Raw genomic sequence first — 46,818 nt, 5'->3', positions numbered from 1 at the left:
GAGCGACGCTACACGACGCAATCGGCCAGATCCCACGAAATCGCTCTCTTCCGAGTGACTGGCCGCTTGCGGCCGATACTGTTGAAAAACAGCCCGCCGCCCCCTCCTTTATGGCCCCCTACTACCGCTTAGCTTTTGACCAACTCAACAACCCTGCAAACAACCACCGCAACGGGATAACATACAACAACTGCAAAACCGAAACAGCCAGGTTAAACAACCTTGCCTGGAGACTACTATCAGGAGAAAAATAAACATGAACACCATCAAAAGAAGCATTACTTCAGCAGTAATAGTTATTATTTCACTCACCTTTATAATAAGCGTATTTTACGTAGCTATCATCCCGATGCTCGCCCCCAACTACAAGACGTATTATGTTCTCGCAGCAGGAGTCGCAATATCTGCATTAGCTGGAGGATATATTGGCTATCAATCCCCGACAGATGATGCAGCGCTCATCAAGATCAGCTTTGGCTTTTTCTATGCAATAGCAACAAGCACCCTTGTATTTTTATTTTCGCTATTCATCATTCTAAACATCCGCGGAGCATAATCCACCGCGATACTGCATGGATGACCAGGATGGTACCCCATAAAGATTTTTATAATTTATCCAGCCATACCGGGAAGAGCTTCGATGAAGTATTCAACCGTACCCTGGCCAGTGGCAGCACCTTCAGCTACTCGGTTGATGAGTTGGGTTCAACCCAAGCGCTCACCAACAGCACCGGCGCGTTCACCACGCAGTACACCTATGACCCTTATGGCCAGACCACGCTCACGGGCACCACGTCCGGCAGCTTCAGTTATGACGCCGCCAACAGACGCAGCCAGAAGACGATTGCCGGGCAGACCACCGGTTATGTCTTCGACGGTATCAACCTGGTGCAAGAGCTGACCGGTTCCGCCCCCCCACACAAAGCATGCCCATCGCGAAAAGGACAACGCAGCAACCGCGCACTTGCGCATGCATCGTTCGGTAATGATCGACCAGTGGATCACGAAGACTCCTACGCTCGCAGTGGAACCGAATTTGTAGTCCTGGTCCCTGCCCTAGTAGCTGCGCCAACGATCTGAAAAAGCTTGTAGCAGTTCGGGTTTTGACAGCCCTCTGCGGTGTTGGTCATTGTGTCGGGGCATACCGCTGACGTTGTCAGCACCATGTCCATGTAGCTTGGATCCGGGAGGCTACGATGCGCCATTGCGCATGATCCACTCCCCAGGTCGCAACGCTTCCAGTAGCGCGACCAATCGACTGCTGTCGATGGAAGCTCTGCTGTTGCTTCACTGTTTCCCCCCATACGGGCCTCGCCCGTATGGGCCAGGTCCTCCCTTAATTTTGGAGGTTCCATGAAAATGGAAACGGTTTTATACAAAGCGTTGGTCGCATCCAACGTTCCAGATGAACACGCTACTGCCGTCATTGAGGCAATGGAGAAAGAGATGACCTCAGTCTTTGCTAGTAAAACTGATGTCTCAGCGGTTCGCACTGAACTGAAAGCAGACATTGCGGTACTTCGTAGCGAAGTGAAAGCGGATATCTCGGCGCTTCGTAGCGAAGTGAAAGCGGATATCTCGGCGCTTCGTACTGAATTGAAAAGCGATATCTCCGAGCTTCAGAAAAGCCTGGTGAAGCTTGACGCCAAGGTGGATACCTTAGGCAAAAATCTGACGATACGCCTCTTGTTGATCATAGGTGCCGCAGCCGGTGCATCCTCCGGCTTGGTCACTTCTGGACTCAAGTACCTGGCGTAACAACATTCGCTGTACCCACCCACGCGGGGAACCCTTCCCCGCCGGGCGAAGTGTTCTCCGCGTTCCCCTTCATGAACCAGGAGAAGCACCATGCCCAATAGCTACTGCAAAGAGCCTCAACGGCTCAGTCTTTACTCCGTCAGTGCAGACGCTGGCACGCTGATCGAACACCGGCTCCCTGCGATGCCCGCAGCTGATCGGCGTTCACTTCATGGGCGTGGTCCTTGTCGACCATGCCCACTCAACACCTTCTCTCAGGCCACTGATTTGTCGTCAGGTCGGCAAGACGGATAGCTCACCTTTTGCGGCGCTTGCTGCGAGCAAGCCACGCGACGCGGATGATCGTCGTCTCGCGGTTCAATTGATTTGGGTGCCCTGCGCGGCGCCTGACCACGACTTAAACCTTACATCCATCCATAGGGATTCTCGCCCTATGGGGCGAGCCCTGCCCGCCCCCAGGAGTGCTTTATGGGAAAGCCATTGAAAGTGTTGTGTCTACCTTTTCCGTTCATTCGGAACCCCTACGTCCCCGATTCGTTTCTGCGCCTGGACGAATTTCAGCGGCAGTTCACGATCATCTGCAGCGGTGTGATGAGCTTGCCGGAAGAGGAGCCGCGCGTGGGTTATCACCATATCGCCTGTGCCTACGAGGTGGGACATGTGGGTCTGATTGAGGACGCCATTGCGCTCTGTACCTCACGGTTCGACAAGCTGCATACGTATCCAAAACTGAGTGCGGCGGCGTCGTTCGATCCTCGCACGGTCGAGGTCTACTACACCTTCTCAGAACCCATCAGACCACGCGCTGCGGTCTATGGCAGCGCTGATGTTCAACGGGTGCTCTCGGGTGTTGTAGACCCCTCTGAGATCGTTTGGCGACGGCCCTGTCGTACCGATGAAGAAGTGCGTGCGCTGGAGGCACGGATACAGGCACTGCTGGCACAAGCCAACGAGGATATGCGCTCGGACTCTTACGACTCGGCGAGTTTTGCCCGTCAAACAGCCAAGGAGCTGAAAGGCTTTTGGGTTTCACCCAGATGGCGAGAGCCTGTGTTGAAGGCGCTCCACGACACAGGCGTCACCTGCTGCACCTACTGATAATCAAGGCTGGATAAAGCCTCAATAACCGTCACCGGGAAATCACCTCCCGGCCGGGGCGGTGGTTTCTCTGAACAGGAGAAATCTCATGTCCCCACAACCGAACCAAGATCGCGTCAGTAAGATGAAGTACTCACTGTCCGTCACGCCACGGGCCTGGGACAAAGCGGTGCAGAGCAATCAGCACCGGTGTGGTTCAACCTATGAGAGTCGGCTGCTGGATCTGTTGCACGCTGTAAGCAAAGCGCATCACCGGCAGCCCGATGCTCGGCAGATTCACTTCGGACTCTACCAGCGGCTGCACACAGGGCGTCGCACGAAGCAGTCCTCTCTGGAGCTGACGCTCAACCTGGTGGAAACAGACCCAGAGACGCCGTATCTGCTTCTGTCACTCAAGGACGAGCGGGTTGATTCATAACCTGGAATCGGCCTACAGCACACCTCACTCAAGCCCGACGCTGTCGGGCTTTTTTATGTCTTTGGCAAGCCCCCATGACGACGGTGAGGCGTTACATATTTTCATGACGCCCTGCCGAAAGAGGTAAAAGAGGGCTCCAGGAATTACTGGGGGGTTGCCGCGATCGTGGCGCTCCGTATCGAGCGCATCGCTTTCTTGCCTTCGGTGTTGAGGAATGGCTCAACCTTGGCCCATGGAATTGCAATGTCCTCGTCACAGGCTCGGGTGACATGCGGAAAATCTGTCGTGAAGATCAGGCCGCCAGCATAGGGACGCACTTGGTAAAAGCCGGACTTGCGATAGTCGTTCATGCTTTCGGTGCATTCATCACCGCGTTTATTACGTGTCGCCGCAGTTAGAATGAGATCGTTGAGTTTGTCAGGAGGTGAACGAGCCCCATGAAAGACAGGACACCGTTTCCCCCTTACATCTCAATCTGAACGCCCAGCGTTGTTGCCCGATACGGGGGCCAATTGAAGCGGTAGGCTGTAGTTGCGCAAGTTCAGCCTCGAGAAACGTTCGCACCATCGAGCCCACCCTCCCCCACACCACCACTTAATTCACAACTGACCGTTGGCGCCCTGCGGATGCACATACGACAGGCTGCCCGCATTACCACAGCTTCAACTCATAGGTTAGATAGAGCCTGCTGTCATCGCGGTCCGTCGCGAACGAGGAACGATATCGGTCTTGGTGCACCTCGATCCCCAAGCCTTTGAAGGTACCGTCCTGCACGACATACTCAACGCTGGTGTCCACCTCCCGCTCATTGGCCATCTTGCCTTTGGAAAGCCCGTTGCCTCCGTCATAGCCACGGATCATGAACCTCAGTCCCGGGGTGCCGATGGCAGCAAAGTCATAGTCATAACGCCACATTCGCGTGCGCTCACGCCCCTGGACGAACTTACCGACGCCTGCGTTGGTGAAGGAGTAGACCGATCCGCCGCTGATATAGGGCAAGGCCGTATCACCCATGACCTTCTGATAGCCGTACCCCAGAGAGTGGCCGCCGTAGTTGAAAGTCCAGAGACCGCTGAACATGTCGCTGTCCACCGGACCGGACCAGGCCGCGCCGGCTTCACCGCTGGTGAAGTAGCGAAGATCACTGTTCAGGCTAACCGGCCCCAGCGGCAGCTTATGCACCAGACCAACAAACTGCTGGCGGTAGAAGTCGGTCATTTCACCATAGTAATAGGTAGCACTTAACTGCTTGCTGAACGCGTAAGTCGCTCCGGCAAAGTCAAACTCCGAACCTTTGCTGCCGCTGTAGCCATTGGGGTAAAACGCAACGCTGTCCGTCGAGTCGCGAAACTTGAACCTGTCCATCTGCCCTGCGTGCAACGTCATTCCCGCAAAGCCTTTGTACTCGACCTGAGCACCCTGCAAGGTTTGGGGTAGCAGGCGACCGTCATTGGGCACGAGCACCGGGATTTTCATCATGTTCGTGCCGTACTTGATCACAGTGTCGTAGAACCTGACCTTGATCCCCAGCCCGAAACTGGAGAACCCCGACGCTGCGTGACCATCGCTAAGGACCGGCAGTAATCCGGTACCGGCGTGCTGCGGACTTGAATCGAGACGCACAGCCGAAAGCCCCAATGCGTCCAGGCCAAATCCGACGACACCATCGGTATAACCGGTCCCCGCATTCAGCAGAAAAGCTTGCCCCCACTCGCGGCGATCATTTGCACCGCCATGATAATTATCATTGAAGTAATAGTTTCGAAACAATAGATCGGCGTGTGCATCGTCGATAAAACCTTGCGCCAACAGTTCAGGTGAAACCACCGACGCAAATGTCGCGCACAGAAAACCACCGCATTTGATATCAATCCGCATATTTTCCCAGCCTTTTATTTATTTATTTTAAGCAGTAGGAAACACTAGACAGCCAAGTCTTCTTATTTTTATTTCTCTATGGACGCCTGTCGACGTGACAGCAGATACTAGACACAATGAAAGCATCGAGCAATATTATGCGCATTGTGCATCGAGCTATGCAGAACGTATTAATTTGATGAAATCTCTGGTATCAATAGAGGAAGCGAATGAACTTCAAACAATTCGAGGCCTTCCAGGCCATCATGACCACCGGCTCAACCATCGGCGCGGCAGCGCGCACTGGTCTGTCGCAATCCGCAGTCAGTCGCTTGCTCGGCCAGTTGGAGGAGTCTTTGGGCCTGCCCTTGTTCATTCGCAAAAAGGGCCGCCTGCTCGCCACCCCGGATGCCGAAGAACTGCTGGCGCAAATCACCACCGTGGTGGACGGCGTGCAGAAGATCCAACGCCTAGCCGATGAGCTGCGCATCGGCGGTGCACGCAAGACCCTACTCAAGGTCGGGGTCCCCAACAGCATGGCGCAGCAATTGATGCCACGCATTGTCGCCAGCTTCGTCGCACACCATGAAAACATGGTGATCGAGATCATCACCGGCCCCTACGAGACGATAGAACGTGCGGTGCTGGAGCGATCGGTCGACCTAGGGTTCGTTCGGCTACCCACGCAGTTGGCGGACTTTGATGTCGAGCCCGTATTACGCGCCCAAGGCGTCTGCGTGATGCCCATCGGGCACCCGTTGAGCGAGCATGAATACGTCACGGTCGAGGACCTGCGCGATGTGCCCCTGGTGTTGCTCGGGCGGCAAAGGCCACTGCGCACCGAACTGGACTTAATCTTCCGCGCGGCCAACCTGGTGCCACAGATCCGGGTCGAAGTGCATTCGGCGGGCGCGGCATGCGAATTCGTGGCCGAGGGCCTCGGGGTGTCGATTATCAATTCGCTGCTGGCGTCGCACTTTCGACATTTGCCTATTGTCATTCGCCCGTTTCGTCCGACCTTGAGTTACGAGTTCGGCCTGGTCTTTCGTAGCGACCAGCCACGCTCCAGGACCGTCAGTGCGTTTGCCGAACATCTCGCTCGCCACTTGAGGGAACGTAATAAATCGGTCGGACAAATTGCATAACCCAACCCACTTAACGCATACCGTTGCGCAAGCAAACAACAAACAGATATGGTTTGTTTCGTTAATTTTAAACTTCCAAGAAAAACAAGAATTGGAACCCCCATGCGCAACTCACGTCCTGAAGCAAAAAAGCAACTATCGACCCGTCACTGCTTTGTATTTGAATACGCTGCATGCTCATCACTTCTGCCGATCGCACAGAACATTGGTTCTGATAAATAACAACACGACACATACGTCTGCGAAAGACAGAGTACCCCCACATGAAAAGCTTACTGAAAACGACGTCGTTATCCATTGAAGATGTCACGCACGCACCGACCGACACCCGTTCAAGCAAAAAACAGATCAATCCATCAGTCATTTTGTTGATCATTGTTCTGCTGGCGGTATCCATGACCTATGTCATCGACTCCGGGCAATTCAAGCGCAATGGCGCCCTGGTGGTATCCGGGTCTTACACCCAACTGGAAAAAGATCGCTCGGCGTCCCATCTGTTCAACATGCAAACACGCAGCCCCAACGAGGTTCGCCCGGTTTCCATCGCCGAGGGTTTCCTGGCGATCCCCCAAGGCCTGGCCAAGCAGACGGGTCTGATCTTCATGGTGCTCTTCATCGGCGGCATGTTCGGAGTGCTGAACAAGGCCGGCGTGATCGACGCCGGCCTGACCCGGATGCTGGGTCTTAGCCGAGGCAATGTGTACATCCTGATACCGCTGCTGATGCTGATTTTCTCCCTGGGCAGTACCTTCGTCGGCATGTCCAAGGAATACGTACTGATGGTCCCGCTGATGGTCGCGATGGCAAACCGGCTGGGCTTGCCCAGTATCATAGGCCTGGCCATCGTGGTCATTTCGGTGAAGATCGGTTACCTGTCATCTATCTCCAACCCAGTGGCACTGGCCGTGGCACAGCCGATTGTTGGTGTACCGATTTTCAGCGGCATGGGCATGCGCGTCATGACGTACATCATTTTCCTGATCGTCGGCGTCGCCTTCGTGCTGCTGTGCATCAGTCGTACTGGCTTCGACTCAAAGGCACAGATCAGTTTTGACCGAATCGCCTTGCCAGCACGACTACTGACCACCCTCCTCGCCCTCATGCTGGGCATTGCCTTCCTCGTCTACGCCACTCACACCTGGGACTGGAAGTTCCCGGAACTGAGCGCCTACTACATTGGCTTGAGCGTGGTGTTCGCGGTGATCATGGGCATGAATGCCAGCGTTGCGACCGAGGCCTTTGTCGAGGGCATGAAAAAGGTGCTGATGGCTGCAGTATTGATCGGGCTGGCGACGGCGGTGGAAATCATCCTGTCCACCGGGCTGATCCTGGACTCCATCGTCAACGCTCTCGCCAACATGACCCAGGGGCATGGCCCGGTGGTGTCAGCCTACGGGATGCTGTTCTCGCAACTGGGCCTGGATGTGCTGATCCCGTCCACATCGGGCCAGGCCGCGATCACCATGCCAATCTTCGGTCCCCTCGGGCAACTGACCGGTGTCACACCGCAAACCACGGTGTATGCCTTTTTGCTGGGACACGGCCTGAGCAACATGATCACCCCGACCTCCAGCGGTCTGTTGGTACTGCTGGCCACAGCCCAGGTGGGCTGGACGCATTGGGCTCGCTTCATTCTGCCGTTGTTCCTGGTTTATTTCGTAATCGCCCTGCTGTTGCTCTCCTTCGCCGTGGCAACAGGCTACTGATCCTCCGCTGCGCGGCGTGATGCCGAGCAGCCTTGAAAAAGGCACTAACACATGAACACTTCTCTGGATCGTGGCTCTGTGGAGCTGACAGTACTGCGCAATCAATACGTTCCCATGCGCGATGGTACAAGGCTCGCCACCGATATCTATCTGCCCGCCGACAGGCCTGGGCCACTGCCAGTGATCATCGAACGCACGCCCTACGACAAAGCCAGTGCATCACGCTCCGAGCTGAGCCTGGATGGGCATTTGCTATCGCGTGAAGCAATGGCCGCCAACTTCGCAGCCAGGGGGTTCGTCACAGTGTTTCAGGACTGTCGCGGGCGCTACGAGTCCGAAGGCATCTTCGTAAAATACATCGGCGAGGGTGAAGACGGTTTCGACACGTTGCGCTGGATCGTCGAACAACCCTGGAGCAATGGCCGCATCGGCAGCATGGGGTTGTCGTACGCCGCACATACACAGATGGCGATGGCCTGCCTGAACCCACCGGGTCTGATGACTATGGTTCTGGATTCTGGTGGTTTTTCCAGCGCCTACCACTGTGGTATCCGTCAAGGCGGCGCGTTCGAACTCAAACAGGCAACCTGGGCCTATAAACAGGCACTGCAAAGCCCGGCGGCCCAGGCCAATCCGCAGCTGCGACTGGCGCTGGAACAGGAGAACATTCGTGATTGGTTCGGGCGAATGCCCTGGTTTCCAGGGCACTCACCGCTGCGCCACGTCCCGGAATACGAGGACTACTTGTTCGAACAATGGGGCCACGGCCGGTTCGATGCCTATTGGGAGCAAACCGGCCTCAACGCCGAGCGCCATTACGCGACCTTGCCGGACATTCCGATCCTGCACATGTCCAGCTGGTACGACGCCTACGTCGGTTCGACATTGAGCAATCAGACGGCGCTAAGTCACGAGAAAGCCAGCCCGCAGCATTTGATCATGGGCCCCTGGCTCCACGGCGACCGCAACGTGACCCACAGCGGCGACGTGGAGTTCGGCCCGGCAGCGGCGTTCGACGGCCAGGTCGACCGCGACTGGCTGACCTGCCGTCTACACTGGTTCGAGCGCTGGCTCAAACCGGGTACAGCGTCGCAGCCAACCGATACCGTGCGCGTATTCCTAATGGGCGGCGGCAGCGGCGCACGAAACCTCGAGGGCCGCCTGGAGCACGGCGGCCAATGGTTGGGCAGTCATCAATGGCCATTGCCCGGCAGTCGCGAACTGAATCTGTACCTGGACGTTCAGCAGAGGCTAAGCCCGTCGAGACCAACGAACAATGATGCCTGCCTCAGCTACCGGGCCGACCCGAACCACCCAGTACCCACCATCGGCGGCGCCCTCACGTCCGGCGCACCGGTTTTTTTTGGCGGTGCATTCGACCAACGCGAGCTCCCAGGATTCTTCGCCAGCCGTGGCGATCAGTTACCATTGGCCGCACGGCCCGACGTGCTGACGTTCCAAACCGAACCTCTGGAACAGGATCTGATCGTCGCCGGGGCGATACACGTCGAGTTGTGGGTGCACAGCGACGCCATGGACACTGACTTCACCGCCAAACTGGTAGATGTCTACCCACCCAGTGCCGATTACCCCCAGGGGTATGCCATGAACATCACCGACGGCATCTTCCGTTGCCGTTATCGGGAAAGCTGGGCCGACGCCAAGCTGCTAGTGCCGGGTGAGCGCTTCGCTATCCGCATCGAACCCTTCGCCACCTGCAACCGATTCAGGGTGGGCCACCGCTTGCGCTTGGACATCGCCAGCAGCAACTTCCCCCATTTCGACGTCAATCCGAACAGCGGCGAGCCCGAGGGTCAGGCCCGGCTCAAGCAGGTGGCTACCAACACCGTGCACCTGTCCCGCCATCACCCTTCGCGCATCAGCCTCAGGGTGCTGCCGCTGGAGCAACTTGAAGCACTGACGACCGACTGAGCAACGCCGCCTGGGCGGCTACCGAACCGACTTACCAAACAACATAGCTATCGCGCTGGCGTGATGGGCGCGCCTTCGCTCGCCAATCACCCGACGTTTGGAGATGACATGAATGAACTGGCTCACCGCTTGCGGCTCATCTGCGACGAACAACCCTACACCACAGCATGGTACGTAAAAAACCTGCTAACTGGAGAAATCCTGCAGCGCAACGGCGAAACGTCCTTTGCGTCCGGCAGTACGCGAAAAACCTCAATCCTGATGGCGGTGCTGCGAGCGGTTCAACAAGACCGCCTGAATCTGGATGAGCCCATTTTCTATGAGGAGCGCCTGCGCGAAGGAGTGGTTTCAGGGACCTTCAAGTACCTAACACCGGGTTTCAGCATTACATTGCGCGACGCCCTCGTACAAATGATCATCATGAGTGACAACGTTTGCACCCGCATGGTTCTGGAGCGCATCAGCCTGGGCGAGGTCAATGATTTCTGCCAACAGGTAGGCCTGAACAACACCCATCATCGCAATACTATCCCTCACCCGGACCTGCCCTTGGACCACGCGCTCGAAGAGGTCACCACCACCACGGCATGTGATCAGGGACGGATGTACGAGCTCATCTTGCGGGGCTCAAAAAACGCAGCTGTCTCACGGCAACTGGGTTGTAGTCAGGAACAATGCGCCTTCGCCATCGAAGTGCTCAGTTGGCAAAAACTGAGAACCAAGATGGCCTCGCTGTTGCCCGCAGACGCAAAAGTCGCGCACAAGGGCGGGACAGGCAAGCGTGGCCGCATGGACGGTGGAATCGTATTCCGCGACGGTGTTCCGTTGTTCATTTTCACTGGCTACACCGACCAGGTTCCTCTGGTGATGCCCGATGGCTTACCTGGCTATGCATCGGCGTTCTCGACACTGGGACGCCTTGCGCGCGCCTGCTGGGATGCCATTCCCTCAGGTGAGGTACACACCCATGGATAAGCCTTCGGTGGAGAACCCATACACGCCGCCAGCACCCAGCGAGCTGTCACCCTCCTGGTCTTCGGCCAACGTCAATGAGGGATTTACGCTGGCGGCGGTGGGAGACCTGATCATTTCCGACTCCATCCACGCTCGCATGCGCCAGCGCACCCCTGATCTGTTGGCGGTCCTGCAAAACGCAGACGTGACGTTCGGCAACTTCGAAGGCACCGCCATAGACCTTCAGCAGTACGGGGGCTGCCCTTCGGCGCTGTCAGGCGGCTCCTGGCTGATCAGTACCCCGGCCGTGGCCGAGGACTTGAAACAAATGGGTTTCAATATGGTCAGTCGAGCCAACAATCACAGCACCGATTGGGGGGTGCAAGGTATGCGTAGCACTGACGAACTGTTTCGTCGTGCCGGCATCGTCCAGGCAGGCACGGGTGAAAATCTGGCCCAGGCCAGCGCCCCAGCGATACTGACTACTGCAGCCGGACGTGTATCGTTGGTGGCTGCGGCTTCACGCTTCGAAGCGGATGCGCGTGCAATCGACCCGCTCGGTCAAATTCAGGGGCGCCCTGGCTTGAATGCGCTGCGGACCACTCGATTCGTGATGGTCTCCCAGAAGCGCCTGCAACAACTTGCAGAACTGCGTGACGCTCTGCCCAAGGGCATGATGCGCCGCTCGGTACTCGCTGCTGACGCCCGCCATCAGGTCGTAACACTGTTCGACACCAAGTATCGGGCGCACCTCAACCCGGACCACGAAGTGGCGTTCTCTTTCACACCAGACGAACGAGACCTACGCCGCATCCTGCGGAGCATTCGTCAGGCCAAGCAGACTTCTGACTTCTCGGTATTTTCGCTGCACACACACGAACCGGGCAATTACTGCGAAACGCCTCCGGATTTCATGCCAATTGTTGCCCGTCAGGCTATCGATCATGGTGCCGACGCTGTGATCGGACACGGCCCACATCAACTACGAGGGATCGAAATCTACAGGGGCAAGCCTATCTATTACTCCGTGGGAAACTTCTTCTTCATGGAAAACCAGCAGTTCCCGATCACTCGCGACGAGTACGAAAAGGAGCGAGTCGAGCCCGGCACCCTGACCGAAGCTGAGTTTATGGAACATCGTCGCGTGCATGGAGTGTTCAAGGAGCAGATATGGTACGAAAGTGTGATCGCGGTCAATCGATTCAACGCACAGGGTGTCTTGCGCGAAGTGGTCCTGCAGCCGGTGGAAATGCATTGGCAAAACGAACGCGACGCGGATCGAGGTTTGCCCCGTCTGGCCTATGGACCAGATGCCCTGCGGATATTGAGCCGCTTGCAACGCCTGTCCGCGCCCTATGGAACACAGATCGAAATCGAAGGTGATCTGGGTTTAATCCGATTGTAAATGGGTGGACACCCCAGTTTTTTTCATGAATACCCAGGTAATGCAGCGATCTGAAAGATTACTTCATTGCACCCGTTTCTCGGTGCACTTGACCGGCCAGTCAGCGTTCTGCGAAAACTGACTTTCGAGATAAGATCCATGCCTCGTCCGCCAGACCTAATTACGGCATCAATTTTCGTGCAGAACCTAGCCAACTAAAGTCGAATCGACTTGGCTATTTTAAACCCCGCTCGCTCCAGTGAACGGGGCTTTTTATCGGTGCCCCCCTTGGAACTGCTCGATCGAGCCTTAGCCAAGGCACCACCTTCAGCGTATTTTAACTACTTTAAATACTCTTTAATGCGATCAACAACTTGAGACGGAACACCAATTACCTGCCGAGCATTTTTTGCGCGCGAGTCTTTAACCGCATGACCATCAATGGACGCACCCTCTAGTTCATTGGACTCCGCTAACCGCTCTATTTTTGCAAGTAATGCGTCGTCCGCGGCCATCTTGTGTTCACCAAGATAGCCATTTGAAAGTGTATTTGTGTACCCACTTATCTCACAATTTAGATATTCTAATGCTTTCATACAGCCAGCAAACCAAAAAGCAAATGGATATTTTTTCAGCTCTGAAACTGCGGAATTGCAAGCATATATCTTAATCTTCCCTGCATAATTTTTGTTCAAGCCGAGTCTTGCTAACTCACGCGCAAGATCGAATGCATCAATGGTTGATCCCTTATCCCCTCTGCGGCTTAGCACTCTGCTGCCAGGTGCGCAGTGACCAATTATGTATATAACAGCATCAGAACTAAGCAGTGTTTTTATTTTTGTATTTAGTTTCTTCTTAGAGGTTTCATCAAATGTGAAAAATTCATAATCCAGCAAATCTTCTCGGTCAGGATTTTTTTGTATTTTTTCATACCGACTTCTCGCCCAGTTATCCCTGAGAACCGTCCAATCTTTGTACTGAACAAATGGGTATATGACGACTCTTCTATACGACATCGAAACACTCCATTATACGGAAACCCAGCGATAAAGCTGCAATGCGCACACCTATTATAGCCACTGTTCCCAAAGACGCTCATCATACATCAGCAAGCAATGCACTCATTGCGTAAGGCCGTATCCCCGAGCAAGCTAAACGCTTTGCTTACTTAAAAAACAGCTCACTCCGGAGAATTTAAGTAGTCACACTCTCGCTTTTGGAATACCTTCGGCACCGGAACATATTTCAACAGTGGATATTTAGTTGGCTCAATACTCTCACTGTCGCTGACTTTCGGAGCGATGAGCACGCGCTTTCTGTTGCCATCGAGGTAGAGCACATCAAATTCTTCGGGGCTGATGTTTTTGCAAGGTGAAAAAGTACTGAAGTCAGCTAGATGCGCAAAACGATAGAGCACTTCACCACGCCGCTCCTCTGACGCCATGACTTCGGTGACCAGAATGGAAATATTGAGAAAAACCACACAGTTCGCCAAGTGGCAGATAGAATGACTGAGCGCTCGCTTACTCTTGCGATGTGCCTCACAGGAAATAACGAAAAAAATGAACGACGCTCCAGAAATCACATAGAAAATTGGCTTAAGATCAACCAAGGCGTGAATAAATGTCGCCGCAGTCAGTGTCATAGGCAGTAACGATGGATCGACATGAAAAATTTGATTAATTTCGACCTGAGCGTCGATTTTAGCAAAAAAACCCAACCCACCAAAAACCGCAGCCCAGATCAAAAAATTCGACTTAAGATGCATTAATTTCTTATCAAGCTTCATTTCAAGCAAGCTCATTAAAATATAAAAACCAATGAATATCGACGATGTGAGCGCCAAGACAAACAGAGTTGGGTGTGGTGTGCTGGACTGAGTTGCCGCACCTCCAACAACAACCAATACGAAAGATACAAGAGCCAGTATGCAGAGCGCCCTCATGGTTGCAGCATGGTCTGGCGTTTGGGGTTCAGTGCTGGACGGGGCGGTAGTCTGATTCAAGCGGTGAGTATCCTGCATTGGCAGTTCGATCCTTGCTTCGGGTTTAAGAAGTGTCAGGGCTCTATGAGAGGGCTCATTCTCTCAACGTATCGGCCCCCTTACGTGTCCCTGAAGGTCCGGAAACGCTACGGTGCCGGGCTAGCTTTCGATGCGCCAGAACATACCTAGGGTGCTACATCCGAGAGGCCCAAAACTCAGCAGCACGACACCTTCCACAACTGATCCAGTCGCGTGGTGAAGCTACGACTCATCATCTCCCGGCGCATGCCCCACTCGGGGTTCAGCGGGACGCAAGAATGGTGAGTGTGCAGCGATTTTCGCCCAAGGGGCCGACATACTGATGGTTCTCCGTTCGCACCCTGGGCGTGGGCTAGGAGGTTATTTAGGGCGCTCATGGAATGCAGCAAAAACATCCGCCATAAAATCCATGAAAACGATGGCTCGCTGGGGCAGCAGCCGATTCGCTAACCACAGGCAAGCGTGGGCCGATTTCGATCAGTCGTAACGGGCAGAAACCGGCCAAAAGATACCTCTCAGCAGAGAGCCGTCAGCTCCTGACATCTACCTTTACTGACGGCTTCCCAACCACTCATTTGATCGATCACCGACTGTGTTGAACAGTTGCCATTCTGGATTGTGGCCGGTTGGAGAATTGTACGCAGGCCACTCCCGCGAGAATGGTCGCGATGGCGAAGCCTGCGCTCATGGAAATCGGCTCACCAATCGCGATCCCGATGAGCAGCGCGACCACCGGCGGGATATAGCTGACGGCCGACGCAGCCACAGCGCCGAGCGTTTCAACGATGCGGTAATAGGCGATATAGGCAAAACCGGTACCCAGCAATCCCAAGCCGAAGACCAGGCCAACCCACGCCCGGGTGTCGTCGAATACCTGGGTGATGCCTTCAAGTGGCGTAACCAACAGCAAAAAGAATAACGCCAGACCGATCTGGTAAGTCGTCAATGCCACCGCTGGCAAGCCGAGCGGGCTGATAAACCGTCGAGCATAAACGAACGAACAACCCACGCTGAGCGAACCGATCATCATGTAAGCGATTCCGCTCGGATTGATTACGCCTTCAGCCGACCATGGCTGCGCAATGAGCAGAACCCCCATGAAACCGAGCACAATGCCCAGCACCTTCAGCCCATTGAGTGGCTCGCTACGCAGAAATAGCCAGGCACACAGGAACGTGAACAGCGGAATAGCCCCACCGAGCATACCGGCAATGCCCGAGGGCAACAAAACAGTACCTTTGGCGAAGGCGTAGTAATAGACAGCGGTCGCCAGCAAGGACATGACCACGAAATGAGGCCCATGGCGCCAATGCGCCCAACGTAATGCGCCCTTGTACAGCGCGAAGGCGAGGACTGGCAGGAAACCGAAAAGCACACGCAGCAACGTGATTTGCACCGGTGAGATGCTGTGGCCCGCCCATTTGACGAAAATGAAGTTGCTGCCCCATACCAGGCCAAGCAGCAAAAATAGGACAAAAGAAGTTTTCTTCATGACACTGGCCCTGTGATCGTGCGATTTAATTTCTATCGGCTGGGCTTCTGTTCGCTAACTTTCCTGTTAACTTGAATAGCCTGTTGCTCAGACTAACAGTGCCGTGACCGCACTACCGATGCAGTACTTCTTCTTCTAGCCAGTAGAATTTCTATCATCATGTCCAATAATACCCGTCCCCTGCCGCCCCTCAATGCCTTACGTGTATTCGAGGTTGCCGCCCGCCATCTGAACTTCCGGCTGACCGCCGAGGAGCTGGGAGTCACTCAGGCAGCCGTTGCTCAGCAGGTCCGTGGCTTGGAGGCAAATCTGGGGCTGAAGTTATTTGAGCGATTGCCCCGTGGGTTAATGCTGACCGATGCTGGTCAGCGCTACAGTGTGAGCATCCGCCATGCTCTGGAATTGATTTCCGAAGCCACCCAGACGCTTCGCCCTGAGCCTGCGCACCTGACCGTCAGCGTGACACCCACCTTCGCTTCGAAATGGCTGATTCCGAAGCTGGCATCGTTCACCCAGTTGCATTCGGACATTGATCTACGCGTACTGGCCACTGAACGCCTGTCGCACTTTCAGACTGACGGCGTCGATATCGCCATACGTTACGGTAGTCCCCCCTTCGGCCCTGGTCTCAATAGCGAGATGCTGCTGGAGCAACGAATCGTGGCGGTCGGCAGCCCCGCGTTGATTGAATCAATCGGGATGCCACGCGACTTTGACCAATTACAGCGCTACCCGCTATTGCATGACGCCCACAACCTTTGGCCGCAATTTATCGCGCAGACTTTTGAACACCCGGTGCAGGCTGCACCGAAAAATCTGCGTTTCAACCAGACCTCACTGGCGATCGAGACCGCAATCGCCGGCCAAGGGCTTGCCTTGGCCAATGACTTCTTCGTCCAGGCAGACATTGATGCCGGTCGGCTGACCCGACTGTTTGAATCTGAACTGCATACCGACGCTGGGTATTACTTGCTCTGGCCCCGCAAAGCGAAATCCCCTTCCGCCCTGGCGACTGTTCGGCAATGGTTGATGGATCAACGATAGTACTGCGTCAGTTATTGCAACTCGAATCGTCGGTGACCATTGTTCGTAGAATGACCCGACCGCAGCGAATGACTGCAATGGGTCGAAAGCGACATGAGGACGCGGCTGCGCGAAAATTCGAACCACGCATGACTCACGTGGTTTTGACAACGCCCGCCAGACACTCGCCGATCATCGCTGACGACTCATCCAGCACCCGGAGTGAATCGCGCGCGTTCAGCGCTGCCTGGCGTCCACCATTAGCCTCAACCCAAAGCGCCAATTCCTCAACTGCCGCCCCAAGTGCAAGTTGAGCTTGCACCTGGGCGACCATCATTTTTTGCAGCATTTCGATCTGGACCATGAGTGCGCATCTCCTTGATAGCCGAAGCGTAGCAGTGCTTTTCCATGGTGGGGTTTACACCCGATACCGCTCTGCAATCAGCTTTTCAAGCGGCCTTGGCTGCATGTTCCTCTCTCACTTTTGACGACTGCGATATCTCCAGGCGCAGCGTCACGAGCATTCATCCAATCAAAATACACAGCCATCGTAGGATCAACGTGGATCACGTCTTATGAGATCGCCTTTGGAAGGTGCCATGGGTGTCTTTATTGCCTCACGGATACGGTATTCAAAGCCTGCCTTGGACCTCGCTCAAGTGGCTGCTTTCGCCACAAAATGATGTATTGGCACCGCAACTACCACCCGCCACTGGCAGCCATTCACCAGTAGCGTGAGTGGCCCACTCTGCGCGGGCCAGAATCAGGACAGCCAAATAGAAAGAATGGAGTGTACAGACCCCGCTATGCGTCAATCATCGCATCTGAAATCCCGTGGCCCCAAACGCTGGATATTGAGCCAGAACGAATCCGCCGGCTCATACTGCGCCAGACTAATAGCGTGCTCCTCCCCTCTCTCATCCGCTTCGATCACCAGGCGATTCCAATCGAACTCTGGACTCTTTGAAACGCCATAGGACGGATGAGGGCTGTCGAGGCAGAAACGAATCGAGAACACGCACAGCGGCGAGCCCTGATGGGCATCGCGTTCATAGAGCCGCCAGAAATCAGGTACCCGCGTTTTGCAGCGCTGCTCGGCAAAAGCCAACGCCTCAGGTAGATCATCCCAAACGGCCTGAACGATCCGTTGAGCAGCGACAAGGCGCTCATGCGGCAGCTCACCTTTGCGGTGCTCAACGTAAATCAGCAATCGCCCGAACTGATACTCGCATTGCCATATGCCAGAGCGAGTTTCCCAGTGCCCCAGCATGGATTCGGTGAATAGGTTGATGTCCATATCTAGCCTGGAGAGCCTGTGATGAGAGGCTCGCAGGTTATAGCTTCGTGCCTCGAAAATGAACCGCCCAACACACGATCATTGACTCGAACTCACCTGTGACCACAGGCAACCGTGGGCCGATTTCGATCAGTCGTAACGGGCAGAAACTGGCCAGAAGCGGACCTATCAGAAAAGTTGTGGTCGGTGATACCAACCATCTCAATGCTCGTGACAGCGCCAGAAAGCGCTTGGCCTTTTTCTAGATGCCTATCTCACAAGGCGTCCCCTCCACCGGTGTTCGACACCACTCTTGCAACGCGTCAAACAAGGTAGCGGAGGCTCAGCAGATGGGAAACTGGCCTGCAAATCGCTTATGCCCATTTGCGGTCAAGATTTTTCGCGTGATTCCAATAGTTTGCATCGCAAATCACTTTGCGCTAGTTTGGCCACACGTCGCTACATGGTCGACGGGCTGCCCACCCCTTGAGGCCTCACCGGCCGCAGCTAACCGGATCGAACCATGATCATCACAGCAATCTCTTGACCTAAGCCTCTTCCGGGCATCGGGGATGGCGGGTGGGCGTCTCCGATGTCGCTCCTTGGGAGCAACGGAGAAACTTATGGTACCGACTACACGCCGCGAAACCATCAAAGTGCAGGCCAAGCGCCTGCGCAATTTGTTCGATATCGACCTGACGACTGCCAAATACGTTTTAGCGCGCGGCCCCTATGGCTGTGCCGATTGGGAGGATCTGTGTACCCGACTCGATCAGGAGCCTCATCTTCAAGGTCCGCTGCAACTGGCCGAATTGCCCCAGTCCCCGAGCGCAACAGCATATCTGGCCAAACACCTATGCCCGTTGGCCGCCTCGGTCAGCCAACTGATCATCACCAACCGCAACTTGCCAGAGCTCTGCGAAGCGCTGCGACAAGTGTTCGCGGTACCGGGCAACCCAGTGGCGCTACCGGATGTGTTGCAGGCCATCACGCCAAGTGAGTGGCTACCCACCGACATGGGGCCGGACCCACTGGCGGTGATTCAAAGTCGAGTCTGTGTTAACGGGGCGGATCTACTGCTGTTGGGAACCCGGATTTTCTGGCCGCGGTTATTTGACTTTGATGCAGAGATCACCGTCGAGCCAGTGACTGCAGAGCCCTTTGGCGACGACCTAAAAATCATGTGGGAGGTCGTTCCGTGGTATCAAGCGAGCCGAGACTACCTGTTCCAGTATCAACGTGGAGACGACTGGGACGACCTGCCAGACTTCGTGGAACCGCTGATTCCCGAGTGCGCGCGCATGCAACAGCATGCTCGGTGGTTTGCCCAGTGCCTGAAAGGGTGGTCGCAGGAACGCCACTACAATGACGAAGGGGAGGAATTCATTCCGTTCCTCTACCAGGGCCACGCCTACTTGGTGTTCGGCGTGCCCCGCGCCGAACCGGTGATGCACCCGCCGTTGCGTCGGCAGTACGTCCAGTTCCCGGACGAAGACAGTAACCGCTATCAAGTTATTCTGCTCGGTGGCCAGTTGCTGCAGATCGAGATGCTGATCGTGCCCAAACCAGCCCAATACCAGGATTGGGATTACGCCGACTATCACCAGGCGCTGTGCAACGGATTGCTGGGCGGCGCGGCGGCCGCCGGCTGGATCAGCGCGCCCCTGCACGGTTGGGGTGACCTGTTATTCATCAGCCCCGCCTGCCGCTTCACCCTGGAATGCCAATTGCGGGTGGAGATCAAGCCCGAGCCCAATGAAACGCTCCTTACCCTGCAGACCGACAATCCAGACCTTGCCATGGAAGTGCTGGAACGAGTGTACAAGGGGGATTTCATTCGCTACGAGCACACTACATTCGGTGCGCACTATGCCATGCGCATTGAATTGTCGGCCGACCACACCAGCGTTGATCTGAGCCTGTCGATGAACTGTATCGAACAGACCGTCTTCCACAGTGCCCACCTGATCAGCCGACGCGTGACCCAAAGCGACGGGGACAAGCAGACGCTGTACTGCAATATTGAACCAGCCTTGCTCAAACTGGTGGAACGCCAGCCGCTGAAGTTGCTGAAGAAAGCCATCCGCGAAGGGCAGATCCTGCGCGTCCAAGGGCTGTCCGAGCAGCTACAGGCAGCGCCAACTTTGCAGGCCAGTGGACCAGCGTTCGATCCGACCTCCAACGGGGTAGCCAACCCCCTGGAGGAGTCACTGTTCGATGGTGACTGCGAGTTGAGCTTCCACTCGATCCGCTATCAACGCACTAACTTCTAACCAAGTGGCCAGCGACACAGCGAATGCCGCGTTGCTGGACAAACGAGCCCTTCTATCCTCCGCCAACCAGGCCAGCTCAACGCGCCCAATCGCCAAACGGCGCGGCGGCCTCGACATAACGCAGCACCGACTGCATGTCGCGCCAGCCGACGTAGTCCATCAGCGCTTTGCTGCTCTACTGGTTGCGGCTGACCCAGGTGGCAAAGCCGCGGCTCAGCGAAGCGCGCTGTAACCTTCACCGTCGACCCCTCCTCCCCGTCGAAATGCCTCGCGCAGGATCCGTGACACGCTGTTGGGGTTCAGCCCTACCTCGCCCAGGTGCCCCCTGCGATCAATACGGGGAGAGGCCTATTACGATCTTTTCGGGCCTGCTGGCTGACTACGCTGGGCCGAAATCGTCTTTGGCCGAATTCCGCGTAGCGAGTCCAGAACAGCTCGGATCGCTGCACAAAGATGCCCAGAGTAATGGCATGCACGCATCAGCCCGTATCAACCCGTATCAACCCAAAGCGGTCATCCAAGATAGGCAACTTTCGGCCAATAGTGGACGGTGGACAGTCGAGGGGCGAATGGGTGGCGTCGACCCGGCTAAAGCCTGCCCCTTAAATGTCTGCAAAGGGTTGTGCGTGGCCGATCGCCAAGGGAGCGATGCATATGACAACTAATCCACAACAAGACCATGAGGCGATTAAGGCGAAAGTAATCAATCAGACAGTCATGACCTTCGAGGAAGATAAGGTGGTCATCGAGCCTCAGTACCGGAACATGTGCACGTTCGGTGAAGTGCCTATGATTGACATCCATGTGGATATTGGCGCCAACCGAGCGCTGCGAATTGTCCAGCGACTTTGTCAAGTATCGGACTGAGCCAGTTTGCGTACACATTAATCCTCAGACATTAAATGCCGTCACCTGTCAGCATCGATTGACGGGTTCAACAAAGCACAGGTACAAACACATAGCGATACACTTATACTCAACGCTATCGCGCGGGTTCAGCACTTCGAATAAGCGTTTTCCCGAAGCCTCGAAATTAATAGACAGTCTACAATACCGCTTTGAATGGCTTTCATAAAAAGTCGGAAATGCTATTCTTTGATGGTTGAAGCTATTTATGTGCAACGTATAAGAGAAGGCGAATTTTTTGTGTCTCAAGTCACACAGGATATCGAGTCCCGGTTCATGGAGCGCGGCTATCGCGCTGACTCCTCTCAGCGCGTCGCTATCAAACTTCTCGCTCATTGGCTTGACGATTGGCTGCGCGAACGACGGGTATGGTTACGGGTACCGAAAGCAGGCGTTTATTTGTGGGGTGGCGTCGGGCATGGCAAGAGTTTTGTGATGGACGCCTTCTTCGCCGCAGCTCCGGTCGAGGCGAAGCGGCGCGTGCACATTCACGCCTTTCTGCAGGGTATCCTGGAGCGTCTCAGGCAGCTCTCGGGTCAGCCCGATCCGCTAATGCTCATCGCCAGCGAAATAGCAGCCGACACCCAATTTCTGTGCTTCGATGAATTCCACGTGCATGACATTGGCGATGCAATATTGCTTGGCCGTCTTCTAGCACAACTGATCGATCGGGGTGTTGGGGTGGTTGCCACTTCCAACTATGCCCCCCAATCGCTGTGTCCGAACCCGCTGTACCGGGACCGCTTCAAGCCGACGATCGAGCTGATCGAGCGCCGGTTCGAAATTTATCAACTGGACGGTGGCGAAGATTACCGGCTAAACGCCGAGGGCGGCTACGTTTGGGGTGACCTGGCTCAGGTCGCTGCTGATGTCCAGGATGACTGGGTTGAGCTACGACTGCAGCTCGACTCGTCAGCCGAGCGTAACGTGGTGGTGGAGGTGAATCATCGCCCGATGATGCTACGGGCGCGGCAGCAAGCCACTGCTTGGCTGGACTTTGATGAGCTGTGCCGCTTGCCACGCTCCAGTGCCGACTTTCTCTGGCTCAACCGCACTTTCGAACGGTTGGCCATAACCGCCGTACCGACACTTGAACGTCAGCGAATCGACGTTCAACAGCGCTTTATCAATTTAATCGACATTTTCTACGACAGCGGTATCCAGTTGGTTCTGGTGACCGAGGCAACCCCGCAGGCATTGTTCATCGCTGGGGGACATATCGACTTTGCCCGAACATGCAGCCGGCTGCGGCAACTACAGATACTCGACGCCGCTGCGAGCTCAGATCGAGAAGCGCTCTACGAGCCCCTGCATGTCCACAGCCAGTCGTGAGAGTTCGGTACTGGCCACTGAGGTCTGCTGCGCTCCCGTGGCACTCTGCACGGACAGATCGCGATACTGGTCAGGTTACGATCCACCGCATGCGCCACGTCGGCCTGCTCTTCGGAGCTGGCGGCGATGGGCATGTTCATCTCGTTGATCTGGCCAATGGCTTTGGTGATTTTCGTCAGGCAGCACCCGCATCGTGGGCGATCAAGAGGGTGTCCTGAGCCTCCAGACAGCTGTCGTGCATCGCATGAGTAACGTGCTCGGTGCCCAGGCGGATACGCTCGATGATCTTCGCGATTTCGCCGGTCGATTGCTGGGTGCGGCCCGCCAGGGCCCGGACTTCATCCGCCACAACCGCAAATCCGCGGCCCTGCTCTCCGGCTCGCGCCGCTTCAATTGCAGCGTTGAGCGCCAGCAGGTTGGTCTGATCCCAATGGTGCGGATGACCTCGAGTACCTGGCTGATATCCTGAGATTGTATGGCAAGATGCTGCACATCGTTGTTGGTGCTCTGGACAGTGGTGCTCAGTTTTTCAATGGTGCTAATGGTGTGCTTCACCCGATCTGATCCGATGTGGCTCGACGCACCTGACGAGCGTGCCGCCACCGAGGCGGAGGCTGCATTACGGGCCACGTCTACCACCGCGACCGCCATTTGGTTCATCGCCGTGACGGCCTGTTCAATTTCCTGGTTCTGTCGAAGCAGGCCGCGGCTGGACTCGCCAGTCACCGCGCTCATTTCTTCGGCAGCCGATGCCAACTGAGTCGAAGAGTCATCGATAAGGCGGATCGTATTGCGCAAGCTGTCCTGCATGGCCTTTGCCGATTTAAGCAAATTTGAAATTTCGTCATTGCCTACGATCGCAATATCGCTACGCAGGTCGCCACGAGCAATCGTGTCGTTGATCGACGACGCATATTTCAGCGGTACGACAATGCTGCGGGTAAAAAAATAAGCCAAGGTCAAGGTGACCAGCACTGCGCCAAGGATCATTGCGATGCTGAACTTATAACCGTTGTCATACGTTTGCGCCGAATCGATGCCAGAGCGACTCGCCTCATCGATGTTCAGTTGTATCATTTGATCCAGGGCCTGCTGCATTTGCCTGGAAAGCGCCGCGTGCTCGTCCAGTAGAGCCAGGCTCTCGGCGTTACGATCTTGCTAGCTATAGTCGATGCAGATGTCCGCCAGGCGACTTAGGCGCTGAATGCCATCACTGACTAACTTGAACAGTTGCTGACCATGGTCGTCAGTGACGAACGTGCCGTACCCCTGTATTTGTATGAGCAGTGTCGCACGCAGATCCCGGATGTTCTGGATAACGGCGTTCTTGCTCGCCGCGCTGGACTGACCGGCAAGCCGATGGCTTTCAAGCATCAGTTTCAGAGCTGTGGCGTCGATCCGGTCGGCGGCGATGACGCGGACCATCGAATGCTCTTCAACCTCGGCGGCCATGGTACGGATGGCGTGCAGGTTCCATAGCGAAACCACACCAAGGACAATCACCAACGAGGTAATAACGGGAAAACACAGCGCGGCACGAATCGAAACTTTCATATTTCTGAGCAACATCACATTTCCCTATAGGTGAAACTCGTCCACATAACTTCACTACCAGCCCCGTGATAAAAGGCTTCAGCCAAAAACAATCGATTAAGCGAAGCAGGCCCAGAAAGTCGATAACATCATTAGTTAGCGCGCGCCGACTTTGACTCATCGAATTCATGCAGTTCTGGAAAACAACGATTATGTTTCAGCGCGGAATGAAGTAGGCGACGCCTGAGGTCCATCACGACTTCCGGGGGACGCGCGCCGTGCGGAGGGTCTACTACTTGAAGACAAAGTAATAGAAGAGCCAATAGCTTCATGAATATCCTAAAAGCCGCGCAAGACCTCGCCCGATCAACATGCGAATAACCCAACCGCTCCGTAAAGCAAGTGCAACCCGCCCTTTGGCGTTGTTTAATTCACTGAAGAAATATCCACTTCAAGTTGTTGTGATGCTTGCGCCAGACTTTGGATGGACAGATTGTTGCTGCGAGACCTCCGCGCCATCGTCTCTACCCGCGAAGCTATTTCACCTGCGGCTTGGGTCTGGTTACCCAGCTCCTGAGAAATCTCTTCGACGAGGATGGCTGAACGGTGAGCGCCTTCGCGGATATGGTCCATGGCGAGTCCCGCTTCCTTTGCCAGTGCGACACCCTCATTCGCTCGCGTTACCGCTGCCTGCATACTGTCCACGACCTGCGTCGTATGGGTTCTGATGCGGTCGATCATGTCAGTCACTTCCTGAGTGGATTGCGCAGTCCTGGCCGCTAAATTACGAACCTCGTCGGCGACGACGGCAAACCCGCGACCGGCGCTACCTGCACGCGCGGCTTCAATGGCAGCATTCAATGCCAACAGGTTTGTCTGTTCGGCGATACCTCTGATGACTTGAATAATCGAATGCACTTCCTCGGAAGAATGACCAAGGGCGACAATCCGGGTTGAAGACTGATTGACTGCCTGGACGATGCCTTCGACCCCCGCGATGACATTGGCGATCACCTCGCTTCCGTTATGGGCCAGTTGCTCCGACTGATTCGAAAGGCTCTTCGCATTGTTAGCCTGCCCGGCAACAAGACTGATAGCGGCACCCAGGGAATCCAGTGCCTGTGCCATTGTCACAGCGCCAGTCGCCTGGGCGCCGGTACTGTCAGCGATCGACAGAACCTGATCATTCAATGAACGGGCCGACACCTGCAACGTTTGACCCTGTTCACAGCGTTGCATGCACTTCGCTCGCCAATTCACCTGGACATCCTGCAGCAAACTGACAAGACGCCACTCGGCGCCGTGGTTTGCAGCAACAGGCTCCGGCCTGAAATCACCGTTGCCCATCGTCTGAGCCACAGTGACGGCGTGTTCCCAAACCTTCAACAGCTTCGTCAGATACTGGTTTATCTGCCATGACGTCACCAGCAATCCAATGGCCAGTACGGTGAAACCCCACCGGGCAAAACGCTCGTCAGTGCTTAATGCGCCGAATACGGCGACGGCCATCAGCGCCAGTGTCACGGCAGCCAGAACTCGCTTCGTTCGTATACCCATTCGAGATTTCCTGCGAGAGCGATGGACGTTCAGAACGGCTCGTTGGCCATCATCAGGGTGATGGCCCTGTCCGCCACGGCCATCACCGGTGCATTGGTGTTGGCACTGATGATGTTGGGCATCATCGAGGCATCAATGACTCGTAACCCCGTCACACCTCTTACCCGCAGGTCGCCGTGAAGCACGCTCATCGGGTCATGATCGGCGCCCATTTTGCAGGTGCCTACGGGGTGGTAGTTGCTCTCGGTGGTGCGTTTGAGGTACTCCAGCAATGCCTCGTCCGTTTGCACTTCGATTCCCGGCTGAATTTCTTTGCGGATAATGCTGGCCAGTGGTTCTGTCGCAGCGATCGAACGCAGGTATTTGAGCGCTTGCAGGAGGCGCGAACAGTCGCTGGGATCGCTTAGCCAGTTAGGATTGATTAGCGGATCATCACCAGGATGAGCCGAGCGTAAACGCACAGTGCCACGGGACAGCGGCTTAACCAGGTTGGCCATCAGGGTGAAACCATGGGTTATATTTTCTTCATTCTCCATGGGCCACATCACGCCGACGCCGTAGATCTGCAAGTCAGGGTCCAACAGCGGATCCTGCAAGTTGACGAAGGCCATCGTTTCGGCACCGTTCGAGGAAATGGGGCCGTCGTGAAACGCAAAATAACGCAGCGCGTTGCGTAACGCCGGCCATCCTTTGTCCTCACCGTAGTAGCCATAGGCGCCGTTGGTGGTCATCGACAGCAAAGCGGTGTTGTGGTCTTGCAGATTCTCCCCGACCCCCGGTAAATCGACTCGCACGTCGATACCGTGCTGGCTCAGATGCTCGGCAGGACCGATGCCCGACAACATAAGCAGTTTTGGTGTGGCGAAAGCGCCGGCGGCCAGGAGCACTTCGCCGCTGACATGGGCCTGGTCCACTGATTGCTTGAGCTGATACTCGACACCCACGGCTCGATCATTGTCGAACAGGATCTTGTTGACGCGAGCGCCAGTGATGACCGTCAGCAATGGGTTGTCGAGGATCGGTTTAACGAATGCCGTCGATGCGCTGCTGCGCTCCCCGCGCCAAGTAGATGTCTGCAGGTAACCGACGCCGTACAGATCACCGGCATTGAAATCGGACCTGAACGGCAGGCCCGCCCGCTGCATCGTGCGCACAAAAATGTCGGCAGCCTCAACCCGGTAACGGGGATCTGAGACCTTCAGTGGTCCCTCGGCACCATGTGCATCGTTATCGAAACGCTGATTGCCTTCCTGACGCTTGAAATAGGGTAACAAAACGTCCCAGCCCCACTGCGGTTGTCCGAGTGCCGTGTTCCAACGCTCGTAATCCTGGCGCGAGCCGCGGGTGTAGGCCATGGCATTGACGGAGCTTCCACCGCCCATGACATTGCCTTGCGGCACACGCACCACGCGCCCGTTCATTCGCAGCTGCGGTTCGGATTCGTACTGCTTGACGTAGGGGCTTCCTTCGAAAAGCATCTTGAACGTCGCGGCTGGCATTTTCAGAAGCATGCTTTTGTCCACGGCGCCCTGTTCGAGCAATAACACTCGCTTGCCGTGGTCCACGACAAGGCGGTTTGCCGCGACGCAGCCGGAGCTGCCCCCTCCGACGATGATGTAGTCGTATTTCATGAGATACCTGCGGTAGGGGGGCTCAAACGCTGGGGAAGTAAATCGCTTGGGATTCGAGAAAAGCGTCCAAGCCTTCAGGACCGCCTTCACGTCCCATGCCTGATTGCTTGAACCCGCCAAAAGGAACGTTGGGCGCCATCTGCAGGCCATTGATGGTCACGTTGCCGGTCTTGACCTGGCGTGCAAAGGCGGCAGCCCGCTCGATAGACGCGCTGAACACGCTCCCGCTGAGGCCGAAATCACTGTCGTTGGCCAGGCGAAGAGCGTGGGCATCGTCTTCGTAGGCGAGGATCACCACCACCGGACCAAAGATCTCCTGGCGTGCAATCGTCATTTCAGGCGTCACTTCAACGAACACCGTTGGCTGAATGAAGAAACCCAGTTCCCGTCCTTCGACCCGCGCACCGCCCGTGACGATTCGCGCGCCTTCCTCTAACCCGGTCTGGATATACGTCAATACATGCTTGTATTGAGTAGCACTGGCCACCGGCCCCAAGTGAGTCGTGTCGTCCCAAGGGTCGCCGATCGTCAGGCTGGCAATCGCCTGTGTATAGGCGGTGACGAATTCATCATGGCGCGATCGAGGTACCAGCAGCCGGGTTTGAGCGAAACAAATCTGTCCGGAAAACGGCATGCTGAAATGGGTCAGAACCCCGACCGTCGTTTGCAGGTCGGCGTCATCCAGCATGATGGCGGCGGATTTACCGCCCAGCTCCAAAGTGAAACGCGCCATGCGCTGGATGCACACGTTCGCGATGTCTTTGCCTACCGCAGTGCTGCCGGTAAAGCTGACCTTGTCGACCCCGGCTGACGCCACAAGGTAGGCGCCTTCCTCGCGATCTGCTGTGACGACATTGATCACGCCGTCTGGAATTCCCGCTTCTTCAGCGCATTCGGCCAACACCAGGGCATCGAAAGGTGATTCCGGCGGTGACTTGATAATCACGGTACACCCCGCTGCGAGTGCGGCGCCCAGCTTGTAAGTCAGGATAGGTAGCTGCGCATTCCAAGGCGCAATCAACGCGACGACTCCCACCGGATGACGAACAACGCTGGCCTGGCCTTGGTACGTATCGCGAACCTGGGTGAATTCGAAGGTGTCAGCCAACTGCGCGTAGTAGTCGAGCGTGGTTGGGCCAAAACCGGAAAAAAGTCCTGCAAAGCCCACTGGCGCACCGACCTGTGCGGTCCAGAGTCGCGTGAGCAGCGGCAAGCGATCGTTAACGACCTCTGCAAACTGCCGCAAATGCGTTGCCCGCTGCGGACCTGTCATGCGCGCCCAAGGTCCCACATCGAACGCTTGGCGCGCTGCCGCGACAGCTTGGTCGATGTCGGAAAAATTGGCCAAAGGTACATCGCACAGTGGCGCTTCGGTGGAAGGGTCGATCAGCACGCGGCTCTGGACTCCTTGCACTGGCAACCATTTACCTGCGATGAAAAAACACGAACGAACGTTATCCGACAGTTCTTTTTTAAAGTCGAAGATAGGCTGTTTCATGGCAACTCCCAGTAAGTAGCGATGGTTGATCAGAATTTGTAGCCATAACCCATCACGACGTAGCCGTACCTGACGTCGATGGTCGACCCGTCGCTTTTGCCGGTGCCGGTCACGTGCTCGCTGAGGTCTTTGACCAATCCAAAGGTTGCCTCCCCTCGATCGCCTACCGTGCGTGTCACACCAGCGCTGTAGGATTTGTGCAGTAGCCCAGGAATCAGAATGTTGGCAACGAGGGAATCGCTGGCGTACTGGCGGTTGGCGTAGTTGATGCCCGTTCGGACGGTCCACTGATCATCGAGTTGATAAGCCAGCCCTAGGCGCATGTTGTGCTGATCACGCCAGCCGAAGGTTTGATCACTGTTGAGTGCTTCAACCCCAGACCAGCGGATCAACCGGTAATCGAAGGCGACGGTCAACTGGCCGGTGGGTCGCCAGGCCAACCCGGCACCGAGAATTTCAGGGCTGTCGAGCTTGCCGTCCGAGACCGACAACAGGTCATCCTTATAGCCGTCGAAGCTGGTGGCTTTTTGTTTGCTCGTATACGAGACACCCAAGGTTAGAGGGGCGACGGGGGTCCACAAGGCACCGAGGCGAAAACCATAGCTCCAGGCGCCTTGGGTACCATGGTCGGGCAAGATGGCTGGACCGGCAGGTGTTGGCAGTGCAGTGCCACGGACTAAAAGTGACTGGTACGCCGCGGTAACTGAAACACCCAGCGCGAGTTTGTCAGTAACTTTATACGCTAACGTTGGCGCTATACCGGCCTGTTTGAGCATTGCCTGAAACCGTGGCAAACCTTGGTTCTGAAACAGCGGGCCATCGTAGTCCCAGCCCACACCTGCACCGATGGAGGACACACCAAAACTCAACTTCGGTGAAAGGTCGTAGTTGAATCCAAACTCCGGGATTGGCACTGTTTTGTGGCCACTCAGACGATTGTCCGAGGAGCCATAAGTAGCCTCGTTACTGCCGATGAATAGCTGAATATCACCGTCAACTCGATTGCCTACGTACGCCATGCCGGCCGGGTTGGAAGCTGCGGCCATGGAGTCCTGTGGCAATGCAATTGACGCACCGCCCATCGTTACACTTTTCAGCCCTTGGCCATCGGTATATAGACCATTGGAAGCATGCGTCATGACTGGAGCGCCTAGTGCCACCCCCCCCATGCAACCTGCCAAAGCCCGGACGACGTAGTGCCTGAACATAGTATTCATGATCCCTCTCTTTTATTTTTATGGTGAGGCGACAGCAAAGTGACTAAGCCGGGAACCGGATAGTCGTTAGTGTCAATTTTCAGGGCGCAAACATGCCGTAATTACCCCCCAACTAACGTTGACACCCTGGTGGTTAATTCATGCTGAATCGAAGGCTGAAAGGCTCTGCGCTGCGACTAAGCCAATACTTAATTGGCCACGGGAGGAAGAAGGTATATGACCTCAGGCAACAGCAAATCGAAGACTGAACGCTCGGCAGAAGAAATAGCTCGATCGAATAACAGTCTGCGGGAAGTTCCACCATGTATGGAAAAGTAGGGGCTCGAAGTCTGAGTCATTATTGGCGCTCGCAATCATCGCTTCTTATTGGTCAGAACGTAACGGCACGTAACCGTTGTCCTGTGAAGCGATGGTAGGGAGGCCAATGGACACCAGCAATGCGATCTGGCGCATAACTGTTATCGAATAAACGCATTGCTCAGACGGGTAGCATGAGTGAGCGCACGGCAATCGACCGTTGCCGGATTTCTTCACGAATGATTGAGTCGATAAGCCCCAATGCTTGCTGGGTTAAGAGGTTACAGGGACGATGCGTGGAAGTGGCCAGCCAAAGGCTGGTGACCAGTTCCGGCTCTATCGCTCGAACACTCAGGAGTTTGTCGAGGTGGCAGTGATCGTCACCGATAGCATTCATCGGCAGAACTGCGTGGCCGTGTCCTCGCCGCACCAACTCGTGGATGGCAGGAATGCTCTCTATCTCGTAACGCACTTTGATTTTTCGCTCCACCGTCGCCAGCGATTGTTCAAGCAAGAGACGAATATTGTTCGGCCGTCCCGGGATGATGAATTGCAGCTCGGCGAGCGCTTCAAGGCTGATGGCCCCCCCAATCGTCACATCGTCGTCAGGGGTGCGCGGTGAGATCAGAAACAGCGGTTCCTCAGCCAGCGGCAAGAGATCGACATTCGCCGTAGGCATGGTGTTATAGACCACGCCGCAATCCAGCCGGCCAATGCCAAGCCACTCAAGAATATGGGTCGACAACCCTTCCACCAGGCATAACGTCACACCAGGAAAGTGTTCCCGGAATGCTTCCACCAACGGCACCGTGGACGTGCGCCCCAAACTGGGTGGCCAGCCCAGAACCAATCGCCCTTCAGCGACATTGCGGTGTTGATCAATATCCGCTCGCGCCAGATCAATTTGCCGAAGGATGCCTCGCGAATGCTTGAGCAGCCGAGTACCCGCTGCCGTCAACGTAACGCCGCGGCCGGTGCGCTCGAACAGTGATGCGCGCAATTCGATTTCCAGTTGTCTGATCTGGCGGCTCAGTGCCGGCTGAGTGATGTCGAGGAACGTCGATGCCCGGCTGAAGCTGCCCAGCTCGGCGACCTGACTGAAATATTCAAGCTGTTTGATATCCATCCCAGTCCTCTTCTTTTAGTTGTCAAGGTTGGTTTTTGCTTTTGCCTTACTTACCAGAATGCACTCCGCCGACGCCTATCACAACTCCAGGTCACGCCGAGTAATGCTATCGAAATTCTGCATAGCTGCTAGTCGCGGCGCGCCATTGATCGCGCCCGCCACCAACCCTCACTGTTGACCCCAGCTCGTGACGCATGAGCCTCCAATAAAAACGTAACCGTCCGCCTTGCGTAGAAGACATTTCTCTCGGCAGTTCGGTACTTCAAGAACAGGATTTAAAAGATGGACCAGACAAGCCTGATCCCTGTGGTTCAAGACAGCATTCCCAACGAGCGCGGCCCTGGGCGCTATCAATACCTGACCCGCACCAACCGTGGTACACCTGCCGGTGAGCTCTTGCGCCGCTATTGGCAACCCATTGCCCTGGCCGATGTCGTACCACCCGGCTCGGCGCCTTTCCCTTTACGGATCATGGGCGAAGACCTGGTGCTGTTTCGCGATGACAAAGGTGAAGTTGGCCTGATCAACCGCAAATGCGCGCACCGCTGCGCAGACCTGGCGTTGGGTCGTATCGAAGATGGGGGGTTGCGCTGCCCTTATCACGGCTGGCTGTTCGACGGTAAAGGCAAATGCCTGGACCAACCGGCAGAACATTCTCCGACCGCCAAGGACAAGGTCCGCACTCACTCCTATCCACTGCATGAAGCCGCTGGTGCTTTTTGGGCCTACATGGGACCCGGCGAACCGCCGCTTTTTCCTAACTACCCGGCGCTCGCGGGCGGCGATGAACACCGTTATACCTGCCGTTGGCGCGGTGACTGTAACTGGCTGCAAGCCAGTGAAGGCAACATTGACCCGGTGCATACTTCCTACCTGCATCAGGTGAATCTGACCGACGAAACCATGCAAGCGCGCTGGGGTGTATTTTCAAACAAAGCGCGTCCGATCATCAGCATCGAAGACACCCGATTCGGCGTTCGTCTTTATACCAAGCGCGCCATTGGCGAAACCCGCGATACCTCAATCCGAATCACGAATTACGTCATGCCTAACGTTTGTGCGGTCGGTGGATTTGAAGGTTATCTGGGAGACGGCGGGCTCACCATGTTGTGGGACGTGCCGATCGACGACCACGCACACTGGCGTTGGGAATTCATCTATCACCGCAGCGGGCAACTCGATAAGGAAAGTCTGGAGAAGCAATACCAGGCCGAGAAAGATGAACACGACCGCATGCTGCGCGCCGATGACCCGCTCTTCATGCAAGATCGCGACTCGATGAAAGAAGCGGCCTACCTGGGCATGGGGGAATGCTTCTCCGTGCACGATATTGCGATCACTCAATCCCAGGGCGTCATCCACGACCATACCCATGAACACTTGGGCGCTACGGACGTAGCGATCATGCGCGCACGCCGGATGCTCGACGAGGGCGCTCGCGATGTACTCGAAGGCAAGGACCCACGCGGAGTCGTACGCACCATTGAAGAAAACAACTTCAAAGACATGGTGGTGATCACTGGCGTCATTGACCCTAATACCAGCCAGGAAGCGTTCTGCACGCTCCACTCCGAGGACCAGCTGTTCGCGCCTGAAATCATCGGAGGTCGTGATGTTTGAGGTCATCCTCACCCGCAAAGAGCTCGAAGCAGAAAACATTTTTCTGTTCGAGTTCCAGCATCCTGATGGCAGTGCGTTGCCACCCTTTACAGCGGGCTCGCACATCGACGTGCAAGTCCGGCCGGGGCTGATTCGTCAGTACTCGCTCTGCAACCATCCGGATGAACGCCATCGTTATCAGTTGGGTGTGTTGCAAACCGCAGACTCCCGCGGCGGCTCCAAAGGCATGCATGAAGATCTGCACGTTGGTCAAACGGTGTGGATCAGCGAGCCACGCAACCTGTTCGAACTGGAACCGCAGGCCGGTCATTCCCTGTTATTCGCTGGCGGTATCGGCATCACTCCCATCCTCAGCATGGCTGAAGTCTTGAATGATCGGGGACAGTCGTTTTCCCTGTTCTACTTCGCCCGGAGCGCCGCCAGCGCTGCATTCGTCAAGCGAGTCGAAGCATCGTCCTACAGCAGCAGCAGCCAATGCCAATTCGATGTCGATGACGGTCAGGCGCGCCTGGACGTCAGGGAGTTGCTCAGTCATCCGCAGCCGCACAAGCACCTCTACATTTGCGGCCCCGGAGGGTTCATGGATTTCGTCCTCGGTGTCGCACGTGAACTGCATTGGCCAGAGGCAAATCTGCACCGAGAGTATTTCAGCGCGCCCGCTAGTGGCGAAGAACAAAGCAGTGATCAGTTCGAAATCCAGGTGGCCAGCACCGGTCAGATTCTAGAGGTCGGACCGCAGGATACGGTCACGGATGTGCTGCTGGCTGCGGGTATCGAGATTCCGGTTTCCTGTCAGCAGGGCATCTGCGGCACCTGTGTGACGAGGGTGCTGGATGGCGTTCCTGATCATCGGGACTTCTACCTGAGCGATCGCGAAAAAACATCAAACGACCAATTCACACCTTGCTGCTCACGAGCCAAGAGCAAGCGGTTGGTGCTCGACCTTTAACCCGGAGCCGGCGAGTGACCACGCTCGCTTGCCGGCTCTGCCTAATGCCTGATGGTCTGACTCGCAACAGTCGCCAGAACAACGATCGTGTATTCCGAACAAAAACAACAACGGAGACAACGCATGATTTCTTTACCTCGCTGTATACGTAACGCCGCCATTCCTGTCAGCGCAGCCGCTTCGCTCGGCTGCTTTTCGGACGCCTGGGCACTGGACGTCTCGCCTGGTGCTTACCTGCCCGCTCCGGCCGACAGCAGCATCGCAATGCTGTACCTGGGCGGTGGGCGGGCAACTGAATACCACCCGGAAAAAGGCGCGACCCTGGACCACGACACACAACTGGATACCCGGACCGGGCTGATTCGGCTGTTCCACATGATTGATATCGACCAAACGAGGGTTCAAGTGCAACTCGGCCTGCCTTTTGGTTCGCAAAAACTGAAAGTGAGCGGCAACCATGTCGGTGACGATTCCGGCCTGGCCGATCCATTCGTGGCGGTGACAGCGTGGCCCCTCAACGACACGGTAAATAAACGCTACCTGGGGATCACCGGCTACCTGTTCTTGCCTCAGGGCAGTTATGACCATGACAGCAAAGTCAACATGGGCAACAACCGCTATTCCGCCGCCCTGCAAGCCGGCTATGTACAAAGCTTCGGTGCCTGGCGCGCCGAGCTGACCGGTGACGTCAGCTGGTACGGCGACAATACGGAATCGACGCCAGTCAATCGCACACTCAAGCAAGATCCTGTCTACACCCTGCAACCGTGGCTCAGTTACACCTTCGCCAACAAGGTCACTGCTTCCGTCGGGCTGACCCGAACCTGGGGCGGTGATTCGACCCTCGACGGCGTTGATACCGGGAGACGTTCGGACTCTACCCGCGCGCGTGCCGGATTGGGCTACTGGATCAGGCCAGACGTGCAGTTGTATTCCGAGCTCACTCGCGACCTCCAGGTGGAGGGCGGATACAAGTTCGATTACTCAAGTTTTGTGCGTATTGGCTACTTCTTCTGATTATAGAAAGACAAAGGAACTCCAACATGTCAAACGAACAAAAATCCGCGCTGGTGGTGAGCGCACACTCGGCTGATTTTGTCTGGCGCGCCGCTGGCGCCATTGCGCTGCACACCCAGCAAGGCTACAAGGTTCACATCGTGTGCCTGTCCTTTGGCGAACGGGGTGAGTCGGCAAAAATGTGGCGCAAAGGTGAAATGACCGAAGGCAAGGTCAAGGCCGGGCGTCGAGCCGAAGCGCAGGCCGCAGCGGACATCCTTGGCGCCAGTATCGAGTTTTTCGACATTGGTGATTATCCAATGCGAGCTGACAAAGAAGTGCTGTTCCGCCTGGCTGATGTGTTTCGTCGGGTGCAGCCGGCATTTGCATTGAGCCACTCGCTCAAGGACCCCTACAACTACGACCATCCTTTGGCCACGCACCTCACCCAGGAAGCGCGCATTATTGCCCAGGCCGAGGGTTATCGCCCCGGCGAAAAAATCGTAGGCGCCCCACCGGTTTACAGCTTCGAACCGCATCAACCGGAACAGTGCGAGTGGAAACCCGACGTACTGCTAGACATTACGCCCGTGTGGGAGCAAAAGCTGGCCGCCATAAAATGTATGGCCGGACAGGAGCATCTCTGGGAGTACTACACCCGTGTTGCTTTACAGCGTGGTGTTCAAGCCAAGCGGAATATCGGAATCACGGCCCAGCGCGACATCATTTATGCAGAGGGCTATCAGAGCGTCTTCCCACGTGTAACAGGAGACTTGTCATGAGCGGGGTCGCAATTCGAAATTTACCGCGATTCTCCCAGCAAATAAGCGAGGAACTGGCGGCATTGGGAGTGGCTACAGTCCATGAGGCTCAGGGCCGTAACGGGTTGCTGCAGACCTACATGCGTCCAATCTATAAGGGCGCGGCGATTGCTGGCCCGGCGGTGACTGTCCTTGCTCAACCAGGCGATAACTGGATGCTGCATGTGGCGGTGGAGATGTGCAAACCTGGAGACATCTTGGTGGTGGGATGCACCTCGGAAAACCAAGACGGTATGTTTGGTGACCTTCTTGCGACCTCACTCATGGCTAGGGGCGTGCGGGGCTTGATCATAGATGCAGGCTGTCGAGACGTGTCCACGCTAACCGAAATGGGTTTCCCCGTCTGGTCGCGAGCGATCAGTGCCAAGGGCACGATCAAGGCTACCCTGGGGTCGGTCAATGCTCCAATCGTCTGCGCTGGCGCTTACATCGTTGCCGGCGACGCAATCGTGGCTGACGATGACGGTGTTGTCGTAGTGCCCCATTCAAACGTGGAGAAAGTGCTCGCCGCAGCCAGGCAACGTGAAGCACTGGAAATTGGCAAGCGTAATCGGCTGGCCAGCGGTGAGCTTGGGCTGGACATCTATGATATGCGCCCAACCTTGCAGGCACATGGACTCGTCTATTACGACGACCTCGCTCAGTACCAAGATCAAAACTCTGGCTAAAACACGCCTGTTAAACCGACCCTGATTAATACCGGGGCCGCGTTAAAATTAAACTGAAATGAGCATTCATTGTAAGTGGGCTTGTTTTCCTATAAAGCTCCTCTAAAAAACCTTGATATAACTCATTGAATCTGGCGTTCCCGAGTAACTGGAGTACACAAAGGGCTCCAGAACCGCGCAGGCTGTTATTGCCGAAAATATCGTCGATTTGGACTAGTCGATTTACTCCGAATAGCAGTTAGACAATCGCCGACACTTCGGACTGGAGTTTGACTCGACGTGCAAAGGTAGTTCACACGACCGGATCTTTATGGGGCAGCAATGCCATTCATACCGCGAGATTCGTGCGCTCAATGCTAGTAGCAAATTGAGCGATGCTTTTATTCGATAACAGTCATGTTCCGGATCGTATTGCTGGACTTGGCAGGGATCCCTATCATGATTTAACGGGACGGCGGCAATTAAATACCTCTGCATCCTGACTAATAAGAAGCGATGATTGCGAGCACAATGATGACTCAGACTTCGATCCCTTGCCTTTTCATGCGTGGAGGTACTTCACGCGGACCTTTTTTCGATCGGGCTGATCTGCCGGGCGATATCTCTACCCGCGATCGTGTCCTGCTCGCCATCATGGGCTCCCCCGATCATCGACAGATCGATGGCTTGGGTGGCGCCCATCCGCTGACGAGCAAAGTGGGCATTGTTGGTATCAGTCATGTTCCGGGTGTGAGTCTGGAGTTTCTCTTTGCACAACTCCAGCCCGACAGCGATCGAGTCGATACCACAGCAAATTGCGGCAACATGCTCGCTGCCGTGGTGCCGTTTGCCCTGGAGCGTGGATTGGTTAAGGCCCAAGGCGATGTGACGACATTGCGTGTACTCACGCTCAACACCGGAATGCAGTGTGACATCACCGTGCAGACACCGTATTTCGGTGGTGCGCGGCACGTCGAATATGCTGGTACTACATGCATCGATGGTGTGCCGGGGCAGGCTGCTCCTATTGGTATCAACTTTCTTGAAACCGCCGGATCGGTCTGTTCAGGTTTACTGCCTACCGGCAATCGGCGCGATCGGATCATGTTGCCGGACGGCCTCTCCCTGGACGTGACGTGCATTGACAATGGCATGCCAATGGTCCTCATTCCCGCCAGCGCGCTAGGGCGCACAGGTTCAGAACCAACTTCCATGCTTAACGCCGACGAAGAGCTCAAGACCCGGCTTGAAGCTTTGCGACTGGTGTGCGGCGACTTGATGGGGCTGGGAGATGTCAGCGCGCGCAATTACCCGAAAATGTGTCTGCTTGCACCTCCGCTGAAGGGCGGCAGTATCGTCACTCGCTGCTTTATTCCCCACGTATGCCACGACGCTATCGGTGTGCTGGCCGCTGTCACCGTCGCCACCGCCTGCGTCCTTACCGGCACGGTAGCTGACGGACTGGCCGAGGTGTCCGGTGGGCTGAAACAGACCGTCAGCGTGGAACACCCGACAGGCGAATTCACTCTGGAACTGGGCCTGGAATCTTCCCCCGACGGTCGGGCCCCCACGGTGACGAGTGCCAGTTTGTTGCGAACCGCCCGCCTGTTGATGCGGGGTGAAGTCTTGATCCCACAGGCTATCTGGCCTGTATTCACGGACTGATTCCAGCCTTAAAAAACGTAGCGTTTCACCTTAATCGAGAGTAATCATGACTAGCGATATCACCCCCGGCTGGCTTAATTTTCACCCCGCCCCAAGTAAGCCGTCCTTTCAATTGCCTTTGGGCGCCGTTGATGCTCACTGTCATGTGTTCGGTCCTGCGGCCAGTTTTCCCTTTGCCCCGGAAAGAAAATACACACCGTGCGACGCATCCAAAGAACAGTTGTTCGCCTTGCACCGACGCCTGGGGTTTGACCGTAGCGTGATCGTGCAGGCCACCTGCCACGGCAGTGACAATCGAGCGTTGGTCGATGCCTTACTGCACTCCGGCGGTCGGGCTCGTGGCATCGTTACGCTCAAGAACAACGTAACCGACGAAGAATTGCAGGAGCTTCATAACGCAGGTGTGAGGGGCGTGCGGTTCAACTTCGTCAAGCGACTGGTGGACTTCACCCCTCGTGAAGAATTACAGGCTATTGCGCAGCGTATCGCGCCATTAGGCTGGCATGTGGTGTTGTATTTCGAGGCGCAGGACTTACCTGAGCTTTGGGATTTCTTCGTTGGTCTGCCACTGCCGGTGGTGGTCGACCACATGGGTCGCCCGGACGTCAGTGAAAACGTTGACGGACCGTCATTCGGCCTGTTCCTGCGCTTGCTCGACGAGCACTCCAATATCTGGACGAAAGTCAGTTGCCCGGAGCGTTTGAGTCTCAGCGGCCCTGCGGCCCTGAATGGCGAGTCACATCCATATCGCGATGCCATTCCTTTTGCCCGAAAGGTCGTCGAAACGTTCCCTGACCGAGTGCTTTGGGGGACGGATTGGCCCCACCCCAATCTCAAGGATCACATGCCCGATGACGGACTGCTGGTGGATGTCATCCCACGCATAGCGATCACCACCGAGCTGCAACGCAAGCTACTGGTCGACAACCCGACACGTTTGTATTGGGCATGACTCATCGGCGAAACATGCCTTTTCAACCCTGATTTTTTTACCGGAGCCGCTATGAATCGGCCAAAAGACTACGACGACATACCCGGCACTTATGTGTTCGACGGTAGCCACCATCGTAAGGGCTATGCGCTGAATATGTTCTGCAAATCTCTGGATCTGGCTGAAAACCGGGAGGCGTTTCGGCGCGAGCCCTTGGGGTATCTGCAGCGTCACCCGATGACAGAACAACAACACGCTGCAGTGATGCAGCGAGAATGGCTAGAAATGTTGAGGCTTGGTGGGAACATTTATTACACCTTCAAATTGGCCATCTTCGATGGCTTGAGCATGCAGCAAGCAGGTGCAGCCATGTCCGGCAACGGAATGTCCCTCGAGGCGTTCCAGAAAATGATGCTCGATGGCGGTCGCTCCATCGTTGGCAATCGCAGCAAGAAGGAGCAAATGCATGGCTAACTTAATTGGCGGGATAGGCACATCCCATGTGCCGGCCATTGGCGCGGCAATCGACCATGGCAAGACCGGCGAACCCTATTGGAAACCCTTGTTCGACGGAGTCGAACCTGCACGCGCGTGGATTGCGAAGCACAAGCCGGACGTTTGTATCGTCGTCTACAACGATCATGCTTCGCAATTCGATCTGTCGCTGATCCCGACCTTTGCCCTTGGTATGGGAGCGACGTTCGATATTCACGATGAAGGCTATGGGCCGCGGCCTGTGCCGCAAGTGCAAGGTGATCCTGACTTTGCCTGGCACCTCGCCGAGTCGCTGATTCTCGACGAGTTTGACATGACCCTGGTGACCGACATGACCGTTGACCATGGGTTGACGGTGCCGTTGTCTTTGGCCTACGGGCAGCCTGACGCATGGCCTTGTAAGGTGATCCCTTTGTGCGTAAACGTCATTCAATACCCGCCCCCAACCGGTAACCGCTGTTTTCAATTGGGCAGAGCGCTACGTCGTGCCATCGACAGTTACGACAAAGACATCAAAGTCGCTATCTTCGGCACCGGCGGCATGTCCCATCAGCTTCAGGGCGAACGGGCGGGGTTGACAAACCGAGAGTATGACCTCAAGTGGCTGGATCAATTCGTCAGTGATCCGGCGACACTCCTCAATATCGGACACACCGAATACCTGCGTGAAACAGGCTCCGAAGGTATCGAACTCGTGATGTGGTTGATCATGCGTGGTGCCATGAACGAACGAGTCCGCGAGGTGCATCGCTTCCACCACATCCCTGTCTCCAATACAGCCTATGGTCTGCTGGTGCTGGAAAATGAATGATTCGGACACCGGGGCTCGGGTGCGGATTGCACTGGTGGGCCTCGGCGCGTTTGGACGCAAACATCTGGACGTACTGGCGAACATCGAGACCGCTGTACTTACGGCGCTGGTGGGTACCGACCCGGCGCAAAACCGGTTGCTCGCCGCCCACTACGGTATTGGCAGAACTTACTGCGAACTTGATGAAGCGCTGGCTGATTCCAACGTCGATGCGCTCATTCTGTGTACGCCCACGCCTTTGCACGCTTCCCAGGCCATTCGGTGCCTAGAGGCTGGCAAGCATGTGCTGGTCGAAATTCCGATTGCCGATAACCTGCCCGATGCAGAACACCTGCTGAAGGTGAGCGCCAAAACTCCTTGCGTTGCGATGGTCGGGCACACACGGCGCTTCAATCCCTCCCATCAGTGGCTGCATCAGCAGATATGTGAGGACCATTTACGCTTGCAGCACCTAGTGGTTTCCACACACTTTATGCGCCGTGAAAATCTCAACGCCGAAGGCCAGCCTAGGCAATGGACTGACAGTTTGTTGTGGCATCACGCTGCACATACCGTCGACCTTTTTCAGTATCAGACAGGCAGTGAAGTCATCGCCTGGAACGTGCTGCAAGGTCCACTGGATCCGCAACTAGGGATCGCAATGGACCTCTCCCTGCAACTCAAGAGTAGCAACGGCGCGTTGTGTAGCTTGAGCCTGAGCTTCAACAACGAAGGTCCTTTCGGCAGTCATTTTCGTTTTATCGGCGATCGAGGTACCTATCTCGCCCGTTATGACGAATTGAGCGACGGCTATGGGTTGCCCGTCGACCTGTCGAGCATCGGGCCATATGCCGATGGCATCGAGTTGCAGGATCGGGAGTTCGTCGATGCGATACGCAACGATCGTGCGCCCCGAACCAGTGTCAGTAGTGTGATGAGTTGCTACCGATTGCTGGGTGCGATCCAGGCTTCCCTGCTTGCTCGCGAAAGCTTCACCTCACCCACGGACCGGTTCTCGGTTCGTAATTGATCCATAACCAAATTACAAGGCAGAACAATAATGAATAATGCTGCTGATATTTTAGACGCTATTAAAAAAGGGAAAATGAGTCGCTATCAGGTTTTGATCGTTGCGCTCTGTACTCTTATTGCCGGCTTGGACGGCTTCGACGTGCTTGTGATATCAACCCGCTGGGCTGCGCACCCTGATCTCATTCATTGAAGAAGTGCGCCGCAAGAGCCCATCTGACCAGATGGTTTCCATATCTCAGCATGGCCGGTAGCGACTCTCCTTCTAAACGCGCTCCGCATCGAGGGTGCGAAGTTCCAAGAGGGCATCGGCCAGCGTCCGCCTATCCAACAGGCGCACCACCGACTCATCTACCTCGCCGGCCAAGTTCCCAAAGAATCGTTCGACATTGCAAGTGACGAGGCATCGATGAGGGATATCGCTACGTCCGATCCATGCCCTCTTGTCCCCCAGGGCCGCCTTATAGATTTCGCCGAGTGTGATCGCGACGGCGTCAACGCTTAGGCTCACTCCGCCACCTCGACCCATGGTCGAACGAACAAGACCCGCCTGGATCAGGGGCACCAACAATCGTCTGACAAAGGTTGGATTGGAGTCGACCCCCTCGGCCAACTGAGCGGAACTCAATCGTTCAAAGCCTTCGGCCTGAGCCAGAGCCAGGCTGAGCATCATCTGCAGCGTGGTCGGGAAACGGACATCGATCATCAACTGCTCCAAGTCATTTAAAAATACATCTTTTATTATTGCACATTAATATAAATGTATCTATCATAGACTCACATTTATCAAGGAGAGCTTCCATGTCCGATGAACGTGCAATTCAGGAGGTGCTGGCACGATACGTCCGGGCGGCCGACCACCGAGACGGCGCGGCAATGGCCGACCTCTTCCTGCCTGAAGGCAAGGTCGAACTGTTCTACAACAATGCAGGTACAGCCGAGCCGCTTGGCGAGTTGGTCGGACCTGAAGCCATTGGTGTGGCCGTGACCACGATGATGAAGCCGCATCCGTCGCGCGGGTGGAGTCATCACACCACCCATGACCCGATCATCGAAGTGAATGGCGACACCGGGACGCTCGACGCTCAGTTTGTAGTGTTCAACGTCGTTGGTGCGGCAAAGCCTGAAAGCGGATGGCCCGACGGGGCAAATGGCGCACAAGGGACTATTACCCCGATCGAGACGGGCTACTACCGGCCGATCCTGAAGAAAGTGGATGGGCATTGGATGATGGAGCATCACCGCATCTATCTCGACCTCCCGATGGCTTTCTAGGAGAGGCGATATGAAGAGCGTTTCTTATCGTCGCTTTGGTGGATCCGAAGTCCTCGAATATGGTGAGCTGCCAGAGCCGAAGCTGTCGCAGAACGCCGTGATCGTCCGGGTGAAGGCCGCGGCCATCAACCCGGCCGATATCGCGCTGCAGGCCGGTTTGGGCGAGAGCCTAATGGAGACTTGGTTTCCGGTCGTACCCGGATGGGACCTCGCCGGCATCGTCGAGCGCGTAGGAGCCGGCGTGGTCGAATTCCGGCCAGGCGATGAAGTCGTCGCCTATACGCATCAGGAAATCCTGCATAGCGGCACCTATGCCGAGCTTGTGAGCGTGCCGGTGGAACGCTTATGGCGAAAGCCAAAGAACGCTTCATGGGGCGAAGCGGCCGGACTGCCACTTGCTGGTCTGACGGCCTATCGCGCGGTGATTGATACATTGCGCGTGTCCGATACGGACATCGTTCTCGTGCTCGGTGCTTCAGGAGGCGTCGGCTCGCTGGCGACCCAGTTGGCGGTGGCGTCAGGCGCTACCGTCATTGGAAGCGCCTCTGCGCCACACCAAACTTATGTGAAGTCGATCGGCGCGGAACCCGTCCAGTACGGCGACGACGTTGCTGAACAGGTCAGAAAGCACGCTCCCACAGGCGTGACGGCCATCGTGGATTGCGCCGGCCACGGCGCGTTGGCGAAGGCTATGGTTGCAGCGGCCCCGGGCGCGAGAATCTGCTCAATAGCGGATGGCGGCCCCGGGGTAACAACTGTGTTCGCCCGACCAGATACCGGGATTCTCGCCCGGCTTGTTGATCTTGTTGAAGCGGGGTCCCTCCGGGTGACGGTTGCGGCCTCGTTTGCCTTGGCTGACGCTGCAATCGCTCAAGACGCGCTGAAGGCAAGGGCCTACGGACCAGGAAAGATCGTCCTCGTTCCTAATGCCGCCTAGTGGGATCGGGTGTTACCGGACCTTACTCGTGGGAGAGTCCACATCGAGAGCGACGATCACCCCAGCGGGAATTGCGGAATACCGTACTCCATCAATGGCTGCTAGAGAGGGTGCATGGACTCCACGGTCACACCAGAGTACGCGGAATACCAACGTCGACTTTTTCAACACAATCGGCCAAACCCGGACCTTCACTTTCAAAGGCCGGTGTTCGCTTGTAGTAGAATGCTGCTTTAAACAAAATAAATTTCACCATGGATGTTCAAGCGCTCGAACAAAGCAACGTCTTATCGATCACAGTGGACCAGGCCCATCGCTATTTCGAGATGGTTGTCAGTCTAGATGACGAGACTAAATACAAGCTGATGGCATGGAACGCCGACGGCGCTGAGCTGACTATCAGACTTGGCGCGCTTCACGTCCAAAACTCCAGCGGGCTCGGAGAGCTTGAAGGGATAAACATTGTTGAAAACGTTCTAATCCTTGAGGGTGATTTTGGAGATATGGCGATTAAAGCCACTACGTTTTTGCTCGAAAAGCTGATGTAATTACCCTGCGCGGGCGGAAACCTTGTGGCGTCACAGTGGCTCTGATTGCCTTCGCATCAAGCCCCAAGACACCTTCATCCTCCCTGGTAGGTCGTAGCCAACAACTCATGCCTTCCCACTACTCCATTCAAATCACACCAGCGGGACCATTGCCCGCCTTCTACAGCATCGCCGAACATCTCTGGGGAACAGGCTGTGATGTTGATTCTGATGGTGACTGCACCGCTTCAGATGATCGCCATTGGACGGAACTGACGTTGTCGCTACGTGGTACCCCAGGAGAACGCCTCGACATTGACCCTCTCTCGATCAGCCCCCTTGCGTTGGTAATCCGCTCATCACGAGCAGCTCTCTGCCGAAAAGCGGCTGACTTCATCGTATCTGTTTCTGGAGGCTCCATCGGAGCGACTGTGAATGTCGAGCCCACATGAGCGCGGACGCTAGGTTCGATTCCTGACACTTGAGAGGTCCTTCTGATGCTCCCCTTCCTGCTCCCCGACAGATTGCAAACCGAACGCCTGACGTTACGGCCATTGCGAGGGGAAGACGCGCCTATCCTCTACTCCCAATATACCAACGATGCGGAAGTCGCCAGGTATCTGCCACGGGGCCGGCATAGCGCCCCCTCCCAGACTGTTACCATGATCCACTACGCTACGGAACTCGCAGAGCAACGTACGGCCTATCTGCTCGCTATCACACTAGCTGACAGCCCTGAAGTACCCATCGGCCTTCTCAACCTTGGCGACAGTGAAGAAGGCGTGTCCGTCGGCTTCGGATTGGTCCGCCATCAGTGGGGTAAAGGGTATGGCCGTGAACTGGTCGCCTACCTCAAGAGCTGGCTCCTGGAGCAGACTGGCGTCACGCAGGTATGGGCCTACTGCGACGACGAAAACGAAGCGTCCGCTCGGGTCTTGATCCAGGCCGGGCTGCAACTCAAAGATAAGATCCAAGGCTACGCAGTACACCCCAATCTGTCTTCGGAGCCGCGTGATTGCACGCTGTTTGCCGCCCATCGTGATACAGGAGTATAGGGGTGGCACTTGCCCTTACTACTTGATGGCCCCTTCGGGTTGATTGCAGCCGGTGGTGACAGGCTGCAATCAATCCGACGCAGACAACAACACCGCCCTGTCATAAATATCGCGGCGCCTAGCCCCAACGGCAAACTCAGTAAGCGAGTTCGAAAACACCATGAATGAACGTCAAAAAACAATTAAAAGCAAAATCGACGCCGTGGTGGCCGCTAGCGAATCTGGCGAGATTACCTACAAATCAGAGTGGCTCGGTTACCTTCCCTTCGGGGTGTATCACTGGGTTGAGCACCAGGGCAAAGACGTTTCCAGCGACTTACCCGCGGGATGGACTCTGGAGGACCTAGATAGCCTTGAGCAGACAGGGCTCCTGGAAAAGCTTGAAGCTTATGAGAATCCGGAAGACGAGTTTGATCGGCATATCAGGTATCGCGTTTGTGTTGAACGCGTATAGCGGTTGGTTGATTGCAAGTCGGTCGAGCCCGCGTTCGGCCAAAAGCTGCGGCAGAGCCACTACCCATAGCAGCCAGACGACTCAATCAGTCGGTGCGCTCAATGACGAACAACCGTACCGACCGATACCTTCGGATTTCTGCCAAGATGGTAGCTCTGAAGCCGTCCAAACAACTGAGACGTGTGTATGCCATCCCACCTCCCATCAAATCCTTCAGGTTCAATAGGCTCAGTCATTAGTGCCTTCCCACCCAATCTGAAATTGCAGGCAGATAGCCTTTGCCAAGTGATGGGCAGCACCAGCTTGGCCACCCATCGAGGTATAGAAGTCAGAGTGGGTGAGGATCACTTGACCATTCCATACCGAATTCACCACGAGGGCGATGAGCAAGTCTGTGAATCGCTGACGAGAACGCAGAGCGTCATGTACTCGTGCCTTCTGACACGGCACTACGACGGCCGTGTACGCCAGCGTCAACTGGAACGTATTCTCCCAGTCGCTGAGCCCTGGGTCGTACCCTTCGTTATCCAGCTCACTGGCGAGTACGTCATTGAGGTTCTTAGCACGTGTGAAACCCATCTCCACGCCCTTGACCCTGCGCTTTACGGCACCTTCATCCGGGACAACCCGACGTATTTTCATGCCACGCGGGATCGCATGATCAGCTACTGGGATTGCTACTATCGAACGCAGTACAAGCGTAGGTCTGACTATGTAGGGTTCCGGCTTTTTAACCAGTTCAGAACGTTTGCAGAAGGCGTGTGAGCATCTGAGATGACCCCATAACCGGTGACCTCAAGTCGATGCTGCCAGTAGTATCAGCCAACACCGGAGCTTTGCAGACGCAACACATCACGTAAAAACAGGCGATGTCATGATGCGATTCAGTATCTACAACGGCACGGTTCTGGTGGGCCACTCGGCTCTGGAGTCTGGAGACCCGCCCATGGGTGTTGCTTTCGGCGAATTCGAGCCTGCTGATGGATACGTGGGCATACAGAGCGAGTGCCGAACAAACCACTCCGATCAATCTGCTTTAAACCTCTCCGTTCAGACCCGAACAGGCCGTGTCATTCCGTGTGCTGGCGTGGGCATTCTGGATTACACCGAAGAACGTAAGCGTCCGCCCAACACACCTTGCGTGATTAAACGGGCGCCCACCTGTGCGGCAACAGCTCGGTTATCTCACTC

Annotated in this window: 47 protein-coding genes and 2 pseudogenes; 32 read left to right on the top strand and 17 right to left on the bottom strand. The window is 55.8% G+C overall.

Annotation, left to right across the window (positions count from 1 at the left end):
• The 6 genes from AC07T0_RS29915 to AC07T0_RS29890 form a co-directional block, all read left to right on the top strand.
• A partial coding sequence (locus tag AC07T0_RS29915; RefSeq protein WP_495004564.1) for a hypothetical protein occupies positions 1 to 254 on the top strand: 254 nt, incomplete at its 5' end.
• Positions 255 to 256: 2 nt separating this feature from the next.
• The gene (locus AC07T0_RS29910; RefSeq protein WP_495004563.1) at positions 257 to 556 is read left to right on the top strand and encodes a hypothetical protein; all 300 of its coding nucleotides are present in this window, start codon (positions 257 to 259) and stop codon (positions 554 to 556) included.
• Between the two features lie 29 nt (positions 557 to 585).
• The gene (locus AC07T0_RS29905; RefSeq protein WP_495004562.1) at positions 586 to 1,080 is read left to right on the top strand and encodes a hypothetical protein; all 495 of its coding nucleotides are present in this window, start codon (positions 586 to 588) and stop codon (positions 1,078 to 1,080) included.
• 273 nt (positions 1,081 to 1,353) lie between these two features.
• Positions 1,354 to 1,758, top strand: coding sequence for a hypothetical protein (locus AC07T0_RS29900; RefSeq protein ID WP_495004561.1), 405 nt, complete (start codon positions 1,354 to 1,356; stop codon positions 1,756 to 1,758).
• Positions 1,759 to 2,226: 468 nt separating this feature from the next.
• A complete protein-coding gene (locus AC07T0_RS29895) occupies positions 2,227 to 2,856 on the top strand; it encodes a hypothetical protein (RefSeq protein WP_495004560.1) in 630 nt (209 codons plus the stop codon).
• 88 nt (positions 2,857 to 2,944) lie between these two features.
• On the top strand, positions 2,945 to 3,274 hold the full coding sequence (locus AC07T0_RS29890) for a hypothetical protein (RefSeq protein WP_495004559.1): 330 nt from the start codon (positions 2,945 to 2,947) through the stop codon (positions 3,272 to 3,274).
• Between the two features lie 143 nt (positions 3,275 to 3,417).
• On the opposite strand, the gene AC07T0_RS29885 is transcribed toward AC07T0_RS29890, so the two are convergent.
• Positions 3,418 to 3,624, bottom strand: coding sequence for a hypothetical protein (locus AC07T0_RS29885; protein WP_495004558.1), 207 nt, complete (start codon positions 3,622 to 3,624; stop codon positions 3,418 to 3,420).
• A gap of 301 nt (positions 3,625 to 3,925) precedes the next feature.
• Positions 3,926 to 5,152, bottom strand: a complete 1,227-nt coding sequence (locus AC07T0_RS29880) for an OprD family outer membrane porin (RefSeq protein ID WP_495004557.1) — start codon at positions 5,150 to 5,152, stop codon at positions 3,926 to 3,928.
• A gap of 209 nt (positions 5,153 to 5,361) precedes the next feature.
• Between AC07T0_RS29880 and AC07T0_RS29875 the strand changes: the two genes are divergently transcribed.
• From AC07T0_RS29875 to AC07T0_RS29855, 5 genes are all read left to right on the top strand, one after another.
• On the top strand, positions 5,362 to 6,276 hold the full coding sequence (locus AC07T0_RS29875; protein WP_495004556.1) for a LysR family transcriptional regulator: 915 nt from the start codon (positions 5,362 to 5,364) through the stop codon (positions 6,274 to 6,276).
• A gap of 263 nt (positions 6,277 to 6,539) precedes the next feature.
• On the top strand, positions 6,540 to 7,982 hold the full coding sequence (locus AC07T0_RS29870) for a YfcC family protein (protein ID WP_495004555.1): 1,443 nt from the start codon (positions 6,540 to 6,542) through the stop codon (positions 7,980 to 7,982).
• A gap of 84 nt (positions 7,983 to 8,066) precedes the next feature.
• Positions 8,067 to 9,914, top strand: coding sequence for a CocE/NonD family hydrolase (locus AC07T0_RS29865; protein ID WP_495004566.1), 1,848 nt, complete (start codon positions 8,067 to 8,069; stop codon positions 9,912 to 9,914).
• Between the two features lie 108 nt (positions 9,915 to 10,022).
• The gene (locus AC07T0_RS29860) at positions 10,023 to 10,889 is read left to right on the top strand and encodes a serine hydrolase (protein ID WP_495004554.1); all 867 of its coding nucleotides are present in this window, start codon (positions 10,023 to 10,025) and stop codon (positions 10,887 to 10,889) included.
• On the top strand, positions 10,882 to 12,273 hold the full coding sequence (locus AC07T0_RS29855) for a CapA family protein (protein WP_495004553.1): 1,392 nt from the start codon (positions 10,882 to 10,884) through the stop codon (positions 12,271 to 12,273). The genes AC07T0_RS29860 and AC07T0_RS29855 overlap by 8 nt, the downstream gene beginning before the upstream one ends.
• Before the next feature lie 320 nt (positions 12,274 to 12,593).
• Here the strand turns inward: AC07T0_RS29855 and AC07T0_RS29850 are convergent, their stop codons facing one another.
• From AC07T0_RS29850 to AC07T0_RS29835, 4 genes and pseudogenes are all read right to left on the bottom strand, one after another.
• Positions 12,594 to 13,268 (bottom strand): hypothetical protein, encoded by a 675-nt coding sequence (locus tag AC07T0_RS29850; RefSeq protein WP_495004552.1) that lies wholly within the window; start codon positions 13,266 to 13,268, stop codon positions 12,594 to 12,596.
• 164 nt (positions 13,269 to 13,432) lie between these two features.
• The gene (locus tag AC07T0_RS29845; protein ID WP_495004551.1) at positions 13,433 to 14,257 is read right to left on the bottom strand and encodes a hypothetical protein; all 825 of its coding nucleotides are present in this window, start codon (positions 14,255 to 14,257) and stop codon (positions 13,433 to 13,435) included.
• Positions 14,258 to 14,451: 194 nt separating this feature from the next.
• Positions 14,452 to 14,547: pseudogene (locus AC07T0_RS29840) on the bottom strand (DUF4113 domain-containing protein); the annotation flags it as partial.
• A 311-nt stretch (positions 14,548 to 14,858) separates the two neighbouring features.
• Positions 14,859 to 15,767 (bottom strand): DMT family transporter, encoded by a 909-nt coding sequence (locus tag AC07T0_RS29835; protein WP_495004550.1) that lies wholly within the window; start codon positions 15,765 to 15,767, stop codon positions 14,859 to 14,861.
• 159 nt (positions 15,768 to 15,926) lie between these two features.
• Between AC07T0_RS29835 and AC07T0_RS29830 the strand changes: the two genes are divergently transcribed.
• Positions 15,927 to 16,811 carry a LysR substrate-binding domain-containing protein gene (locus AC07T0_RS29830; RefSeq protein WP_495004549.1) on the top strand — a complete coding sequence of 295 codons (885 nt, stop codon included), beginning with the start codon at positions 15,927 to 15,929 and terminating at the stop codon, positions 16,809 to 16,811.
• Between the two features lie 133 nt (positions 16,812 to 16,944).
• Here the strand turns inward: AC07T0_RS29830 and AC07T0_RS29825 are convergent, their stop codons facing one another.
• Positions 16,945 to 17,154, bottom strand: coding sequence for a hypothetical protein (locus AC07T0_RS29825; RefSeq protein ID WP_495004548.1), 210 nt, complete (start codon positions 17,152 to 17,154; stop codon positions 16,945 to 16,947).
• A gap of 447 nt (positions 17,155 to 17,601) precedes the next feature.
• Entirely contained in the window at positions 17,602 to 18,087 is a 486-nt protein-coding gene (locus tag AC07T0_RS29820) for a hypothetical protein (RefSeq protein ID WP_495004547.1), read from the bottom strand.
• Positions 18,088 to 18,722: 635 nt separating this feature from the next.
• On the opposite strand from AC07T0_RS29820, the gene AC07T0_RS29815 reads away from it, so the two are divergent.
• From AC07T0_RS29815 to zapE, 3 genes are all read left to right on the top strand, one after another.
• Complete coding sequence (locus AC07T0_RS29815; RefSeq protein ID WP_495004546.1) at positions 18,723 to 20,339, top strand: hypothetical protein; 1,617 nt, start codon at positions 18,723 to 18,725, stop codon at positions 20,337 to 20,339.
• 654 nt (positions 20,340 to 20,993) lie between these two features.
• On the top strand, positions 20,994 to 21,206 hold the full coding sequence (locus AC07T0_RS29810; RefSeq protein WP_495004545.1) for a hypothetical protein: 213 nt from the start codon (positions 20,994 to 20,996) through the stop codon (positions 21,204 to 21,206).
• A gap of 231 nt (positions 21,207 to 21,437) precedes the next feature.
• The gene (zapE, locus tag AC07T0_RS29805) at positions 21,438 to 22,577 is read left to right on the top strand and encodes a cell division protein ZapE (RefSeq protein WP_495004544.1); all 1,140 of its coding nucleotides are present in this window, start codon (positions 21,438 to 21,440) and stop codon (positions 22,575 to 22,577) included.
• 204 nt (positions 22,578 to 22,781) lie between these two features.
• Here zapE and AC07T0_RS29800 read toward each other — a convergent pair.
• From AC07T0_RS29800 to AC07T0_RS29770, 7 genes and pseudogenes are all read right to left on the bottom strand, one after another.
• Positions 22,782 to 23,567 (bottom strand): annotated as a pseudogene (locus AC07T0_RS29800) (methyl-accepting chemotaxis protein); the annotation flags it as partial.
• Between the two features lie 168 nt (positions 23,568 to 23,735).
• Positions 23,736 to 24,146: an MCP four helix bundle domain-containing protein gene (locus tag AC07T0_RS29795; protein WP_495004543.1), complete on the bottom strand. Its 411-nt coding sequence runs from the start codon at positions 24,144 to 24,146 to the stop codon at positions 23,736 to 23,738.
• Between the two features lie 390 nt (positions 24,147 to 24,536).
• Positions 24,537 to 25,238: a methyl-accepting chemotaxis protein gene (locus AC07T0_RS29790; protein ID WP_495004565.1), complete on the bottom strand. Its 702-nt coding sequence runs from the start codon at positions 25,236 to 25,238 to the stop codon at positions 24,537 to 24,539.
• Between the two features lie 458 nt (positions 25,239 to 25,696).
• Positions 25,697 to 27,298, bottom strand: a complete 1,602-nt coding sequence (locus AC07T0_RS29785; protein ID WP_495004542.1) for a GMC family oxidoreductase — start codon at positions 27,296 to 27,298, stop codon at positions 25,697 to 25,699.
• A 22-nt stretch (positions 27,299 to 27,320) separates the two neighbouring features.
• The gene (locus tag AC07T0_RS29780) at positions 27,321 to 28,796 is read right to left on the bottom strand and encodes an aldehyde dehydrogenase (protein WP_495004541.1); all 1,476 of its coding nucleotides are present in this window, start codon (positions 28,794 to 28,796) and stop codon (positions 27,321 to 27,323) included.
• Positions 28,797 to 28,825: 29 nt separating this feature from the next.
• Entirely contained in the window at positions 28,826 to 30,013 is a 1,188-nt protein-coding gene (locus tag AC07T0_RS29775; protein WP_495004540.1) for an OmpP1/FadL family transporter, read from the bottom strand.
• A 478-nt stretch (positions 30,014 to 30,491) separates the two neighbouring features.
• Positions 30,492 to 31,436, bottom strand: a complete 945-nt coding sequence (locus AC07T0_RS29770) for a LysR family transcriptional regulator (RefSeq protein ID WP_495004539.1) — start codon at positions 31,434 to 31,436, stop codon at positions 30,492 to 30,494.
• A gap of 282 nt (positions 31,437 to 31,718) precedes the next feature.
• Here AC07T0_RS29770 and AC07T0_RS29765 point away from each other — a divergent pair, with 282 nt between their 5' ends.
• The 11 genes from AC07T0_RS29765 to AC07T0_RS29715 all read left to right on the top strand — a co-directional run bounded on the left by AC07T0_RS29765 (position 31,719) and on the right by AC07T0_RS29715 (position 41,572).
• Positions 31,719 to 33,056: a Rieske 2Fe-2S domain-containing protein gene (locus AC07T0_RS29765; protein ID WP_495004538.1), complete on the top strand. Its 1,338-nt coding sequence runs from the start codon at positions 31,719 to 31,721 to the stop codon at positions 33,054 to 33,056.
• Positions 33,049 to 34,005: a PDR/VanB family oxidoreductase gene (locus AC07T0_RS29760; RefSeq protein WP_495004537.1), complete on the top strand. Its 957-nt coding sequence runs from the start codon at positions 33,049 to 33,051 to the stop codon at positions 34,003 to 34,005. Before AC07T0_RS29765 ends, AC07T0_RS29760 begins: the two co-directional genes overlap by 8 nt.
• Before the next feature lie 123 nt (positions 34,006 to 34,128).
• Positions 34,129 to 35,022, top strand: coding sequence for a transporter (locus AC07T0_RS29755; protein ID WP_495004536.1), 894 nt, complete (start codon positions 34,129 to 34,131; stop codon positions 35,020 to 35,022).
• A gap of 26 nt (positions 35,023 to 35,048) precedes the next feature.
• Positions 35,049 to 35,783: a 4-oxalmesaconate hydratase gene (galB, locus tag AC07T0_RS29750; protein ID WP_495004535.1), complete on the top strand. Its 735-nt coding sequence runs from the start codon at positions 35,049 to 35,051 to the stop codon at positions 35,781 to 35,783.
• Positions 35,780 to 36,490, top strand: a complete 711-nt coding sequence (locus tag AC07T0_RS29745) for a 4-carboxy-4-hydroxy-2-oxoadipate aldolase/oxaloacetate decarboxylase (RefSeq protein WP_495004534.1) — start codon at positions 35,780 to 35,782, stop codon at positions 36,488 to 36,490. Before galB ends, AC07T0_RS29745 begins: the two co-directional genes overlap by 4 nt.
• Positions 36,491 to 37,003: 513 nt before the next feature.
• The gene (locus tag AC07T0_RS29740; protein WP_495004533.1) at positions 37,004 to 38,134 is read left to right on the top strand and encodes a 4-oxalomesaconate tautomerase; all 1,131 of its coding nucleotides are present in this window, start codon (positions 37,004 to 37,006) and stop codon (positions 38,132 to 38,134) included.
• A 46-nt stretch (positions 38,135 to 38,180) separates the two neighbouring features.
• The gene (locus AC07T0_RS29735) at positions 38,181 to 39,086 is read left to right on the top strand and encodes an amidohydrolase family protein (protein WP_495004532.1); all 906 of its coding nucleotides are present in this window, start codon (positions 38,181 to 38,183) and stop codon (positions 39,084 to 39,086) included.
• Between the two features lie 51 nt (positions 39,087 to 39,137).
• On the top strand, positions 39,138 to 39,539 hold the full coding sequence (ligA, locus tag AC07T0_RS29730) for a protocatechuate 4,5-dioxygenase subunit alpha (protein WP_495004531.1): 402 nt from the start codon (positions 39,138 to 39,140) through the stop codon (positions 39,537 to 39,539).
• Positions 39,532 to 40,371, top strand: coding sequence for a class III extradiol dioxygenase subunit beta (locus AC07T0_RS29725; protein ID WP_495004530.1), 840 nt, complete (start codon positions 39,532 to 39,534; stop codon positions 40,369 to 40,371). Before ligA ends, AC07T0_RS29725 begins: the two co-directional genes overlap by 8 nt.
• On the top strand, positions 40,364 to 41,380 hold the full coding sequence (locus tag AC07T0_RS29720) for a Gfo/Idh/MocA family oxidoreductase (protein ID WP_495004529.1): 1,017 nt from the start codon (positions 40,364 to 40,366) through the stop codon (positions 41,378 to 41,380). The genes AC07T0_RS29725 and AC07T0_RS29720 overlap by 8 nt, the downstream gene beginning before the upstream one ends.
• A gap of 30 nt (positions 41,381 to 41,410) precedes the next feature.
• Positions 41,411 to 41,572, top strand: coding sequence for a hypothetical protein (locus AC07T0_RS29715; protein ID WP_495004528.1), 162 nt, complete (start codon positions 41,411 to 41,413; stop codon positions 41,570 to 41,572).
• Positions 41,573 to 41,644: 72 nt separating this feature from the next.
• Here the strand turns inward: AC07T0_RS29715 and AC07T0_RS29710 are convergent, their stop codons facing one another.
• The gene (locus AC07T0_RS29710; RefSeq protein WP_495004527.1) at positions 41,645 to 42,085 is read right to left on the bottom strand and encodes an RrF2 family transcriptional regulator; all 441 of its coding nucleotides are present in this window, start codon (positions 42,083 to 42,085) and stop codon (positions 41,645 to 41,647) included.
• 95 nt (positions 42,086 to 42,180) lie between these two features.
• Here AC07T0_RS29710 and AC07T0_RS29705 point away from each other — a divergent pair, with 95 nt between their 5' ends.
• From AC07T0_RS29705 to AC07T0_RS29685, 5 genes are all read left to right on the top strand, one after another.
• Positions 42,181 to 42,654: a nuclear transport factor 2 family protein gene (locus AC07T0_RS29705; RefSeq protein WP_495004526.1), complete on the top strand. Its 474-nt coding sequence runs from the start codon at positions 42,181 to 42,183 to the stop codon at positions 42,652 to 42,654.
• A 10-nt stretch (positions 42,655 to 42,664) separates the two neighbouring features.
• Positions 42,665 to 43,591, top strand: coding sequence for an NADP-dependent oxidoreductase (locus AC07T0_RS29700; protein ID WP_495004525.1), 927 nt, complete (start codon positions 42,665 to 42,667; stop codon positions 43,589 to 43,591).
• Between the two features lie 254 nt (positions 43,592 to 43,845).
• Positions 43,846 to 44,139, top strand: a complete 294-nt coding sequence (locus AC07T0_RS29695; RefSeq protein ID WP_495004524.1) for a hypothetical protein — start codon at positions 43,846 to 43,848, stop codon at positions 44,137 to 44,139.
• Between the two features lie 476 nt (positions 44,140 to 44,615).
• Positions 44,616 to 45,173 carry a GNAT family N-acetyltransferase gene (locus tag AC07T0_RS29690; RefSeq protein WP_495004523.1) on the top strand — a complete coding sequence of 186 codons (558 nt, stop codon included), beginning with the start codon at positions 44,616 to 44,618 and terminating at the stop codon, positions 45,171 to 45,173.
• 160 nt (positions 45,174 to 45,333) lie between these two features.
• Complete coding sequence (locus AC07T0_RS29685; RefSeq protein ID WP_495004522.1) at positions 45,334 to 45,627, top strand: hypothetical protein; 294 nt, start codon at positions 45,334 to 45,336, stop codon at positions 45,625 to 45,627.
• Between the two features lie 228 nt (positions 45,628 to 45,855).
• Here the strand turns inward: AC07T0_RS29685 and AC07T0_RS29680 are convergent, their stop codons facing one another.
• Positions 45,856 to 46,269: a hypothetical protein gene (locus AC07T0_RS29680; RefSeq protein WP_495004521.1), complete on the bottom strand. Its 414-nt coding sequence runs from the start codon at positions 46,267 to 46,269 to the stop codon at positions 45,856 to 45,858.
• A 232-nt stretch (positions 46,270 to 46,501) separates the two neighbouring features.
• Here AC07T0_RS29680 and AC07T0_RS29675 point away from each other — a divergent pair.
• Positions 46,502 to 46,818 (top strand): hypothetical protein (locus AC07T0_RS29675; protein WP_495004520.1); only part of this gene is annotated, 317 nt, incomplete at its 3' end.

The organism is Pseudomonas sp. GW821-FHT04D07 (assembly GCF_059420225.1).
The sequence above is the reverse complement of the archived record's forward strand: the minus strand, read 5'-3'. Positions and strand labels throughout refer to the sequence as shown.

Bases quoted from the DNA above. Each gene is read 5' to 3' on its own strand.
- AC07T0_RS29760 (WP_495004537.1), top strand. From the start codon at position 33,049: ATGTTTGAGGTCATCCTCACCCGCAAAGAGCTCGAAGCAGAAAACATT.
- AC07T0_RS29905 (WP_495004562.1), top strand. From the start codon at position 586: ATGGTACCCCATAAAGATTTTTATAATTTATCCAGCCATACCGGGAAG.
- AC07T0_RS29810 (WP_495004545.1), top strand. From the start codon at position 20,994: ATGACAACTAATCCACAACAAGACCATGAGGCGATTAAGGCGAAAGTA.
- AC07T0_RS29870 (WP_495004555.1), top strand. From the start codon at position 6,540: ATGAAAAGCTTACTGAAAACGACGTCGTTATCCATTGAAGATGTCACG.
- AC07T0_RS29895 (WP_495004560.1), top strand. From the start codon at position 2,227: ATGGGAAAGCCATTGAAAGTGTTGTGTCTACCTTTTCCGTTCATTCGG.
- AC07T0_RS29825 (WP_495004548.1), bottom strand. From the start codon at position 17,154: ATGGTCCAGATCGAAATGCTGCAAAAAATGATGGTCGCCCAGGTGCAA.
- ligA (WP_495004531.1), top strand. From the start codon at position 39,138: ATGAATCGGCCAAAAGACTACGACGACATACCCGGCACTTATGTGTTC.
- AC07T0_RS29740 (WP_495004533.1), top strand. From the start codon at position 37,004: ATGACTCAGACTTCGATCCCTTGCCTTTTCATGCGTGGAGGTACTTCA.
- AC07T0_RS29820 (WP_495004547.1), bottom strand. From the start codon at position 18,087: ATGGACATCAACCTATTCACCGAATCCATGCTGGGGCACTGGGAAACT.
- AC07T0_RS29690 (WP_495004523.1), top strand. From the start codon at position 44,616: ATGCTCCCCTTCCTGCTCCCCGACAGATTGCAAACCGAACGCCTGACG.
- AC07T0_RS29755 (WP_495004536.1), top strand. From the start codon at position 34,129: ATGATTTCTTTACCTCGCTGTATACGTAACGCCGCCATTCCTGTCAGC.
- AC07T0_RS29765 (WP_495004538.1), top strand. From the start codon at position 31,719: ATGGACCAGACAAGCCTGATCCCTGTGGTTCAAGACAGCATTCCCAAC.
- zapE (WP_495004544.1), top strand. From the start codon at position 21,438: ATGGTTGAAGCTATTTATGTGCAACGTATAAGAGAAGGCGAATTTTTT.
- AC07T0_RS29885 (WP_495004558.1), bottom strand. From the start codon at position 3,624: ATGAACGACTATCGCAAGTCCGGCTTTTACCAAGTGCGTCCCTATGCT.
- AC07T0_RS29705 (WP_495004526.1), top strand. From the start codon at position 42,181: ATGTCCGATGAACGTGCAATTCAGGAGGTGCTGGCACGATACGTCCGG.
- AC07T0_RS29890 (WP_495004559.1), top strand. From the start codon at position 2,945: ATGTCCCCACAACCGAACCAAGATCGCGTCAGTAAGATGAAGTACTCA.
- AC07T0_RS29855 (WP_495004553.1), top strand. From the start codon at position 10,882: ATGGATAAGCCTTCGGTGGAGAACCCATACACGCCGCCAGCACCCAGC.
- AC07T0_RS29725 (WP_495004530.1), top strand. From the start codon at position 39,532: ATGGCTAACTTAATTGGCGGGATAGGCACATCCCATGTGCCGGCCATT.
- AC07T0_RS29795 (WP_495004543.1), bottom strand. From the start codon at position 24,146: ATGTTGCTCAGAAATATGAAAGTTTCGATTCGTGCCGCGCTGTGTTTT.
- AC07T0_RS29695 (WP_495004524.1), top strand. From the start codon at position 43,846: ATGGATGTTCAAGCGCTCGAACAAAGCAACGTCTTATCGATCACAGTG.
- AC07T0_RS29770 (WP_495004539.1), bottom strand. From the start codon at position 31,436: ATGGATATCAAACAGCTTGAATATTTCAGTCAGGTCGCCGAGCTGGGC.
- AC07T0_RS29680 (WP_495004521.1), bottom strand. From the start codon at position 46,269: ATGAAAATACGTCGGGTTGTCCCGGATGAAGGTGCCGTAAAGCGCAGG.
- galB (WP_495004535.1), top strand. From the start codon at position 35,049: ATGTCAAACGAACAAAAATCCGCGCTGGTGGTGAGCGCACACTCGGCT.
- AC07T0_RS29720 (WP_495004529.1), top strand. From the start codon at position 40,364: ATGAATGATTCGGACACCGGGGCTCGGGTGCGGATTGCACTGGTGGGC.
- AC07T0_RS29835 (WP_495004550.1), bottom strand. From the start codon at position 15,767: ATGAAGAAAACTTCTTTTGTCCTATTTTTGCTGCTTGGCCTGGTATGG.
- AC07T0_RS29850 (WP_495004552.1), bottom strand. From the start codon at position 13,268: ATGTCGTATAGAAGAGTCGTCATATACCCATTTGTTCAGTACAAAGAT.
- AC07T0_RS29910 (WP_495004563.1), top strand. From the start codon at position 257: ATGAACACCATCAAAAGAAGCATTACTTCAGCAGTAATAGTTATTATT.
- AC07T0_RS29745 (WP_495004534.1), top strand. From the start codon at position 35,780: ATGAGCGGGGTCGCAATTCGAAATTTACCGCGATTCTCCCAGCAAATA.
- AC07T0_RS29790 (WP_495004565.1), bottom strand. From the start codon at position 25,238: ATGGCACAGGCACTGGATTCCCTGGGTGCCGCTATCAGTCTTGTTGCC.
- AC07T0_RS29710 (WP_495004527.1), bottom strand. From the start codon at position 42,085: ATGATCGATGTCCGTTTCCCGACCACGCTGCAGATGATGCTCAGCCTG.
- AC07T0_RS29780 (WP_495004541.1), bottom strand. From the start codon at position 28,796: ATGAAACAGCCTATCTTCGACTTTAAAAAAGAACTGTCGGATAACGTT.
- AC07T0_RS29735 (WP_495004532.1), top strand. From the start codon at position 38,181: ATGACTAGCGATATCACCCCCGGCTGGCTTAATTTTCACCCCGCCCCA.
- AC07T0_RS29685 (WP_495004522.1), top strand. From the start codon at position 45,334: ATGAATGAACGTCAAAAAACAATTAAAAGCAAAATCGACGCCGTGGTG.
- AC07T0_RS29785 (WP_495004542.1), bottom strand. From the start codon at position 27,298: ATGAAATACGACTACATCATCGTCGGAGGGGGCAGCTCCGGCTGCGTC.
- AC07T0_RS29700 (WP_495004525.1), top strand. From the start codon at position 42,665: ATGAAGAGCGTTTCTTATCGTCGCTTTGGTGGATCCGAAGTCCTCGAA.
- AC07T0_RS29875 (WP_495004556.1), top strand. From the start codon at position 5,362: ATGAACTTCAAACAATTCGAGGCCTTCCAGGCCATCATGACCACCGGC.
- AC07T0_RS29775 (WP_495004540.1), bottom strand. From the start codon at position 30,013: ATGAATACTATGTTCAGGCACTACGTCGTCCGGGCTTTGGCAGGTTGC.
- AC07T0_RS29860 (WP_495004554.1), top strand. From the start codon at position 10,023: ATGAATGAACTGGCTCACCGCTTGCGGCTCATCTGCGACGAACAACCC.
- AC07T0_RS29715 (WP_495004528.1), top strand. From the start codon at position 41,411: ATGAATAATGCTGCTGATATTTTAGACGCTATTAAAAAAGGGAAAATG.
- AC07T0_RS29880 (WP_495004557.1), bottom strand. From the start codon at position 5,152: ATGCGGATTGATATCAAATGCGGTGGTTTTCTGTGCGCGACATTTGCG.
- AC07T0_RS29830 (WP_495004549.1), top strand. From the start codon at position 15,927: ATGTCCAATAATACCCGTCCCCTGCCGCCCCTCAATGCCTTACGTGTA.
- AC07T0_RS29900 (WP_495004561.1), top strand. From the start codon at position 1,354: ATGAAAATGGAAACGGTTTTATACAAAGCGTTGGTCGCATCCAACGTT.